Annotated in this window: 46 protein-coding genes (2 of these 46 cut by a window edge); 28 read left to right on the top strand and 18 right to left on the bottom strand. The window is 64.7% G+C overall.

What is annotated here, in order from left to right; genetic code table 11:
- A protein-coding gene (locus tag GEV02_RS10340) for a porin (protein WP_152837901.1) crosses the window boundary here: on the top strand, window positions 1–334 show its end. 776 nt of this gene lie to the left of the window's left edge; 334 of the gene's 1,110 nt are visible here — the last part of the coding sequence; the start codon falls outside the window, past its left edge; the stop codon is at window positions 332–334.
- A gap of 14 nt (window positions 335–348) precedes the next feature.
- A complete protein-coding gene (locus GEV02_RS10345; RefSeq protein WP_152837902.1) occupies window positions 349–774 on the top strand; it encodes a type 2 periplasmic-binding domain-containing protein in 426 nt (141 codons plus the stop codon).
- Between the two features lie 117 nt (window positions 775–891).
- Here the strand turns inward: GEV02_RS10345 and GEV02_RS10350 are convergent, their stop codons facing one another.
- A complete protein-coding gene (locus tag GEV02_RS10350) occupies window positions 892–5,265 on the bottom strand; it encodes a molybdopterin cofactor-binding domain-containing protein (protein ID WP_152837903.1) in 4,374 nt (1,457 codons plus the stop codon).
- A 281-nt stretch (window positions 5,266–5,546) separates the two neighbouring features.
- On the opposite strand from GEV02_RS10350, the gene GEV02_RS10355 reads away from it, so the two are divergent.
- From GEV02_RS10355 to GEV02_RS10385, 7 genes are all read left to right on the top strand, one after another.
- Window positions 5,547–7,046, top strand: coding sequence for a glycoside hydrolase family 30 protein (locus tag GEV02_RS10355; RefSeq protein ID WP_152837904.1), 1,500 nt, complete (start codon window positions 5,547–5,549; stop codon window positions 7,044–7,046).
- Between the two features lie 74 nt (window positions 7,047–7,120).
- Window positions 7,121–8,485 (top strand): glycoside hydrolase family 5 protein, encoded by a 1,365-nt coding sequence (locus GEV02_RS10360; protein ID WP_152837905.1) that lies wholly within the window; start codon window positions 7,121–7,123, stop codon window positions 8,483–8,485.
- Window positions 8,486–8,531: 46 nt separating this feature from the next.
- A complete protein-coding gene (locus GEV02_RS10365) occupies window positions 8,532–11,246 on the top strand; it encodes a TonB-dependent receptor (RefSeq protein WP_235922729.1) in 2,715 nt (904 codons plus the stop codon).
- Window positions 11,247–11,382: 136 nt separating this feature from the next.
- Complete coding sequence (locus GEV02_RS10370) at window positions 11,383–14,886, top strand: response regulator (protein ID WP_152837906.1); 3,504 nt, start codon at window positions 11,383–11,385, stop codon at window positions 14,884–14,886.
- Between the two features lie 19 nt (window positions 14,887–14,905).
- Window positions 14,906–15,724: a CheR family methyltransferase gene (locus tag GEV02_RS10375; protein WP_152837907.1), complete on the top strand. Its 819-nt coding sequence runs from the start codon at window positions 14,906–14,908 to the stop codon at window positions 15,722–15,724.
- The gene (locus tag GEV02_RS10380; protein WP_152837908.1) at window positions 15,721–16,329 is read left to right on the top strand and encodes a chemotaxis protein CheB; all 609 of its coding nucleotides are present in this window, start codon (window positions 15,721–15,723) and stop codon (window positions 16,327–16,329) included. Before GEV02_RS10375 ends, GEV02_RS10380 begins: the two co-directional genes overlap by 4 nt.
- Window positions 16,329–17,528, top strand: coding sequence for a hybrid sensor histidine kinase/response regulator (locus GEV02_RS10385; protein WP_152837909.1), 1,200 nt, complete (start codon window positions 16,329–16,331; stop codon window positions 17,526–17,528). Before GEV02_RS10380 ends, GEV02_RS10385 begins: the two co-directional genes overlap by 1 nt.
- A 90-nt stretch (window positions 17,529–17,618) precedes the next feature.
- Here GEV02_RS10385 and GEV02_RS10390 read toward each other — a convergent pair whose 3' ends face one another.
- From GEV02_RS10390 to GEV02_RS10410, 5 genes are all read right to left on the bottom strand, one after another.
- The gene (locus GEV02_RS10390) at window positions 17,619–18,020 is read right to left on the bottom strand and encodes an EF-hand domain-containing protein (RefSeq protein ID WP_235922730.1); all 402 of its coding nucleotides are present in this window, start codon (window positions 18,018–18,020) and stop codon (window positions 17,619–17,621) included.
- Window positions 18,021–18,061: 41 nt separating this feature from the next.
- The gene (locus GEV02_RS10395; protein ID WP_328595777.1) at window positions 18,062–19,651 is read right to left on the bottom strand and encodes a S10 family peptidase; all 1,590 of its coding nucleotides are present in this window, start codon (window positions 19,649–19,651) and stop codon (window positions 18,062–18,064) included.
- 161 nt (window positions 19,652–19,812) lie between these two features.
- Window positions 19,813–20,883 carry a BMP family ABC transporter substrate-binding protein gene (locus GEV02_RS10400; protein WP_152837910.1) on the bottom strand — a complete coding sequence of 357 codons (1,071 nt, stop codon included), beginning with the start codon at window positions 20,881–20,883 and terminating at the stop codon, window positions 19,813–19,815.
- A gap of 24 nt (window positions 20,884–20,907) precedes the next feature.
- Window positions 20,908–21,759, bottom strand: a complete 852-nt coding sequence (locus tag GEV02_RS10405) for an outer envelope protein (RefSeq protein ID WP_152837911.1) — start codon at window positions 21,757–21,759, stop codon at window positions 20,908–20,910.
- Between the two features lie 84 nt (window positions 21,760–21,843).
- Window positions 21,844–22,599 (bottom strand): GntR family transcriptional regulator, encoded by a 756-nt coding sequence (locus GEV02_RS10410; RefSeq protein WP_152837912.1) that lies wholly within the window; start codon window positions 22,597–22,599, stop codon window positions 21,844–21,846.
- Between the two features lie 276 nt (window positions 22,600–22,875).
- Between GEV02_RS10410 and GEV02_RS10415 the strand changes: the two genes are divergently transcribed.
- The 6 genes from GEV02_RS10415 (at window position 22,876) to GEV02_RS10440 (ending at window position 29,458) form a co-directional block, all read left to right on the top strand.
- Window positions 22,876–24,417, top strand: a complete 1,542-nt coding sequence (locus tag GEV02_RS10415; protein WP_152837913.1) for an ABC transporter ATP-binding protein — start codon at window positions 22,876–22,878, stop codon at window positions 24,415–24,417.
- Complete coding sequence (locus GEV02_RS10420) at window positions 24,404–25,492, top strand: ABC transporter permease (RefSeq protein ID WP_174999039.1); 1,089 nt, start codon at window positions 24,404–24,406, stop codon at window positions 25,490–25,492. Before GEV02_RS10415 ends, GEV02_RS10420 begins: the two co-directional genes overlap by 14 nt.
- A complete protein-coding gene (locus GEV02_RS10425; protein ID WP_152837914.1) occupies window positions 25,489–26,415 on the top strand; it encodes an ABC transporter permease in 927 nt (308 codons plus the stop codon). The genes GEV02_RS10420 and GEV02_RS10425 overlap by 4 nt, the downstream gene beginning before the upstream one ends.
- Before the next feature lie 161 nt (window positions 26,416–26,576).
- Window positions 26,577–28,199: a methyl-accepting chemotaxis protein gene (locus tag GEV02_RS10430; RefSeq protein WP_152837915.1), complete on the top strand. Its 1,623-nt coding sequence runs from the start codon at window positions 26,577–26,579 to the stop codon at window positions 28,197–28,199.
- A 96-nt stretch (window positions 28,200–28,295) separates the two neighbouring features.
- Window positions 28,296–29,138, top strand: coding sequence for a hypothetical protein (locus GEV02_RS10435; protein ID WP_152837916.1), 843 nt, complete (start codon window positions 28,296–28,298; stop codon window positions 29,136–29,138).
- A 5-nt stretch (window positions 29,139–29,143) separates the two neighbouring features.
- A complete protein-coding gene (locus GEV02_RS10440) occupies window positions 29,144–29,458 on the top strand; it encodes a 2Fe-2S iron-sulfur cluster-binding protein (RefSeq protein ID WP_152837917.1) in 315 nt (104 codons plus the stop codon).
- Here the strand turns inward: GEV02_RS10440 and GEV02_RS10445 are convergent.
- Window positions 29,403–30,305 carry an AraC family transcriptional regulator gene (locus GEV02_RS10445; RefSeq protein WP_152837918.1) on the bottom strand — a complete coding sequence of 301 codons (903 nt, stop codon included), beginning with the start codon at window positions 30,303–30,305 and terminating at the stop codon, window positions 29,403–29,405. The genes GEV02_RS10440 and GEV02_RS10445 overlap by 56 nt on opposite strands.
- Before the next feature lie 110 nt (window positions 30,306–30,415).
- Between GEV02_RS10445 and GEV02_RS10450 the strand changes: the two genes are divergently transcribed.
- The gene (locus GEV02_RS10450) at window positions 30,416–30,952 is read left to right on the top strand and encodes a carboxymuconolactone decarboxylase family protein (protein ID WP_152837919.1); all 537 of its coding nucleotides are present in this window, start codon (window positions 30,416–30,418) and stop codon (window positions 30,950–30,952) included.
- Between the two features lie 5 nt (window positions 30,953–30,957).
- Here GEV02_RS10450 and GEV02_RS10455 read toward each other — a convergent pair whose 3' ends face one another.
- Complete coding sequence (locus GEV02_RS10455) at window positions 30,958–31,278, bottom strand: hypothetical protein (protein WP_152837920.1); 321 nt, start codon at window positions 31,276–31,278, stop codon at window positions 30,958–30,960.
- Between the two features lie 88 nt (window positions 31,279–31,366).
- On the opposite strand from GEV02_RS10455, the gene GEV02_RS10460 reads away from it, so the two are divergent.
- Together GEV02_RS10460 and GEV02_RS10465 are read left to right on the top strand one after the other, a co-directional pair.
- Entirely contained in the window at window positions 31,367–31,636 is a 270-nt protein-coding gene (locus GEV02_RS10460; protein WP_152807728.1) for a ubiquitin family protein, read from the top strand.
- Between the two features lies 1 nt (window position 31,637).
- Window positions 31,638–32,726: a WD40/YVTN/BNR-like repeat-containing protein gene (locus tag GEV02_RS10465; protein WP_152837921.1), complete on the top strand. Its 1,089-nt coding sequence runs from the start codon at window positions 31,638–31,640 to the stop codon at window positions 32,724–32,726.
- A 6-nt stretch (window positions 32,727–32,732) separates the two neighbouring features.
- On the opposite strand, the gene GEV02_RS10470 is transcribed toward GEV02_RS10465, so the two are convergent.
- Window positions 32,733–33,338 (bottom strand): TetR/AcrR family transcriptional regulator, encoded by a 606-nt coding sequence (locus GEV02_RS10470; protein ID WP_152837922.1) that lies wholly within the window; start codon window positions 33,336–33,338, stop codon window positions 32,733–32,735.
- A gap of 87 nt (window positions 33,339–33,425) precedes the next feature.
- Between GEV02_RS10470 and GEV02_RS10475 the strand changes: the two genes are divergently transcribed.
- Window positions 33,426–34,490: an MBL fold metallo-hydrolase gene (locus GEV02_RS10475; RefSeq protein WP_152837923.1), complete on the top strand. Its 1,065-nt coding sequence runs from the start codon at window positions 33,426–33,428 to the stop codon at window positions 34,488–34,490.
- A gap of 1 nt (window position 34,491) precedes the next feature.
- Here GEV02_RS10475 and GEV02_RS10480 read toward each other — a convergent pair whose 3' ends face one another.
- Together GEV02_RS10480 and GEV02_RS10485 are read right to left on the bottom strand one after the other, a co-directional pair.
- On the bottom strand, window positions 34,492–34,833 hold the full coding sequence (locus GEV02_RS10480) for a hypothetical protein (protein WP_328595778.1): 342 nt from the start codon (window positions 34,831–34,833) through the stop codon (window positions 34,492–34,494).
- Between the two features lie 135 nt (window positions 34,834–34,968).
- A complete protein-coding gene (locus GEV02_RS10485; RefSeq protein WP_152837924.1) occupies window positions 34,969–37,443 on the bottom strand; it encodes a TonB-dependent receptor in 2,475 nt (824 codons plus the stop codon).
- A gap of 229 nt (window positions 37,444–37,672) precedes the next feature.
- Here GEV02_RS10485 and GEV02_RS10490 point away from each other — a divergent pair, with 229 nt between their 5' ends.
- From GEV02_RS10490 to GEV02_RS10510, 5 genes are all read left to right on the top strand, one after another.
- Window positions 37,673–38,680, top strand: coding sequence for a LacI family DNA-binding transcriptional regulator (locus GEV02_RS10490; protein WP_008443810.1), 1,008 nt, complete (start codon window positions 37,673–37,675; stop codon window positions 38,678–38,680).
- Between the two features lie 97 nt (window positions 38,681–38,777).
- Window positions 38,778–41,102, top strand: a complete 2,325-nt coding sequence (locus tag GEV02_RS10495; protein WP_328595779.1) for a glycoside hydrolase family 65 protein — start codon at window positions 38,778–38,780, stop codon at window positions 41,100–41,102.
- Window positions 41,099–41,740, top strand: coding sequence for a beta-phosphoglucomutase (pgmB, locus tag GEV02_RS10500; protein WP_152837926.1), 642 nt, complete (start codon window positions 41,099–41,101; stop codon window positions 41,738–41,740). Before GEV02_RS10495 ends, pgmB begins: the two co-directional genes overlap by 4 nt.
- Before the next feature lie 99 nt (window positions 41,741–41,839).
- A complete protein-coding gene (locus GEV02_RS10505) occupies window positions 41,840–43,108 on the top strand; it encodes an MFS transporter (protein ID WP_152837927.1) in 1,269 nt (422 codons plus the stop codon).
- A 10-nt stretch (window positions 43,109–43,118) separates the two neighbouring features.
- Window positions 43,119–44,132 (top strand): substrate-binding domain-containing protein, encoded by a 1,014-nt coding sequence (locus GEV02_RS10510; RefSeq protein WP_152837928.1) that lies wholly within the window; start codon window positions 43,119–43,121, stop codon window positions 44,130–44,132.
- On the opposite strand, the gene GEV02_RS10515 is transcribed toward GEV02_RS10510, so the two are convergent.
- Window positions 44,129–44,521 carry a RidA family protein gene (locus GEV02_RS10515; RefSeq protein ID WP_152837929.1) on the bottom strand — a complete coding sequence of 131 codons (393 nt, stop codon included), beginning with the start codon at window positions 44,519–44,521 and terminating at the stop codon, window positions 44,129–44,131. The two genes, GEV02_RS10510 and GEV02_RS10515, sit on opposite strands and share 4 nt — an antisense overlap.
- A 69-nt stretch (window positions 44,522–44,590) precedes the next feature.
- Between GEV02_RS10515 and soxR the strand changes: the two genes are divergently transcribed.
- On the top strand, window positions 44,591–45,034 hold the full coding sequence (soxR, locus tag GEV02_RS10520) for a redox-sensitive transcriptional activator SoxR (RefSeq protein WP_152837930.1): 444 nt from the start codon (window positions 44,591–44,593) through the stop codon (window positions 45,032–45,034).
- A gap of 79 nt (window positions 45,035–45,113) precedes the next feature.
- The gene (locus tag GEV02_RS10525) at window positions 45,114–45,344 is read left to right on the top strand and encodes a hypothetical protein (RefSeq protein WP_152837931.1); all 231 of its coding nucleotides are present in this window, start codon (window positions 45,114–45,116) and stop codon (window positions 45,342–45,344) included.
- A 21-nt stretch (window positions 45,345–45,365) separates the two neighbouring features.
- Here GEV02_RS10525 and icmF read toward each other — a convergent pair whose 3' ends face one another.
- The 4 genes from icmF to GEV02_RS10545 form a co-directional block, all read right to left on the bottom strand.
- Window positions 45,366–48,656, bottom strand: a complete 3,291-nt coding sequence (icmF, locus tag GEV02_RS10530; protein ID WP_152837932.1) for a fused isobutyryl-CoA mutase/GTPase IcmF — start codon at window positions 48,654–48,656, stop codon at window positions 45,366–45,368.
- A gap of 52 nt (window positions 48,657–48,708) precedes the next feature.
- Window positions 48,709–52,278: an indolepyruvate ferredoxin oxidoreductase family protein gene (locus tag GEV02_RS10535; protein ID WP_152837933.1), complete on the bottom strand. Its 3,570-nt coding sequence runs from the start codon at window positions 52,276–52,278 to the stop codon at window positions 48,709–48,711.
- 202 nt (window positions 52,279–52,480) lie between these two features.
- Window positions 52,481–53,377, bottom strand: a complete 897-nt coding sequence (locus GEV02_RS10540) for an alpha/beta fold hydrolase (protein WP_152837934.1) — start codon at window positions 53,375–53,377, stop codon at window positions 52,481–52,483.
- A 29-nt stretch (window positions 53,378–53,406) separates the two neighbouring features.
- Window positions 53,407–54,462, bottom strand: coding sequence for a sugar phosphate isomerase/epimerase family protein (locus GEV02_RS10545; protein ID WP_152837935.1), 1,056 nt, complete (start codon window positions 54,460–54,462; stop codon window positions 53,407–53,409).
- A gap of 136 nt (window positions 54,463–54,598) precedes the next feature.
- On the opposite strand from GEV02_RS10545, the gene GEV02_RS10550 reads away from it, so the two are divergent.
- Window positions 54,599–55,195, top strand: coding sequence for a TetR/AcrR family transcriptional regulator (locus tag GEV02_RS10550; protein WP_152838081.1), 597 nt, complete (start codon window positions 54,599–54,601; stop codon window positions 55,193–55,195).
- Between the two features lie 3 nt (window positions 55,196–55,198).
- Here the strand turns inward: GEV02_RS10550 and GEV02_RS10555 are convergent, their stop codons facing one another.
- Entirely contained in the window at window positions 55,199–56,146 is a 948-nt protein-coding gene (locus GEV02_RS10555) for a LysR substrate-binding domain-containing protein (protein WP_152837936.1), read from the bottom strand.
- A gap of 133 nt (window positions 56,147–56,279) precedes the next feature.
- On the opposite strand from GEV02_RS10555, the gene GEV02_RS10560 reads away from it, so the two are divergent.
- Complete coding sequence (locus GEV02_RS10560) at window positions 56,280–57,500, top strand: HD-GYP domain-containing protein (protein ID WP_008443832.1); 1,221 nt, start codon at window positions 56,280–56,282, stop codon at window positions 57,498–57,500.
- Here GEV02_RS10560 and GEV02_RS10565 read toward each other — a convergent pair.
- A protein-coding gene (locus GEV02_RS10565) for a GGDEF domain-containing protein (RefSeq protein ID WP_008443834.1) crosses the window boundary here: on the bottom strand, window positions 57,497–57,671 show its 3' end. It continues 869 nt past the right edge of the window; 175 of the gene's 1,044 nt are visible here — the last part of the coding sequence; the start codon falls outside the window, past its right edge — the gene reads right to left on this strand; the stop codon is at window positions 57,497–57,499. The two genes, GEV02_RS10560 and GEV02_RS10565, sit on opposite strands and share 4 nt — an antisense overlap.

A 57,671-nucleotide genomic window follows, 5' to 3' on the forward strand; every position in this document is an offset into this window, starting at 1 on the left:
ATGGGTCAGGGTCGGCAATTACGACGGCAAGGGCGTCAAGGCGATACGCGAAGCCTGGTATGTGAACGGCGGCATGCGCTTCGGCACGCTGGCGCCGTATGTGACGCTGTCCGAGCTGCGGCCGCTGACCGATACCGGCAACATACCCGTTGCGCAGCGCACCTATGCGGCCGGCCTGCGCTGGGATGCGGCGCGCAATGTCGATTTCAAATTGCAGTGGGACCAGCTGCACCTGGGCAGCGCGTCGTACGGCACCTTGCAGAACGTGGTGGCGGGCGCGCCGCGTGGCGGCCATGTGAACGTGGTCAGCGTGCTGGCCGATTTCCTCTACTGATGGGCCACCCGACCATGCGACAGCCCATCATCATCGCTGTGTTGGCCGCCGCACTGCTGGCCGGCGGCGTCTGCCGCGCCGAGGTGGTGGTGATCGTCTCGGCGCGCAATCCCGTCAAGGCCCTCAGCAGCGAGCAGGCGGCCGACTTGTTCCTTGGCGTGTCGGCGGACTTTCCCAACGGCCTGCACGCGGTGCCGATCGACCAGAGCGAAGGCTCGCCGGTGCGCGACACCTTCTACCTGCGCAGCAGCGGCAAGGCGCCGGCGCAGATGAAGGCTTACTGGGCGCGCATGCTGTTCACCGGGCGCGGACAGCCGCCGGTGGAATCGGGCGACAGCGCCACCGTCAAGCGCCTGGTGGCCGACAATCCCAACCTGGTCGGCTATATCGACCGCAGCGCGCTGGACCCCAGCGTGCGTGCGGTGCTGACGATCCACTAAGCCCCCGTCATGCACGCCACTGGCGGGCATGACTTCCCGCGCAGGCGGGAACCCATGCTAAGCCTCCCGGCATGCGGCGTATGGATTCCCGCCTGCGCGGGAATGACGCATTCGAGGTCAATGCGCGCTGAGGTCGGCCGTATCGACCAGGCAGGCTTCGCGCACGCGCTGCACCGTCGCCGGCGACTCCATCTGGAACCACTCGTGATGGCCGCGGTCCTTGCGCGCCGCCAGCACGGCGCGCTTGATCGCGAAGAAGGCCGCCACCGCCAGCGTCATCGGCGGCTCGCCGATTTCCTTGGCCGACAAAATGTCACCCTCGTCCTGCGGCGCGTTCTTCGCCAGCTCCCTCGGGAACATCATGATGTTCATCTCCAGCGGGATCGATTGCGCTGCCGGCGGTTTGTACTCCCAGGTGTTGGTGGTGTACAGCGCGCCCGGCGCCGGCCGCGTGGCGCTGGCCTCGGTGCTGGACGTGGCCGGCTGGTAGCTCAGGTCTTCGCTGGTCACATAACCCAGGCCCTGGACGAAGCCGCCTTCGACCTGGCCCACGTCCACCGCCGGATTCAGGCACTTGCCGCCGTCGTACACCACGTCGGCGCGCAGGATGGTGGTCTCGCCGGTCAGCACGTCGAGTTCGATCTCGACGCAGGCCGCGCTGTAGGTGTAGCCGGTGAAGTAGTCGACTTCCTCGCTGGCGGGCTTGCCGTCCACCAGTTTGAATTCCAGGTTGCCGTCCGGATGCTCGCCGCCCTCGATCGCCACCCGCGCCTGCGCCGACAGGTTGAGCCGCTCGTTGAAAGCCATGCTGACGATGTTCTTCCAGATCATCGTTTGCGGATTGCCCGGCGTGGTCTCGGCGCGCCAGCCGTCCTTGTAGTCCCAGAAGTTGATACGGTTGGCGACGCACCAGTCGTTGCCGTTGGCGGTCAGCAGGCCGAGGCAGTAGGCTTCCAGCCGCTGGCGCAGTTCGCCGCAAGCCTGCTGCGCGGCCAGGCCGTTGAACGAGGTGCCGGTGGAGGCGCCGGTGCTCTCCGGGTTCGGCACCACGGCGGTGTCGTTTTCCGCCACCCGTATCATGCCGATCGGTACGTTCAGCGCATAGGCCACCACTTGCGCCATCTTGGTGTTCAGGCCCTGGCCCATCTCGATGCCGCCGTGGCGCACCAGCACCGTGCCGTCCTGCGAGTACACCTCGATCAGCGCGCCGCCCTGTTCCAGCAGCGCCAGGTTGAAGCCCGAGCCGTACTTCACCGGCAGCACCGAGATGCCGCGCTTGCGCCAGCGGTTGGCGGCGTTGAACTGCTCGACCGCCACCGCGCGTTCGGTGAAGCCGGCCTTGTCCAGCGTGTACTCCCACACCTCGCGCATGTAGCACGATTCCAGCGGTTCGGCATACGGCGTCACCTGGCCTTGCACGTACAGATTGCGCGAGCGCACCTGCTCCGGCGTCAGGCCGACGCTGTGGGCGGCCGCTTCGATGGCGTCCTCGACGATGATGGCGCCCTGGATCATGCCGACCGTCCGCATCGAGGTGTTGGAGGTCTTGTCGGTGCGGCAGACGTCGGTGGTGCACGACCAGTTGGGGATGAAGTAGGCCGAGTCGCTGCGCAGCGCCATGCAGTCGCTGATGATGAAGCTGCAATCGTAGGTGCGGCCGCCGTCCAGCCAGTAGTCGGCCTGGAAGCCGAACAGCTTGCCGTGCGTGAGCGGGTTGCTGGCGTCGCCGATGGCGATGTTGTAGTTGCCCAGCGCAGGATGGCGGTGGCCGAACATGGCGGTGTCGACCTGGCGCAGCGCGGCCATGCGCAGCGGCCGGTTCAGCTTCCACGCGCCGACGGCGGCGATGGTGCTGGCGAAGGCTGATTGTCCGCACTTGCCGCCGTAGCCGCCGCCGATGCGGCGCACGCGCACGTCGACCTTGTTGGCCGGCAGTTGCAGCACGCGGCCGACCGCGCTCTGCACCACGTTGGCGTCCTGGGTGGAGGCGTAGACGCGCATCTGGCGGTCTTCCACCGGCTCGACGTAGCTGGACTGCGTCTCCATGTAGAAGTGGATCTGGCTGCCGACCTTCTGGCTGCTGGAGGTGCGCGTGCAGCTGACGCTGCCGTAGAGGTCGCTGGCAATCGGCACGTTGTGGGCCACCACCGGCTGCTTCAAGTCGGGCTGTTCGGGCGGACGCGGCGGCATCCAGTCGAGGGTGGTGCCGCTGCGTGTGATCTTCCAGATGTGCGAGTACCACGGGGCGCCTGCCGGTTTGTCGAGGAAGACCAGCTTGTTGCGCTCGGCGTCGGTGTCGGGCAGTTCGATCAGCGGGGTCTCGGCCTGGAACTTGCAGTAGTGCTGTTGCAGATAGGCGGCCGCTTCCTGCGCCAGCTGTTCGTTGCGAGCCACCACCATGCCGATGCACTGGCCGTAGCCGGTCAGCAGCATCGGCGCGCGCGGGTCGTAGCCGGTCGGCAGTACGCCGTCCGGGCAATCGGCCACCTCGACGCTGATGGCGAAGATGGGATCGTCCAGCGCCATGCCATCGATCACGGGGCCGGGCACGTCGATGGCGGTGATGTAATCCTTCACGGCCGGGTACAAGGTCTTCAGCGCGGCCAGCACCTCAGCCGGCGAGGCCGGGCCGATGACGCCGGGCACGGCGTAGGTGCACGTGCCCTTGGCCACCATGCTTTGCACCGGCGCGCCGTTCATGCCGGTGGGCGGCATCGGTATGTCGTGGATGTACTGCGCCTCGCCGGTGGCTTGCAGCATGGCTTCGATTTTGACGTAGGGTACGTGCACCGGGAATTGGTCGGCATAGGCTTTGTAGGCCTGGGTGCCGGTCGACACCGGCCGTTCGCCGCGTTCGCCGGCCGAGCGCACGGCCGGCGGCACCGGCAGGCCGCGCCATTCGCACACGGCGATAAAGAATTTATACAAATACGATTCGGCCAGCTGGCGTTTGTAGGCAGTGCTGTAGCCTTCGTCGGGCAACTGGGCGTAATGGCTGGCGTAGCGGTCGATCAGCGCTTCCAGTTCCTGGCGCAGCACCGGCATCGCCAGCGCCAGCGCGGCGTCGTCCCAGCGCTTGCCGCGCAGTGCCTGCTCGGTGTGCGGCATGCGTGTGGCCACCGGCGACATGCCGCCGAACACCAGCGCGATATCGGCGACGTGCTGGTGCGCGTCGAGCTTGACGCGCATGCCGCTGTTGACGATGGAGTGGGCGTTGACCTCGCGCTGCGCGGTCTTGTAGGTTTGCGCGTACTCGTCGGCGCCGGTCAGGCGCACGTGGTAGGACAGCAGCACGCAGCCGTCGGCATGGTGGCGCCAGTAGGCGGGCAGGTCCAGCAGCGGCAGGGTTTTCGGCTCGGCCTGTTCGGGCGCGGCCACCGTCACCGTGGCGTCCAGTGCGGCCAGCGCGGTGAACAGGTCGGAAGGGAAGGGCACGCCCTGCTCGGCGTGGGTGACCACCAGCATGGTGTTGCCGGCCAGCGTGGCGGCGTTGCGGACGATGCCGCCGGCGGTGCGGCCGGCCATGTAGGCCAGCGCCTGCAAGCCGGCGTTGGGCATGGCGGTGTTTTCGGCGTCGAGGAAGTCCAGCAGCCTGGCGTACAGCAGGCCGCCGCCCAGGCGCAGATGGTCGCCCGCGCGGCACAGCACGTGCAGTTCCGGTACGTGCGAGATGTCGATGAATACATGCGGATTTTCCACCGTGCGCGGGTAGATGCCGATCGAGGTGTTGCCGCCGACCAGGCGCAGCTCGGCGCGGTCGGGGAAGTCGCGCATCAGGCCGATGGTGCTGGACACCGTCAGCGGCCGGAACCAGTGATAGCCGTTGGCCGAATAGTGCACGGGGCGCGGCGGTTTGCGCAGCTCGTCGGGGAAGGCCACCTCCACCGGCGCGGTGCGCGCCACTTCCTCGGCCGGATCGACTTCACAGCGCATGCAGCCGGCCTCGTCGACTTTCGGATCCCAGTCGGAGGCGAAGGTTTTCTTGAAGCCGTACAGGATGGGGCGGTAGCCGGTGCAGCGGCAGATATTACCGTCGAACATGGCCTCGATCTCTTGCTTGGTACCGGGCTTTTCGCCGCGCTGGGCCACGGCGGCCGTCATGTTCATGATCCAGCCGGGGGTGCAGTAACCGCATTGGGTGCCGTTGTTGCGCGCCAGCCCGTTCTGCACGGTGCTGATGCAGCCGGACTTGACGCTGCCCGTGCCTTCCACCGTCGTCACCAGCATGCCGTCCAGCGACGCCACCGGGCGCAGGCAGGAGTTGACCGAGCGATGCTCGACTTGTCCCGTGTCCTCGTTCCAGCTCGACAGCATGACGGTGCAGGCGCCGCAGCCGCCCTGTTTGCAGCCTATCTTGGTGCCGGTCAGGCCGACTTCCGGCGAGCGCAGGTAGTCGGCCAGCAGCACGGTCGGATCGACGGTCGGCAACTGCACCCGTTCGCCGTTGAGATAGAAGACCAGGTCGGCTGTTTGGGCGGAGGAAGTGGGCATGGAAAGCTCCTGTGGAGTAAGTGGTATGGTCCAACGTGGCGAATTCGAGACAGCCCAAAACAACAGGCTGCCCGCGCAGAATACTGGCTGGCCTGCGGGGCGGACAACATAATTCTGAGCATTTTTGCCGACATAAAAACTCACCAATTACCACGCGTTGTATTTTTCCCTGATTGACACTGAAGAATTCACGGTGCTATAGTTAATTTAACAAGTGGAAGCGTTTCCACTCACAATAAAACCAGGACGGACGGGCAACGACCCGGCCGCACGGAGACAGAATGACCACACCCAGCCCCGCCATGCCGGGCGATGAGCGCTTGCGCGCCTCGCCTACCCGCCACCCGCTGCGACAGCTGGCCCGGTTGCTGGCCGTGCCGGCGCTGTTGCTGTGCGTGCAGGGCGGCGCGCAAGCCGAAAAGCAAACCAAGGACACGGTCCAAGCCTGGATCACCACCGGCGACCAGACCCAGCTGATGGCGCGCGGCGCCGACGCCAGCTTCCAGTCCGGCACGCGGGCCGCCACCATCATCGAAGTCGATCCGGCCCAGCGCTTCCAGGAAATGGTGGGCTTCGGCGCCGCCATCACCGACGCCTCGGCCTGGCTGATCCAGAACCGCCTGAACCCGCAGCAGCGCGGCGCGCTGATGAACGAGCTGTTCGGCAAAGAACCCGGCGTCAACTTCAGCTTCACGCGGCTGACCATCGGCGCGTCCGACTTCTCGCGCCACCACTACAGCTTCGACGACATGCCGCCCGGCCAGACCGACCCGGCGCTGGCGCATTTCTCCATCGAACCCAACCGTGCCGACGTGCTGCCGGTGGTCAAGGCCGCGCTGGCGATCAACCCCGATCTGCGCGTGATGGCCTCGCCGTGGAGCGCGCCGGGCTGGATGAAGAGTACGGACAGCCTGATCCAGGGGACGCTGAAGCCGGAAGCCTACGCGCCGTTCGCCGCCTATCTGTCGCGCTACATCGGCGCGTATGAAAAGGAGGGCGTGCCGATCTACGCGCTGACCCTGCAGAACGAACCGCACTTCGAGCCCAAGGATTATCCCGGCATGCGCGTCGAACCGGCCAAGCGCGCCGCCTTCATCGGCGGCCACCTCGGCCCCGTGCTGGCCAAGGAACATCCGCAAACCCGCATCCTGGACTGGGACCACAACTGGGATGAGCCGGGCTCTCCGGCCGCCGTGCTGCAAGACCCGGCCGCCAGCAAATACATCAACGGCGTGGCCTGGCACTGCTACGGCGGCGACGTCCGCGTGCAGGCCGCGCTGCACGACCGCTGGCCCGACAAGGACACCTATTTCACCGAATGCTCGGGCGGCAAGTGGGCGCCGGTGTGGTCGGACAATCTGCAGCACTTTGCCCGCACGCTGGTGATCGGCACCACGCGCGGCTGGGCCAAGGGCGTGCTGCTGTGGAACCTGGCGCTGGACGAGAACGACGGCCCGCACCTGGGCGGCTGCAAGGATTGCCGCGGCGTCGTCACCATCGACAGCCGCGACGGCAAGGTCACGCGCAACGAGGAGTACTACGCGCTGGCCCACGCCAGCCGCTTCGTGCGCAAGGGCGCGCGCCGCATCGCCTCGACCAGCGGCTACGACCAGCTCGACACCGTGGCTTTCCGCAACGCCGACGATGGTTCGGTGGCGCTGCTGGTGGTGAACTCGGCCAAGGCGCCGCGCAGTTTCGCCGTGCGCCTGGCGCCGGGCCAGCGCAGCTTCAACTACACCTTGCCGGCCGCCAGCGTCGCGACGTTTACCTGGAAGCCTTAACCAGAACTGCTGTGCAGACGCACGGCAGTTTTTTCAGAACAAAAGTGGAAGCGCTTCCACAAAAGGGGAAACAGATGTTCAGACTGCCCGTCCTGTTACTTGCTCTGCTCCTGGCCGCTTGCGGCAGCGGCGGCGGCGCCGCCAACACCCCGCCGCCGGTAACGCCGCCCGCGCCGCCGCCGGTGGCCGAGATCAAGCCGACCCCGGTGACGCCGGTGCCGGTGCTGCCGCTGTCCATGCTGCACACCCAGGGCACGAAATGGCTGAAGGCCGACGGCAGCCAGGTCGCGCTCAAGGGCACCAATCTCGGCAACTGGCTGATCAATGAATTCTGGATGATGGGGCAGGGCAGCGCCGGCATCGACGACGAATGCAAGCTCGAAGCCAACTTCGACACCCGCTTCGGCTACGCCGAGCGCCAGCGCCTGATGCAGCTGTTCCGCGACAACTGGATCACCACCCGCGACTGGGACCAGATGCAGAAATTCGGCCTGAACGTGGTGCGCCTGCCCTTCATCTACAGCGTGGTCGAGGACGAGAAGAATCCGCGCCACCTGCGCGCCGACGCCTGGCGCTACCTGGACGACGCCATCGCCCAGGCCGAGAAGCGCGGCATGTACGTGATCCTCGACCTGCACGGCGCGGTCGGCTCGCAGGGCTGGGAACAGCACAGCGGCTGCGCCAACAAGAACCTGTACTGGTCCACGCCGGAATTCCAGGACCGCACCGTCTGGCTGTGGCAGCAGATCGCCGGCCGCTACAAGGACCGCGCGGCGGTGGCCGGCTACAGCGTGCTCAACGAACCATGGGGCACGACCGCCGCCAACCTGGCCGCCGTCGTCAAGACCCTGTACACGGCGATCCGCGCCGTCGATGCCAACCACGTCGTGATACTGCCCGGCCACAACAGCGGCAACATCACGGCCTACGGCAAGCCGGCCGACCAGGGCATGAGCAACGTCGCCTTCGAGATGCACTTCTATCCCGGCCTGTTCGGCTGGGGCCAGCCCGGCATGCAGGTGCACAAGGACTGGCTCACCTGCAGCGGCGGCAGCAACAGCGGCGTGTGCGAGTGGGACAACAAGATCAAGGCCGTCGACACCGCCTTCTTTATCGGCGAAACCCAGCCGTGGATGGGTCTCGGCCTGGACTTGGGCGGCCAGATCGCCCGCGCCTCCTTCGATACCTACGCCAAGTATGGCTGGGCGACGACGGCGTGGAGCTGGAAGGTGGTCAGCAATGGCGGCGGCCAGGGCAAGGGCACCTGGGGCTTCGTCACCAACGCCGCCGGCGCCGCCGTGCCGGACGTGGACTTCACCAAGGCGCCCGTCGCCGATATCGAAAATCTTTTCAAGTTGTTTGGCACCCAGGCTTACGAGGTGCACCAGCCCATGCAGGACTGGATGACCAGCAGCACCGTACCGCAGCCCTTCCGTTAGCAGCAGTTTGTAGTACCCACCCGTCTAAAACTATAAGAGAGACCAGATGATGAATAAGCAGACACAAGCCTTAACACTGACACCGATCGCCGCCGCCTGCGCCGCGCTGGCGTTCGCCGCCGCCCCGGCCTGGGCGCAGCAGGGACCCGCCGCCGCCGGCGACAAGGAAGTGCAGTCGGTGGTCGTCACCGGCATCCGCCGCAGCATTGAGACTTCGATGGCGGTCAAGCGCGACGCCGATTCCATTGTCGAGGCCATCACCGCCGAGGACATCGGCAAGCTGCCCGACGTCAGCATCGCCGAATCCATCGCCCGCCTGGCCGGCCTGACGGCGCAGCGCGTCGAAGGCCGGGCGCAGTCGATCTCGATCCGCGGCCTGGCGCCGGATTTCTCCGGCACCTTGATGAATGGCCGCGAACTGGTCTCCACCAGCAACAACCGCGGCGCCGAGTACGACCAGTATCCGTCCGAGCTGATTAACGGCGTCACCGTCTACAAGACGCCGGATGCGGCGCTGGCCGGCGGCGGCCTGTCTGGCACGGTGGACTTGCACACCGTGCGCCCGCTCGACATCCGCGAGCGCACCATCGTGTTCAACGCGCGCGGCGAGCACAATTCCAACGGCAAGCTGAACTCCAACACCTCGGCCAACGGTTCGCGCGTCAGCGCTTCCTATGTCGACCAGTTCATGAACAACACGCTGGGTGTGGCGATCGGCTATGCGCATCTGGATTCGCCGGGCCAGCAGCAGGAATACAAATCGTGGTGGTGGGGCACGGACAACAAGCTGCCGCCGGGTAATGCCGACGTGGTGGCCCTGAAGGGCGCCGAAGTGACGGCCTCGTCGCGCCAGCAAAAGCGCGACGGCCTGATGGGCGTGCTGGAATACCGTCCGACCAAGGAATTCCGCACCACGCTGGACCTGTACTACTCCGAGTTCACCCAGGACACCACCATGCGCGGCATGATGTGGAACTCGCACCAGTGGAGCGACGTCACCTACAACAACCCGAACATCCAGACCATAGGCGGCACGCGCCTGCTGGTGGGCGGTTCGCTGGTCAACCTGGAACCCATCGTCCGCAACGACTTCAACACCCGCAAGGATCAGCTGGGCGCGGTGGGCTGGAACAACACCTACAAGAAAGATGGCTGGACCCTGGTCGGCGACGCTTCCTATTCGACCGCCAAGCGCCGCGAGCAGGTGCTGGAAACCTATGCCGGCCTGGGCCCTGCCGGCTCCCACATCACCGACAACAATTTCCAGTTCAAGATTCCGACCGCCAGCGGCCTGCCGACCTTCACGCCCAGCCTGAACTTCGCCGATCCGCAGATCATCAAGCTGACCGACGTCGGCGGCTGGGGCAAGGATGCGGACATGCACCACCCGGTGGTCGAGGACAAGCTGGGTTCGATCAAGCTGTCGGCCAAGCGCGACCTGGAAGGCATGTTCCGCAGCCTGGAAGGCGGCGTCAACTACAGCAAGCGCGAGAAGACCCACGCCGACACCAACAACTACTGGTTCCTCAAGGATGGCCGCAAGCCGGCCACGGTGTCGCCGGACCTGATCCAGCCATCGACCTCGCTGGCCTTCGCCGGCATCCCGAGCGTGCTGACCTATGACGTGCTGGGCGTGCTCAACAAGTACTACGACAAGCAGCCCGCCCGTCCCGACGACCAGGCCTTGCAGGACTGGGGCGTGACCGAGAAAGTCACGACCACCTACGCCCGCCTGGGCATAGACACCGATGTCGGCCCCTTCCCGCTGCGCGGCAATCTCGGCCTGCAAGCCGTCAGCGTCGACCAGAAATCGCGCGGCGCCACCGTCAACGCCGGCAAGCTGGGCTCGATCACCGGCGGCGCCAACTACACCGACATCCTGCCCAGCCTGAACCTGAACTTCGACCTCGGCAAATACCTGGAGACCACCAACCTGCGCTTCGGCGCGGCCAAGACCGTCGCCCGTCCGCAGATGTCGGACATGCGCGCCGGCATCTCGGGCGGCGTCGACGCCACCAGCCGCATGTGGAACGGCAGCGGCGGCAACCCGCAGCTGGAACCGTGGCGCGCCAATTCCTACGACCTGTCGATGGAAAAATACATGGGCAAGCGCAGCTACATCGCCGGCGCGCTCTGGTATAAAAAGCTGCAGAGCTACATCTACAACCAGCAGACCGCGTTCAGCTTTGCCGGCTTCCCGAATCCGTCGGCGGTGGTGCCGCTGCAGGATATCGGCACGCTGAACCGTCCCGCCAACGGCGCCGGCGGCATGGTCAAGGGCGTGGAACTGTCGGGCGCGCTGGACGGCGGCCTGCTGTACGCGCCGCTGGAAGGCTTCGGCGTCACCGGCAGCATGTCCGGCACCGAGAGTTCCATCCATCCTAACGGTCCCGGCACCAAGGAAAAACTGCCGGGCCTGTCGGGGGTGGTGTCCAACGTCACGGTCTACTACGAGAAGAACGGCTACCAGGCGCGCGCCAGCCGCCGCTACCGTTCGGCTTACCGCGGCGAGGTGACGGGGCTGTTCGCCCAGCGCGCCTTCAGCGAGATCCTGGCCGAGCGCCAGATCGACCTGCAACTGGGTTACGCGATCGAGGAAGGCCGCTACAAGGGCCTGTCCTTCCTGTTCCAGGTGAACAACCTGAACAACTCGCCTTACCAGACCCGCCAGGGCGATCCATTCTCGGGCGGCTCCTATGCGCCCGAGCGCTACACCACCTACGGCCGCCAGTTCCTGCTGGGTCTGAACTACAAGCTGTAAGCGGCAAGCAGCCCGCGCCGCCGCCCGGCGGCCGGGCCGTGTTCTGTTATTTCGCTAACGCACGATTGAGATGTCTGATTGCAAGGTTTGTATTTGAGCTAAACTCATTGCTTTCCTTGCTACTGTGGCCCAGACCATGCCCACTCAATCGTCGTTGGACGAACGCGGTTTCCGCCGCATTCTGGTGCGTAACGTCACCCTTCCGTTGGCCGCCGGCGTGGTCAGCGCCGGGGTGTTCGCCGTATTGCTGGCGTATTTGCTCAACACCATGAACTGGGTCGAGCACAGCGAACGCGTGATCGGCAGCGCCAATGAAATCACCAAGCAGATGGTGGACATGGAAACCGGCATGCGCGGCTACCTGCTGGCCGGCGAAAACGCCTTCCTGGAACCCTATGTGCTCAGCAAGCCCAAGGTCAGCGTCGGCATCGCCGCGCTGACCGCGCTGGTGGCGGACAATCCGCTGCAGGCGGGCCGCCTGCGCATCATCAAGGCCCAGCAGGAGCAGTGGGACTTGTATGCCCAGGAAATGATACGGCTGCGCGCCGGCGGCGGCGACGTGACTGGCGCGATCAAGGCCGGACGCGGCAAGCTCCAGTTCGACGAGATCCGCAGCCAGGTGGACGCCTTCGTCACCTATGAAATGCGGATGCGCCAGGAGCGCAAGGACGACGCCAGGTCCGTCACCACCTGGGTGGCGACGATCTACCTGCTGCTGACGCTGGGCGTGGGCGGCATCCTGGCCTGGTTCGGCCGGCGCGAGCTGATGGGCTTGTCAAAGGTCTACAACAGCGCCTTGCAACAGCACAGCGAGCATGCCGAACTGCTGGCGCAGCAAGCCTGGCTGCGCACCGGCCAGAGCGAACTGGCGCAGCAGGGCATCGGCCAGATGGGCTTGCCGCAACTGTCGTCGGCGCTGCTGCAATTCATGGCGCGCTACCTGGATGTGGCGGTCGGCGCGCTGTACCTGCGCGCCGACGACGGCAGCTTCCGCCGCGTGGCGTCGTACGGCACCAGCACCGCATGGGAGGAACGCGAGCAGCGCCTCAGGCCGGCCGAGAGCCTGGTGGCCCAGGCCGCGCTGCAGCGCCGCCTGATCCGCCTGGACCAGGTGCCGTCCGGCTACCTGGAGCTGGCGTCCGGCCTGGGCGCGGGCGCGCCGGCCAGCGTGCTGCTGGCGCCGCTGGACAACGACGGCGAGATCAACGGCGTGGTCGAGCTGGGCCTGCTGCGGCCGATCTGCGCGCGCGATGTCGAGTTCCTCGACCTGGTCAAGGGCAACGTCGGCAACGCCATCGACGCCAGCCTGTCGCGCCAGCGCCTGCACGAAGTGCTGGCCGAGACCCAGCAGCTGAACGAGGAATTGCAGGTGCAGCAGGAAGAGCTGCGCACCGCCAACGAGGAACTGGAAGAACAGTCGCGCGTGCTGGAGGAATCGCAGGCCAGCCTGGAAAACCAGAAGGCCGAGCTGGAACAGACCAACGAACAGCTGGCCGAACAGGGCGTGGCGCTGGACCAGAAGAACGCCGCGCTGGGCAAGGCGCAGCTGGACCTGGAGCAGCGCGCCGCCGAACTGGAGCGCGCCAGCCAGTACAAATCGCAATTCCTGGCGAATATGTCGCACGAGCTGCGCACGCCGCTCAACAGCTCGCTGATCCTGGCCAAGCTGCTGGCGGAAAACGCCGCCGGCAATCTGCACGAAGAGCAGGTGCGCTTCGCCAACACCATCTACTCGGCCGGCAACGATTTGCTCAACCTGATCAACGACATCCTCGACATTTCCAAGGTCGAGGCGGGCAAGCTGGAGCTGGTGCCGGAACAACTGTCGCCGCGCCACGTGGTCGAGGGCATGGCGATGCTGTTCGAGCCGCTGGCGCAGCAGAAGAAGCTGGCCTTCCAGGTGCAGATCGCCGACGGCCTGGCCGCCCACATGACTTCCGACCGCCAGCGCCTGGAGCAGATCCTCAAGAACCTGCTGTCGAACGCGCTCAAGTTCACCAGCGGCGGCCAGATCACGCTGGCGGCCCGCGCCGACGGCGACGGCCACATCGCCTTCGCCGTGCAGGACACCGGCATCGGCATCCGCACCGAAGACCAGCAAGCCATCTTCAACGCCTTCCAGCAGGCCGACGGCACCACCAGCCGCAAGTACGGCGGCACCGGCCTGGGCCTGTCGATCTCGCGCGACCTGGCGCAGCTGCTGGGCGGCGCCATCGGCCTGGTCAGCGAACCGGGCAAGGGCAGCTGCTTCACGCTGACGCTGCCGCTGGCCTGGAGCGCGCCGGACCTGGCCGGCAGCACCGGCGCCGTGACCAGCAGCATGGCCGCGCCGTCCGGCTGGGCGGTGGAGCAGGTGGATGGCGGCGCGGCCCTGCCGTCGCCGGTGCCGTCGCCCGCCGCGCCGCGCGTGCGCGCCTTCGCCGACGACCGCGACCTGATGGCCGGCGAGGCCGGCAGCCGCAAGGTGCTGGTGATCGAGGACGACGCCGCGTTCGCCCGCATCCTGTACGAGCTGGCGCATGAGAAAAACTACCGCTGCCTGGTGGCGTTCGACGCCGACGAGGGCCTGGCGCTGGCGCGCGAATACCGGCCGGACGCGGTGTTGCTCGACATCCGCCTGCCGGACCGCTCCGGCCTGTCGGTGCTGCAACTGCTGAAGGACGACGCCCAGACCCGCCACATCCCGGTGCACGTGGTGTCCGGCTCCGACAATGGCGAGGCCGCGCTGCACCTGGGCGCGATCGGCTATGCGCTCAAGCCGGCCACGCGCGAGCAGCTGATGGAAGTGTTCCGCCGCATCGAAGGCAAGCTGACGCAGAAGATCAAGCGCGTGCTGCTGGTCGAGGATGACGACCGCCAGCGCGACAGCGTGGTGGCGCTGATCGCCGACGACGATGTCGACATCGTCGCCGTCGGCAGCGGCGAGGAAGCGCTGGCGCTGCTGCGCACCACCATCTACGACTGCATGATTATCGACCTCAAGCTGCCCGACATGCAGGGCAACGAGCTGTTGCAGCGCATGGCGGGCGCGTCGCTGGCGGCCTTCCCGCCGGTGATCGTCTACACCGGCCGCAACCTGTCGCGCGCCGAGGAGGCCGATCTGCACAAGTATTCGCGCTCCATCATCATCAAGGGCGCGCGCTCGCCGGAACGCCTGCTCGACGAGGTGACGCTGTTCCTGCACAAGGTGGAGGCCGATTTGTCCAGCGAACGGCAAGACATGCTGCGCACGGTGCGCTCGCGCGACCGCGTGTTCGAAGGCCGCCGCATCCTGCTGGTGGACGACGACGTGCGCAACATCTTCGCGCTGACCAGCGCGCTGGAGCACAAGGGCGTGCTGGTGGAAGTGGGCCGCAACGGCTTCGAGGCGATCGCCAAGCTGAACGAGGTGAGCGACATCGACCTGGTGCTGATGGACGTGATGATGCCGGGCATGGACGGCCTGGAAGCGACGCGCCGCATCCGCCAGGACGCGCGCTTTGCCCGCCTGCCCATCATCGCCATCACCGCCAAGGCGATGAAGGACGACCAGGAGCAATGCCTGGCGGCCGGCGCCAGCGATTACCTGGCCAAGCCTATCGACCTGTCGCGCCTGTACTCGCTGCTGCGGGTGTGGATGCCGAACGGCGAACGGAGCTAGACCATGCAAGGGTTTGACTATGCACCATAGCGACACCGACATCGAGCTGAAAGTGTTGATGGAAGCCATCTACATGAAGTACAGCTACGATTTCCGCGACTACACCGGCGCCTCGCAGAAGCGCCGCGTGCTGCACGCGCTGCGCGAGATGGAGTGCGACAGCATCTCGGCGCTGCAGGCGCGCATCATGCACGAGCCGGCCGCGTTCAGCACGCTGCTGCAATACCTGACGATACCGGTGACGTCGATGTTCCGCGACCCGACTTATTACGCCGCGCTGCGCGAACACGTGATGCCGGTGCTGCGCACCTACCCGTCGCTGAAGATCTGGATCGCCGGTTGCAGCACCGGCGAGGAAGTGTATTCGATGGCCATTCTGCTCAAGGAGGAGGGCTTGCTGGAGCGCAGCATGATCTACGCCACCGACATCAATCCGCAGTCGCTGGAGCAGGCGCGCAAGGGCGTGTTCCCGCTGGACGCGATGCGCGAGTACACGGAAAACTACCAGGCCGCCGGCGGCACGCGCAGTTTTTCCGAGTACTACACGGCGGCCTACAACGCCGCGCTGTTCGACAGCGCGCTGCGCGACAACGTCACCTTCGCCGACCACAGCCTGGCGACCGACGCGGTGTTCGCCGAGACGCACCTGATCAGCTGCCGCAACGTGATGATCTACTTCAAGAAGAAATTGCAGGAGCGCGCCTTCGGCCTGTTCCACGAGTCGCTGTGCCACCGCGGCTTCCTGGGATTGGGCAGCAAGGAAAGCATCGATTTCTCCGCCTACGCGCCGGCCTTCGAACCGGTGAACAAGCGCGAGCGGGTGTTCCGCAAGCGATGAGCGCCCATCTGCACGCGATCCGCGCCGCGCTGGCCGGGCGCACCGTGGAAGCGGTGGTGATCGGCGCGTCGGCCGGCGGCGTCGGCGCCCTGCTGCAACTGCTGCCCGGGCTGCCGGCGGACTATGGCCGCGCGGTGGTGGCGCTGCTGCATCTGCCGGAGTACCGCCAGAGCCACCTGGCCGAGGTGTTCCAGCAGCGCATGGCGATGCCGGTGCGCGAGGCGGCCGACAAGGAAGCGGTGTCGTCCGGGACGCTGTATTTTGCCGGTTCGGGCTACCATTTGTCGGTGGAGACGGACCGCAGTTTTTCCCTCAGTTGCGAGGCGCCGCTGCACTTTGCCCGCCCGGCCATCGATTACCTGATGGAATCGGCGGCCGACGCCTACGGCCCGGCGCTGCTGGGCATCCTGCTGACCGGCGCCAACCACGACGGCGCCGCCGGCATGGCCGCCATCGCCCGCGCCGGCGGCCTGACCGTGGTGCAAGATCCGGAGCAGGCCGAAGTGGCATCCATGCCGAGGGAAGCCATCCGTTTGCACCGGCCGGACCTGGTCCTGCCGCTGGACGCCATACAAACATTGCTGTTGATGCTGGAGAAGAACTGATGCAAGCCGAGCACCCGACCAAATTGCTGATCGTCGACGATCTGCCGGAAAACCTGCAAGCCTTGAACGCCATCGTGCGCGGCGAGGGGCGGGAGATCTTCCAGGCCGGATCGGGCGAGGAAGCGCTGGCGCTGCTGTTGCAGCACGATTTCGCCATGGCCATCCTCGATGTGCAGATGCCGGGCATGGACGGCTTCGAGCTGGCCGAGCTGATGCGCGGCACCGACCGCACGCGGCAGATTCCCATCGTGTTCGTGACGGCGGCCGGCAAGGAGCTCAATTACTCGTTCAAGGGTTACGAGGCGGGCGCGGTGGACGTGCTGTACAAGCCGCTGGACGCGCGCGCGGTCAAGGGCAAGGTGCAGGTGTTCGTGGCGCTGTACGAGCAGCGCGAGGCGGTGCGGCGCCAGGTCGAGGCGCTGGAAGAGGCCCGCCGCGAGCAGGAGCGCACGCTGGCTCAGCTGAACGCGGCGCAGACCGGCTTGCAGCGCGCGCTGGTGATGCGCGACGAGTTCATGTCCATGGTGTCGCACGAGATGCGTACGCCGCTCAACACGCTGTACCTGGAAACCCAGTTGCGCAAGATGCAGCTGGAGCGCGGCAATATGGCGGCCTTCGGCGCCGAGCAATTGCAGCGCATGGTGGCGCGCGACGACCGCCAGATCCAGAGCATCATCCGCCTGATCGACGACATGCTGGACGTGTCGCGCATCCGCAGCGGCAAGCTGTCGCTGCGGCCGGGCTGGGTGGAGCTGTCGGGCTTGCTGCGCAGGCTGGTGCAGGATCTGACGCCGCAGGCCGCCACCGCCGGCAGCAGCATCAGCCTGGACGCCGGCACGCCGGTCAGCGGCTGGTGGGACGAGTTCCGCATCGAGCAGATCGTCGTCAACCTGCTGACCAACGCGTTGCGCTACGGCGCGCAGAAGCCGGTGCATGTGACGCTGCGGGTGGAGCCGGAGCAGGTGCGGGTGGAGGTGCGCGACGAGGGCGCCGGCATCGCGCCCGAGCTGCAGGATAAAATCTTCGAGGCGTACGAGCGCGGCGCCGGCAACGAGGCGCCGTCCGGGCTGGGGCTGGGCTTGTATATTTCGCGCGAGCTGGCCGAGGTGCACGAGGGCAGCCTGTCCGTGCGCAGCGTGGCGGGCGAGGGCGCGGTGTTCACGCTGACGCTGCCGCGCCGCGACGCGCCGCCGGCCTGAACGCCGTCGTTCCCGCGTACGCGGGAACCCATAGAACGCTTGTTCAGCATGCCGTGCATGGATTCCCGCCTGCGCGGGAATGACAGGCGGTTAGCGCGAGCGCGCTTCCTCGCGGCGCTGGATGATGAAGGCTTTCAAGTCTTCGAAGTTGACCACGCCGCGCTGGGCGGTATCGATGTGGTCGAAGTTCTTTTCAATGAAGCCGAGCCCGGCCTTGTGCGCCTCTTCACGGCTCAGGCTGCCGCTACCGTCGAGGTCGGCTTCTTCAAAGCGTTTCTTCAGTTTTTGCATGGCCTGGTATTGCAGCACCGGGCCGGACGCGCCGTCGCGCGGCGGCTTGCGCATGGCCGGCGGGATGTAGGGATCGGGATGCAGCGGCGCCGACATCATGGCCGGCGCGGCCATATCCGGTTGCGTCTGCGGCGCCTGGGCGCGCGCGCAGCTGCAGGCCACGGCGGCGGCCAGCATGGCAAATTGGAAAAGTTGCTTCATGATCGACTCCCCCGCGCCGTATGGTCAGCCTGGCGCATGGCTTATTGTGCCACTGTGACGCTATTGAAGAAATTAATCAAATCCGTTTGCTGGGCGCGGCGCGCAGTGTCGTCTAGATACGTCATATGGCCGCTTGCGTAATATTTGAGCACAATTTGCGGATTGACACCGAGCCGCGCCAGGTCCAGCTCCGTCTGGTGGAAGGGCGTGGCCAGGTCGTGGTAGCCGTTCACCGCCAGGATTTTCATTTTCGGATTGAGCGTCATCGCGGCGGCCAGGTCCGGGATGGTGTCCGGCAGCTGGCGGCCGTCGTGGCTGAAGTTCCAGCGGTCGACGATGTCGTTGTTGCTGACGTAGCTGGAGCGGGCGCTGTAGTGCAGCTCGCCCGCCAGGTAGCTGGCGATGCTGCTGACGAAGGCGGAATTGATGACGGTTAGCGAAGGATCGCCGTCGGCCGTCAGCGCGCTGCCGTTGGCCGCCGACACGCGGGCGTCGTAACGCCCCACCAGCTTGCCCGGCACGGCGTTGCGCTGGTAGTAGTTCGGCCCCATGTCGAAGTTCTGCTGCCAGGTCAGCGCCGGCATGCCGGTGTAGTTGACCAGCTGGGCTATCACGCCGGCCGGTGGCGCCACCCTGGTCGCCAGGTAGGCCGAGATGGCGTTGCGGTAGTCGCCGGCGGCAAAGCTGCGCGTCTGCTGCACGTAGGCGCTGAAGTCGCTTGGCAGCGGCGTGCTGAGCTGGTAGTAGGCGCTGGTGGCGGCGTAGGTCGGGATATAGCCCTCGCAGCTGATGGCGCCCGGATCGAGTACGCCGCAGTTGCTGTTGTAGTCCATGATCGACGATTGCAGCACCAGCGCGGCGACCGGCACGCCGGCCGTTTCCAGCAGGTTGGCCAGCACCGCCGTGCGCGGCGTGCCGTAGGATTCGCCGAACAGGATCTTGGGCGAGGCTTCGCGCTTGTTGACGGCGATGTAGCGCTGCACGAAATCGCGGAAGGCGGCGGCGTCCGCGTCTACGCCCCAGAAGGTCTGGTTGGTGTTGGGTGCGATGGCTTGCGAGTAGCCGGTGCCGATGGCGTCGACGAACACCAGGTCCGATTGCGCCAGCAGGGTTTCCTGGTTGTCGACCAGTTGCGGCGTGACGATGACGGCGTTGGGGATGGTGCTGACCAGCCGGCGCGGCCCGAAGGAACCCAGGTGCAGATAGGTGGAGGCCGAACCGGGGCCGCCGTTGTAGAAGAAGGTGACGGGCCGCTTGGCCGCGTCGGCGCTAGGCACGGTGTAGGCGACATAGAAGAACGAGGCGGAAGCCTTGCCGGTGCGGACGTCGGTGGCGGTCAGGTGGCCGGTGGTGGCGGTGTAGTTGAACTGCTGGCCGCCCAGCTGGATATGGCTGGCGATGACGGCGGCGTTTTCATTGGGTGCGGACAGCGAGGCGTTGGCGAGGCTGGAATAGGCCAGCGTATCGTCGTAGGAGCCGGGCACGGCCGGCGGCGCGGGCGTGAGCGGCGCGCTGGGTCCGCTGGGCGTTTCCGCCACGCTGGAGCCGCCGCCGCCACCGCAGGCGGCCAAGAGCGCGGCGCAGGCGATGATCGCTGGCCGCCATCCATGCAATTTTGTCGGATATGCCACTGTGCTCTCCACCAGGCCGGGATCACAATTATGATCCCGGCTTGCGTGAAATGCATCAGAAAAAAATGGGGTCAAGTCTGACATTTGGACACGGACTCAACCTTGGCGGTTTGCCACAGTCGAGTTCGTGTCCAAATGTCAGACTTGACCCCCGGTGGGGGTTACTTGGGAATCGCGCCGTCCACGCCCTGCACGTAGAAGTTCATCGACAGCAGGTCTTTCAGCGGCACCACCACGCCGGCGGCGTATTTGATCGCGCCGGACTGGTCCTTGATCGGGCCGGTGAACGGCGCGAAGGTGCCGGCCGCCAGCGCGGCCTTCTTCTCCTCAAACGCCTTGGCCGCTTCCGCCGGCACCGCGGCGTTCAGCACCGACATCTTGACCATGCCTTCCTTCATGCCGCCGTGGTAGTCGCCGGATTTCCAGGTGCCCGCCAGCACCGCCTTGGCCGTCTCGGTGTAGTAGGGCGCCCAGTTGTTGGTGGCCGCCGTCAGGTGCGCCTTCGGCGCGAACTTGGACATGTCCGAATCCCAGCCGAACGCGTACACGCCTTTTTCCTGCGCCACTTGCAGCGTGGCCGGCGAGTCGGTGTTCTGCGCCATCACATCCGCGCCTTGCGCCACCAGGGTTTCCGCCGCCTGGCGTTCCTTGGCCGGGTCGTACCACGAGTTCACCCAGATCACCTTGGTCTTGATGCCGGGATTGACGCTCTGCGCGCCCAGCGTGTAGGCGTTGATGTTGCGGATTACCTCGGGCACGGGGAAGGAGGCGATGAAGCCCAGCGTCTTCGACTTGGTCATCTTGCCGGCGATGACGCCGTTCAGGTAGGCGCCCTCGTACAGCCGCGATTCGTAGGTGCCCAGGTTCTTGCCGGTCTTGAAGCCGGTGGCGTGCATGAACACCACGCCCGGCGTGGCCTTGGCGACTTTCTCGGTCGGGTTCATGTAGCCGAAGGAGGTGGTGAATATCAGCTTGTTACCCTCGGCGACCAGCTTGCGGATCACGCGTTCGGCGTCCGCGCCTTCCGGCACGTTTTCAACGTAGGTGGTCTTGACCTGCGCGCCCAGCTCCTTCTCCATCGCCAGGCGGCCCTGGTCGTGGGCGTAGGTCCAGCCGGCGTCGCCGACCGGGCCGACGTAGACGAAGCCTATCTTCAGCGGTTCCGCTGCAAACGCGGAGGCGGACAGGCAGATGGCGGCGGCCATGGCCAGCATTGTGCGACGATTCATCATACGGTTTCCTTTGGGTGGCGGGGTTTAGAAGTGGTACTCGGCGCGGACCATCGGCGTTTTCGCCGTGGCGCCAGGGTTGTTGGTATCGGAGTTGCCGAACTTGTTTTTCCAGAACTGGTACTCGATGCCGACCTTGAAGGTGTTCTTGCCCGCGCCGACGGCGGCGCTCAAGTCGTACATGATCTGCATGTCGATATTGGTCTCGCGCGCGGTGTCGCCGCCGAATTCGTTCTTGCCCTTGGTGCCGATGAAGTTGGCGAAGCCTTCGAACGACAGCGGGATGCCGATGTTGAACGGGATGCCCCATGCGGCCGTCAGCATCGGGTGGGTCTTGTAGGCGTAGCGCGGCGTGGCGGCGCCGGTGAAGGTGTTGAACGGCGCGTTGCTCTCCCACAGCGCGAACAGGCTGACGTCGAGGAAGCCCGGCACGTCCAGCATCAGCGTCGGGCCGGCGACGATCATGCGCTTCTTGGAGTTGTAGCCGGCGTCGGTCTTGCTGTTGAAATCGAAGCCCGCCGTGGCGCCGACGCCGCGCACCGGACCGAAGGCCCAGTTGCCGCCGGTGACCTTGCCCAGGTCCAGCGTGTGGCGGTACAGCGCGTACGCTTCATGCGCGCCGCTCTTGGCGCCGGCCGACGACGGATCGACTTCCGACGACATCAGGAAGTCGACGCTGAAGAAGTTCTTGCCGTACTTGTAGCCCGAGACGCTGGACAGGTTGACGATGTTCTTGGTGATGTCCTTGTCGTTGAACGGCTCGGCGAACTTGGTGCCGTAACGATAGCTCAGCGAGGTGTCGCTCCAGTCGGCGGCGTGGGCTGCGCAGGCGCAGCTGGCAAGAAGGGCGAGGGCGGTGCGGGTGACAAGTGGCGACATTTTTTTTGAACTCCATTCAGAGGACAGCACGGTTTATAAAAACTTCTTTTGTATCCAATCTCTAGCAATTCCCGGGCCACGGCGCTAGAAGCCGGACAGCGCCTCGGCCAGGTTCACTTTCCTGTCCTGCTCATTCAGGTGCAGGCGCGCTTCGATTTCCAGCAGGTGGTGCTCGATCAAATGGGTGGCTTCCTTGACCTTGCCCTGCTCGATCAGCGTGGCCAGGTCCTGGTGTTCGTCGTTCTCGCACATCGGCGCGCCCGGGGTTTCGTACAGCGCAATAATCAGCGAGCAGCGCGACACCAACTCCGCCATGAAGCGCTGCAGCACCTGGTTGCCGGCCAGTTCCGCCAGCAGCAGATGGAACTCGCCGCCCAGTCGTATCCAGCCGGCGCGGTCGCCGGTGCGGCGGGCCTGGTCCTCCGCATGCAGCGCGGCGCGGATCTGCTTGAGCGAGGCCGGCGTGGCGTGGCGTATCACCAGCGGCACGATCTCCCTTTCGATGGCGCGGCGGGCGGCGAAGATGTCGCGCGCCTGCTCCGGCGTGGGCGAGGCGATCACCGCGCCGCGATTGGGCCGCAGCTCGATGATGTGGTCGTGCGCCAGCCGTTGCAGCGCCTTGCGCACGGTGGTGCGGCTCACTTGATACAGCTCGCAGAAATCGGCTTCACCCAAATGGGTGCCGGGCGGCAGGCGGTGGCTCATGACAGCGTTGACGACGGCACGGTAGATGCGCAGGTCGACGGCGGTGGTGCCGCGCTTGATGGCGGCGGCAGGCGCGCCCGCAACGGCGGCTGCGGGAGCGGCCTTGCGGGGTTGGCGTTTGCCTGGTGATGGCATTGTTCGATTCTCCGTGAGGGTGGTGCTCACACTGCATAAAGCAGGAACCATGCTAACTACATCGTGTACAACAATCCGCTGGAAGCTGTCTTGTATTGTGTACGAAACGACTTTGTTTTGTCCTCATTTTCGAGCGCTGTGCACGTTTTTGGTGAGGAAGTGTGTCATATTTAGTGCACTCTTCTGCCCAAAACGGCGCGTTTCCGGCGCACCGTGCGTGGCATGTTAATTGCGTCTGATGTTGTATTCAATTTGTATACGATGAGGGAAGCGCCGATGACAGAGCCGCGCCTGAAGATGCTGGGCATCTCCAAGATCTACCCTTCCGTGGTGGCCAACGCCGCCGTCGACCTGACCGTCATGCCCGGTGAAATCCATGCGGTGCTGGGCGAGAACGGCGCCGGCAAGAGCACGCTGATGAAGATCATCTACGGCGTGACCAGGCCCGATGAAGGCCAGATCATGTGGGAGGGGAAGCAGGTCCACATTCACTCGCCGCACGATGCGCGCAAGCTGGGCATCGGCATGGTGTTCCAGCACTTCGCGCTGTTCGAAACGCTGACCGTGGCCGAGAACATCGCGCTGGCGTTGGACGACCACGTGACGCCGGCCGCGCTGGCGCCGCGCATCCGCGCCGTGTCCGAGCAATATGGCTTGCCGCTGGATCCGCAACGGCTGGTGCACAGCATGTCGGTGGGCGAGCGGCAGCGGGTGGAGATCGTGCGCTGCCTGTTGCAGTCGCCGCGTCTGCTCATCATGGACGAGCCGACGTCGGTGCTGACGCCGGACGCGGTGCTCAAGCTGTTCGAATCGCTGCGACGCCTGGCCTCCGAAGGCGTGAGCATCCTGTACATCAGCCACAAGCTCGATGAAATCCAGTCGCTGTGCGACAAGGCCACCGTGCTGCGAGCGGGGCGCGTGTCCGGCACCGCCAATCCGAAAGAGGAAAGCGCCAGGTCGCTGGCGGAGCTGATGATAGGCCGCGAACTTCCCGTCTGCGTGCACCAGCCGCGTGAGCCGGGCGAGGTGCTGCTGTCGCTCGACCGGCTCAATGTGCGCAGCGACGATCCGTTCGGCACGCGCCTGAAGGACATCAGCCTGGCGCTGCGCAGCGGCGAGATCGTCGGCATCGCCGGCATCTCCGGCAACGGCCAGCAGGAACTGTTGAAGGCCATCTCCGGCGAACGCCCGCTGGCTGCGGGCAGCGGCGCGATCAGCCTGTGCGGGCGGGACGTGGGCAAGCTCGATGCGGCGCAACGCCGCCAGCTGGGCCTTGGCTTCGTGCCGGAAGAGCGGCTGGGACGCGGCGCCGCGCCCGAGCTGTCGCTGGCCGATAACGCGCTGCTGACCGGCTATCTGCCGGCCGCCAACACCGGCATGGTCCGGCGCGGATTGATACAGCGCGGCGCGGTGCGCGAGTTCGCGCGCAAGGTGATCGCGCGCTTCAACGTCAAGTGCGGCGGCGAGCAGTCGGCGGCGGCCAGTCTGTCCGGCGGCAATCTGCAGAAGTTCATCGTCGGCCGCGAGATCGCGCTGGCGCCGAAGGTGATGGTGTTCGCGCAGCCGACATGGGGCGTGGACATCGGCGCCGCCATGCTGATACGCCAGGCCATCATCGACATGCGCGACCAGGGCGTGGCGGTGCTGGTGCTGTCGGAGGAGCTGGACGAATTGTTCATGATGAGCGACCGCATCGCCGTGCTGGCGGATGGCCGTTTATCACAGGTGGTGACAGCATCTGCCACCAGCATCAACCAGATCGGCGTGTGGATGAGCGGCGATTTCGACCACCAGGGAGCAGACCATGTCGCGGCTTGAACGACGTCCCGAACCTTCGCGCCGCATGATGCTGGCGTCGCCGCTGATCGCGGCGGCGGCCATGCTGCTGACCGGCTCCGCGCTGTTCTTCTTCATGGGGCAGGAGCCGCTGCATGCCTTCTACGTTTACTTCATCAAGCCTTGGACCACGCTGTACGGCGTGGGCGAACTGCTGCTGAAGGCGACGCCGCTGATCCTGTGCGGCGTGGGCCTGGCGATCGGCTTCCGCGCCAACGTCGCCAACATCGGCGCCGACGGCCAGCTGACGGTGGGGGCGATCGCGGCCGGCGCCGTCGCGCTGTATTTCGACGAGGTGCAGGCGTGGTGGGTGCTGCCGCTGATGCTGGCGGCGGGCGCGCTGGGCGGCATGCTGTGGGCGGCGATACCCGCGCTGCTGCGCACGCGCTTCAACACCAGCGAAATTCTCGTGAGCCTGATGCTGGTGTACGTGTCGTATCACTTGCTGAGCTATCTGGTGCACGGGCCGATGCGCGATCCGGCCGGCTTCAACTTCCCGCAGTCGAAGATGTTCAGCGACTCGGCCACCTTGCCGCTGCTGGTGGAGGGCTTGCGCCTGAACGCGGCCTTCATCCTGTCGCTGGTCGCGGCCGGCGCGGCCTGGTTCTTCTGCAAGCACACGTTTGCTGGCTACCGCATGCAGGTCAGCGGTATGGCGCCGGCCGCCGCGCTGTACGCGGGCTTCAGCGAGCCGCGCAATGTGTGGCTGGCCTTCATGGTCAGCGGCGCGCTGTCGGGCATCGCCGGCGTCGGCGAGGTGGCGGGGCCGCTGGGACAGATGCAGCCGTCGGTGTCGGCCGGCTACGGTTTTGCGGCCATCATCGTCGCCTACGTCGGCCGCCTGCATCCGCTGGGCGTGGTGCTGTCGGCGGTGCTGATGTCGCTGCTGTACATCGGCGGCGAGACGGCGCAGATCGAACTGCAGGTGCCGTCGGCGATCACCGGCATGTTCCAGGGGCTGCTGCTGTTCTACCTGCTGGCCGCCGACCTGTTCATCCACTACCGCTTCAAGCCGCACCATCGCCGCTTGCCCGTCACCGCCGGAGAAACCGCATGATCAGCACCGAACTGTTAATCGCCTTCCTCGCCAGCACGGCGGGCGCCGCCACGCCGCTGGTGGTGGCCTCGATGGGCGAGCTGGTGACGGAGCGCTCCGGCGTGCTCAATCTAGGCATGGAGGGCATGATGCTGGTGGGCGCGGTGGTGGGCTTCGGCGTCACGCTGGGCACGGGGCAGATGTGGCTTGGATTGCTGGCGGCGATTGCGGCCGGCATGCTGATGTCGCTGATCTTCGGCTTCCTGGTGCTGACGCTGCAAACCAACCAGGTGGCCACCGGGCTGGCGCTGACCTTGTTCGGCATCGGGCTGTCGGCCTTCATGGGGCGCGGGCTGGTGGGGCAGACGGTGGAGCCTATGCCGCATCTGCACTTCCCGCTGCTGTCGGATGTGCCGTTCGTCGGTCCGCTGCTGTTCCGTTTTGACGCAATGGTGTACGGTTCTGTCGCACTGGTGCTGGTGATCGGCTGGATGCTGGCGCGCACCCGCATCGGACTGGTGATACGCGCGGTGGGCGAGTCGCCGCACAGCGCGCATGCGATCGGCTATCCGGTGATCGGCCTGCGCTACGGCACTGTGCTGTTCGGCGGCGCGATGGCCGGTTTGGGCGGCGCTTATCTGTCGCTGGCGCTGACGCCGATGTGGGTCGAAGGCATGACGGCGGGACGCGGCTGGATCGCGCTGGCGCAGGTGGTGTTCGCGACGTGGAAGCCGCGTGGCGTGATGGTGGGCGCTTATCTGTTCGGCGGCGTAACGGTGTTGCAGTTCCACGGGCAGGGCATGGGGCTGGATATTCCATCGGAGTTTCTGGCGATGCTGCCCTACCTCGCCACTATCGTCGTACTAGTCATCATTTGCCGGAATCCGCAAGCAATCTTGTTGAATAAACCCATGTCCTTGGGCCAAAACTTCAAGCCGGATTGAGAGATGTTGCGTTCGCACACAGGAAAATTGATCTAGATCAAAAATCCCCGTCAAAAATCTGCGGTAGACATTCCAGGCGACAATTGGTGACTTTGTCGCCTGGATAGCGCCACTATTCTGGACTCGTTGGCCACTGGCCAAATAACGATAAAGGAACGGCCATGCGCATCAACAGTCCTATCACTCAAAACGAGTACCTGATGGAGGATGGCAAGACCATTGTCTCCAGCACCGATTTGCAGGGCAACATCAACTACGCGAATCCGTATTTCATCGAGGTCAGCGGGTACACCGAGCAGGAGTTGCTGGGCGCACCGCAGAATATCGTGCGCCATCCTGACATGCCGGTCGAAGCCTTTGCCGATCTGTGGCAGACCATCAGGAACGGCATGCCGTGGACCGGGCTGGTGAAGAACCGCTGCAAGAACGGCGACTACTACTGGGTGCTGGCGAATGTGACGCCGGTGATCGAGCAGGGCAAGCCGGTCGGCTATCTGTCGGTGCGGACCAAGCCCAGTCGCGAGCAGGTGCGCGAGGCCGATGCGCTGTACCGCCAGTTCAAGGCCGGCAATCCGCAGCGGCTGCGCATCGTCAACGGGCGCGCGGTGGCGACCGGCATCGCGGCGCGGGCGGCGGGCTTGATGCGGATGTCGCTGGCGCGCCAGATCGGCGTGGCGACGCTGCTGACCGGCGGCGTGCTGGCCTTGTTGGCCTTTGCCTTGCTGGGCCTTGGCGACGCGGGCATCGCTGCGGCGCGCAGCGGCTTGGGGGCGCTGGCCTTGTGCGCCATGCTGGGCATGGCGTGGTTCGGCCGCAGCCTGTATCTGAACGTGGCGCTGCCCTTGCGGCAGGCGACGCGTGCGGCGCGCATGATGGCGGGCGGCGATCTGACGGCGGCCTTTGACATCCAGCGCGACGATGAAGTGGGCCAGCTGCTGGCGGCGCTGCGGCAGACCAATATCAACCTGCACAGCATCATCGGCGACGTGCGCGCCAACTTCGACGAGATCTCGGTGGCGACTGGCGAAATCGCCGACGGCAATCTGGATCTGTCGGGCCGCACGGAGTCGCAGGCCTCCAGCTTGCAGCAGACCGCGGCCAGCATGGAGCAGCTGACATCGACCGTCCAGCAGAGCGCCAGCAACGTCGCCAGCGCCAACCAATTGGCCGGGCAGGCGTCGGCGGTGGCGGCGCAGGGCGGCAGCATCGTGTCGCAGGTGGTGTCGACGATGGACGATATCAGCGCCTCGTCGAACAAGGTGCTGGACATCATCGGCCTGATCGACGGTATCGCCTTCCAGACCAATATCCTGGCGCTGAATGCGGCGGTGGAGGCGGCGCGCGCCGGCGAGGAGGGACGCGGCTTTGCCGTGGTGGCCAGCGAGGTGCGCAGCCTGGCGCAGCGCTCGGCCACGGCGGCCAAGGAAATCAAGGTGCTGATCGACCAGTCGATCCAGAAGGTGCAGGCCGGCACGGCGCTGACCAACAGCGCCGGCGTGACGATGAACCAGGTGATCGAATCGGTGGACCGGGTGTCGCGCGTGATGGAAGAGATTTCGAATTCCACGCGTGAGCAGAGCGATGGCATCAACCAGGTCAACCAGGCGGTGATACAGATCGACGACATCACGCAGCAGAACGCGGCGCTGGTGGAGCAGGCCGCTGCCGCCGCAGGCAATCTGGCGCAGCAGACGCGTTGCGTGTCGCAAGCGATGGCGGTGTTCAAGCTGCAGGGCGGCCTGGTGGTGCCGCAGACCACGGCGGTGGCGTTAAGGGTTGCATGATATATAATTTCGGCGCGAATCCGCGCACAGCCCTTCTTCTTTCGAGCCATGCTACTTGCCCGTCACTGTCGCTTTCTTTTTCTCTTAACTTCGGCGGTGGCATCGGCAAGCGCCTGCGCATCGGGCACGGCGCGTATCGAATGGATACGCGCTGAAATCGTCCCGGGCGAAGGCAAGGTCAACGCGGCGCTGTTCATGCCGGTCAAGCTCAACGGCGCGGACTGCCGCGCACAGCTGGACACGGGCGCGCCGGGCATCGTGCACTTCCACCAATCGTTCGATCGCAGCGCCGCGCGGCCGCTCGTGGTCGAGGCGCTGGGGATACGGCACGAAGTCGACGGGCCGCCTAACCTTGAGGCCGGCGAGGGCGGCTGCCCGAAAGGCTTGCGCATCTCGCTGGGCAATCAGTTTTTCGAACAAGGCACGCTCACCATCGACCTGAAGCGGGAGCAATTGAGTTTCGCACCAGGCTCCACGCTGGCGGCCGACGCCAAGGCCGTGCCGTTCTTCTACCCGCAGTGGGATGTGAATTCCTCCGGCGGCGGGCATGTTGTGATTGAGCTGGGCGACGGCCAGGGCCGCAAGCGTTACGCGATGCTCGATACCGGCGCGGCCAGCTTCGGCATTTCGGCGCTGACTGCCGAATCGTGGCGCCAGCTCACCGGCAAGGAGCTGGCAGCCGGCCCCGGCGTCACCAGCTACAGCGTGAGCAGCTGGGGCAAGGCGCTGCCGTGTTATCGCGCGCGCTCCGCCACCCGCTTCGAGCTGGGGCAGGGCCAGGCGCTGGAAAACGCCGACGTGTCGTATTGCGAAGCCCCGGCCTTCAAGCCCGGCCAGAAGCTGGCGGCACTGATTGGCTTGCGTAATTTTTCCAACCACACCATCACCATCGACTATCCCGCGCGCCGCTTGCGCTTTGCCGCGGTGACGGCGGAGTAAGCAGCATGACGGGCGCGGTCAGGGTCACGCTGGCACGGCAAGGCTGGGCTTTCGATGCGCCGGCGCCGGCGACCGTGCTGCAAAGCGCCGAGCGCGCCGGCGTGCGCCTGCCCAGCTCCTGCCGCAACGGCACCTGCCGCACCTGCATCTGCCTGAGCACCAGCGGCACGGTGCGCTACCTGATCGAGTGGCCGGGCCTGAGCCTGGACGAAAAGCGCGAAGGCTATATCCTGCCCTGCGTGGCCATCGCCGAAACTGACCTGGTCATCGAGGCGCCCGCCGCCTCCAGGCTCCCGGCCCCATCCGATACTGGCGCTTGAAGGCGCGGTGGAAGGCCGCTTCGGACTGGTAGCCCACCGCTTCGGCCACGTCGCCCGCCTGGCGGCCGGCATCCAGCAGGCGCGCAGCCTGCGCCATGCGCAGCCGCGTTAGCACGGCGGCCGGTGCGGCGCCCGCCGCCTGCCTGAACAGGCGCGCGAAGGTGGCGCGCGACATGTGGCAGGCCGCCGCCAGTTTCTCCAGCGTCCAATCCTGCTGCGGCGCGGCCAGCATGCCGTTCAGCGCCGCCTGTAGACGGCGCTCCGCCAGCACGGCGAACAGTCCCGGCGCCGCCATCGATTGCTCCAGCCACCCGCGTATCAGCAGCGCGAACAGGGCGGACGCCAGTTGCCGCACGATGGCTTCCGAGCCGGCGCGCGGCGCCTCGGCCTCCGCTTGCAGCATGGCGATCAGGTGGCTCAGGCCCTGGGTGTCGGCGCGGCCGGCGGTGCGCACCACCAGCATGGGCGGCAGCGCGGCCAGCAAGCCTTCGGCGCCGTCTTCATCGAAACGGAATTCGCCGCACAGGATGTCGGTGGCGGGGCCGTCGCCGTCGTTGCCTTCGTAGCGCAGCAGGCCTGGCGCTGTGTGCAGGGCGGAGGCTTGAGCGGGATCGCCGATGTAGAGCCGGTGCGCGCTGCCGTGCGGGAAGACGATCAGATCGCCCGCCTGCAGCGCCGGGCCGTCGGCGCCGTCCACCAGCGCCGTGCCGCGCACGATCAGGTGATAGGGGGCGACGCCGCCGGCGGTGGCGCCATGGTCCAGCACCCAGGGGGCGCCGAAGTGGCAACGCGTGTCCAGCGCGGTGCGCATCGGGTACAGCGAGAGCAGGTGGCTGAGCGTGTCCATGGCAGTCTGGTTTGAGACGAATGAGCAAATTATAGATTGATTTGAGCATTCATCATCTCATGCCGCAGGCCTACACTGTTTCCATACCAACTCACCTGAAAGGAAACATCATGTCCCGCCTGCATACCCCCGTCGTTTCGGAAGCCACCGGCCACGCCGCGCAGTTATTCACCGCCATCAAGGGCGCGATCGGCAAGGTGCCGAACGCCTATGTCACGCTGGGCGGCAACAGCCCGATCGCGCTGGAAACCGCGTTGAACATGGATGCCGCGCTGCGGCTAAGCAGCCTGTCGGCGCAAGAAGTGGAAGTGGTCAAGCTGGCCGTGAGCCAGGATGCGCAGTGCGATTACTGCCTGGCCGCGCATACGCTGGCCGGCCGCAAGTCCGGCCTGAGCGGCGAGGCCATGCTGGCCGTGCGCCATGGCAGCTCCAGCGGCGATGCGCGGCTCGATGCGCTGGCGGGTTTTGTGCATACGGTGGCGACCACCCGTGGCGAGGTGCCGGCGGAAGTGGTGGCCGCGGTCCGGCAGGCCGGCTACAGCGATGCGCAGATCGTCGACGCGCTGCTGGCGGTTGCCGCCATCACCTTCACCAACCTGTTCAATCGCGTCAACGCGACGCCGCTGGACTTCCCCGCCGCGCCTTGAGCGCCTCAGGCTGCCGGGCCGTCGTCGCGCTTGCGCAGGCGGCTCAGCAACGCGTCGGTCGATTCGCTGAGCGGCACGCCGTGGCGCCGCATCAGCTGGATATTCAGCACCATGTTTTCCAGCACCAGCTTGGCCGCCACGGCCAGTAGGGTCAGGTGCTTGTCTTCTTCGCTGAAGCTCTCCATCGCCTCGGCCATCTCGCACAGGTGGTTGGAGATCAGGCCGCGCAGATCGTGTTCGTCGAACGGCAGGTCGGCGAAATCGATCGGGTCTTCCTTCTCCACTTCCTCCATCAACAGTTCCAGCTCTTGCGGTGTGATCGTCATGCAGTGCTCCGTTAGTTGAGGCGTTTTCATTTTATGCGAAACGGGCATAGAATCTGAATTCCCGTCGATCAAACCAATAAGCACAACGATGGCGCAACTCATTTTTACCCAGCAACTGGGCCGCTTCATGGATGTGCCGCAGGTGGAGACCGAGGCGGCCGATCTGCGCAGCGCCCTCGACGCCGCCTTTGCCGACCACCCGCGGCTGCGCGGCTACGTGCTCGACGAGCAGGGCCAGTTGCGCGAAAACGTCGTCATCTTCATCGACGGCCAGCGCACCCGCGAGCGCAAAATATTGAACGACGCGCTGGCTCCCCTATCCAAAGTCTATATCCTGCAAGCTCTCTCTGGAGGTTGACATGTCCGACCGCGCCTACATCGGCACCCGCAAAGGTCTGTTTGAAATCTACCGCACCCATGAGGCGTGGCATATCGATCAGCAGCACTTCCTGGGCGACCCGGTGTCGATGGTGCTGCCGGACCGGCGCGACGGCACGCTGTACGCGGCGCTGAACCTGGGCCATTTCGGCGCCAAGCTGCACCGGCGCGATGCGGGCAGCGACAACTGGGTGGAGGTGGCCGCGCCGGCCTTTCCTACTAAACCAAGCGACTCCGCCGATCCGGTCGAGTGGACGGTCAAGCAGATCTGGTCGCTGGCGGCGGGCGGGCCGGACCAGCCTGGCGTGCTGTGGGCCGGCACCTTGCCGGGCGGCCTGTTCCGCTCGAACGACCGGGGCGAGAGCTGGAAGCTGGTGGACGGGCTGTGGAATGTGCCGGAGCGCGCGCAGTGGATGGGCGGCGGCTACGACGTGCCGGGCATCCACAGCATCTGCGTCGATCCGCGCGACAGCCGGTCGGTGCTGGTCGGCGTGTCCTGCGGCGGCGCCTGGCTGACCACCGATGGCGGCGAGAGCTGGTCGTTGCGCGCGCAAGGCATGAAGGCCAACTATATGCCGCCTGAAATGGCGGACGTGCAGCAGATACAAGACCCGCACCGCATCGTGCGCTGCCCCGGCGAGCCGGACAAGCTGTGGTGCCAGCATCACAATGGCATCTGGCGCTCGGTGGACAATGGCGCAAACTGGACGGAGGTGCACAGCGCGCCGCTGTCGAATTTCGGTTTCGTGACGGCCGTGCATCCGCGAGACGGCGAGACGGCGTGGTTCGTGCCGGCCGAGGCGGACAGCAAGCGCATCGCGGCGCACGCGGCATTGGCCGTCACCCGCACCACCGATGGCGGCAAGCACTTCACCGCCTGGCGCGGCGGCTTGCCGCAGCAGCATTGCTACGATCTGGTGTATCGCCACGGCCTGGCGGTCAGCGATTGCGGGCAGATCCTGTTGATGGGATCGACCACCGGCGGCGCCTGGCTGTCGGAAGATGGCGGCGGCCAGTGGCAGACCATCTCCACCACCTTGCCGCCGATTTACTCGGTCAGTTTCGCTTAGCCGAACTTACCCGGCGTAGGCCAGGAACATATCGACGGTCGCTTCGACCACTTTCTTTTGCATGGCCGCGTCCAGCGGCGGCTGGTTCAGCGTCACTTGCGGCCAGAAGGCGAAGGTTTTCAGCTGGCCCGTCAGCATCTGCGGCGTCAGCATGGGATCGGCCTTGAGCAGCTTGCCGTCGGCCTGGGCCGCGCGCAGCCAGACCACGGCTTCTTCTTCCTTGCGGGTCAGCCGCGTCACCATTTCCTGCGCCCGCTCGGGCGAATGGATGGATTCGGCGATCGCCACCCGCGCCAGGTCGAGGAAGTAGCCGTCCTGCAGCATGGCCATCTTTTTCCACAGCAGATCGAGCAACTGGTCGCGCAGCGGCACGGCCGGATCGTAGGGGCGGGCTTCCTGCTCCGCAAAACTATTCCACAACTCATGCAATATTTGCGCGAACAGTTCGTCTTTACTGGGGAAGTGGTTGTACACCGTGCGCTTGGAAACACCGGCGGTGGCGGCGATCTTGTCCATGCTGGTCGATTCGAATCCGCTGACGCGGAACTCGGCGATGGCGGCTTCGACGATGGCCTGGCGTTTGCGGTCGGTCAGTTTGAGGGGCGTGTTCATGGCTTTATTTTACACCGACTAGTTTACTTTTCAAAAAATAAGAACTACACTGTGTAGTGTACATTATCAATCCAGGAGTCGCCCATCATGACTTATCAATCCGTTACCGCTGAATCCGCCCTCGACGGCCTGTCCGTGCCCAGCGCGCCGCGTACCCGCGACGGCAAGTTCCGCAATCCGGTGAAGATGCACCAGATGGGCTTCTTCAAGTCGCTGGGCGTCATGCTGCGCTTCGCCTTCGACAAGCCGAAGGACACCGTGCCGCGCCAGGCCATCCCCGTTCATGCGATCACGCAGCAGCAGTTATTGGATGCTCCGGATCGCAGCCTGTTCCGCCTCGGGCATTCGACGGTGCTGCTCAAGCTCAACGGCCATTTCTGGCTGACCGATCCGGTGTTTTCAGAGCGCGCGTCGCCGGTGCAGTGGGCCGGGCCGCAGCGTTTCCATCAGACGCCGATCAGCATCGAGGAGCTGCCGCCGATCAAGGGCATCATCCTGTCGCACGACCACTACGATCACCTGGACTACGCCGCCGTGATGAAGCTGGCCGCCAAGACCGAGCATTTCATCACGCCGCTGGGCGTGGGCGACCGTCTGATCGCCTGGGGCATCCCGGCCGCCAAGGTGCAGCAGCTGAGCTGGTGGCAATCGACCCACGTGGCGGGCCTGAAGCTGGTGGCGACGCCGGCCCAGCACTTCTCCGGCCGTGGCCTGAGCGACCGCAACAAGACGCTGTGGGCGTCGTTCGTCATCGAGGATCGCGACGTGAAGGTGTTTTTCAGCGGCGATAGCGGCTATTTCGACGGTTTCAAGGAAATCGGCCGCAAGTTCGGTCCCTTCGACCTGACCATGGTGGAGACCGGCGCCTACGATCCCCAGTGGCCGGATGTGCACATGCAGCCGGAGGAATCCTTGCAGGCCCACATCGATTTGCGCGGCAAGGTGATGCTGCCGATTCATAACGGCACCTTTGATTTGTCGCTGCACGCGTGGCACGACCCCTTCGACCGCATTGCCGAGTTGGCGGCGGAACGCCGTCTGCCATTGGCCACGCCGGAAATCGGCCAGGCGCTCGATATCCGCCTGCCGCTGGCCGACGGAAAATGGTGGGAACGGGTGAAGGAACAGGAAGCGGCGATGGCCGCCGCCTGAGTCAGGCAACGACGTTAATCAGCTTGCCGATGGTCTCGCCCTGCGCGTTGATCTGCGGCTTGGGCGGCGCGGCCAGGTCGGCCGGCAGCACTTGCTGCGCGCGTGACGGTTTCTCTATCGCATTATTCAAATTTGGGGCTGGCGCCGCTTTCAACGGCGGCGCGGACGCCTGATCGCTCTCGCGCTGGCTATCGCTCAGCGTCTGCTTGTCCTTGGTCAGCTGCTGGCGGCTTTGCTCCAGCCGGTTGGCATCCTGGCTTACGCGTGTCTGGTCCGTTTGCACCTGCCTTTCGGCCTGTGCTATCGATGCCTGCAGCGCACTGACGGACGTTACGGAAGCCACAATCTAACCTCTAGGCAAAAATTCTGGGCATGGTAAGGCAGAATCGTGATGAACACGATCCATTGCAGATTAGGCCAGAAAAACAAAAAAGGCAAGGCGAACTACGCCTTGCCTGTGAGGGAGGGATGGAACAGTTTAGAAGCGGTACAAGACCGAAGCTTCCCAGGTACGGCCAAACAGCGGACGTGCGTTGATCGGACCGGTGCCGCCGGCGGTCAGGCGCGAATTGCCCTCGGTCAGCCCCAGTTCGTTGTTGAGATTGGTGCCGCTGAGGCGCACTTCGATCTTGTCACCCAGCGAGAACAGCACGCCGGCATCGATGGTGCGGTAGGACGGTAGGTATTGCTGGTTAGCCTGGTCGGCCCAACGCTCGCCGATCGAGGTGTAGGTCGCGTAGAGCTTGGCCGAATTGCCGTCGCCGAAAGGAATCTTGTAGGTTGGCGTGAAGCGGAATTGCAGCTTCGGCTGGCGCTGGACGGTTTTGCCGGCGGTGTCAGGATTGTCGCGGTATTCCGATTTCTGGTAGTCGCCGGTCAAAGCCAGTTGCAGGTTTTCGATAGGGCGCACGGCCAGTTCGAATTCCACGCCGTTGCCCTTGGAGCCGCTGATCGAATGCAGCTCGCGGCCGTCGGCCAGCACTTGCGAGAAGGCGATGCCGTCGAATTCCGTGTGGAAGGCGTTGATGTAGGCGCTGTACATCTGGGTCGCGGTCTTGAAGCCGATTTCGTACTGGCTCACTTTCGGCGTCGGCAGGATGCCGCGGTCGTCGACCGCTTTCTGGTTGCCGGCGCCGCGCAGATCATCGAAGGAGATGAAGGTGTGGCCACGGTTGGCGCGTACGAACACGGCCGTATCCTTGGCCAGCTTGTAGTTGCCGCCGATGGTGAAGGAGTTGGCGCTGTCGGTGCGGCTCAGGTAGGTGTTCGAACCGTCCGGCATCGAGGTGCCGTTGTTGTACACGGTCAGCGGATTGTTGTCGGTGTCGGCCGAGGTCAGGTTGGAGATCGTGCCGCTGATCTTCTGCTGTTCATGGCGCATGCCGAAGTCGATCTTGATGCGGTCGTTGACCTTCCACTCGTCGGAAACGAAGGCGGCGGTATTACGGCCGTCATACGAGGCGACCGGCGCGTAGAACACATTGCCGTCGGTGCCGTTCTTCGACACGACCACGCCGTTGTTCAGGGTGACGTTAATCAGGCTGGCCTGCGGCACGGCCGTCATCAGGTGGCTATTGCCCAGGTACCAGACATCATGCGACGAGTAGTCGGCGAAGTAGCCGCCGACGGTGACGGTGTTGCCGTGGCCGATGTCCTTGCTGACGCGCAGCTCATCGGTAAACGATTTTAATTGTTTTTCCACCGACCACAGGCCGGCCTGCACCACCTGCTGGCTGCCGTCGACCGCGCCGCCGTGCACATAGGTCGCCGTGCCTGCCGTGGCCAGCTTGCCGCCGGCCGCCGCGACGGTTGCCGCGCTGCCGTTGGCCGAGGCGATGGCCGCCTTCAGGTAATCGTTCATCGACAGCGGGTTGTTACCTGTGAACATGGCGTTGGTGTTGAGGTCGCCGTCGAAGCGGTTGAACTTGTTCGATACGCTCCACTCGCCGATCTTCTGGTCGAAGTCGGCGCCGAACACGGTGGCTTTCAGGCCACGGCCATCGGCCAGGTCGCGGTTGAGCGTCTTGCCCGGTGCGGCTTCGATGGTGAAGTTGCGCATTTCGCCGCTCATCAAGGTGCCGGTCAGCGCATTGAAGCCGGGGAATTGCGAGATCGTGTGGCCGCCGTTGCTGGAGATCAGCGGCACGCCGGTGTAGAAGGCGTTCTTGTCGTCGGTGTTGCGGACGTACATGGTCAGCTTGCCGTCGTCGAGCTTGCGGGTCAGCGTGGCGGTCAGCTGGTGGCCGTCGTCGGCCGGGAAGCCGGCGTCGCGCACGCCATCGGTCTTGCGGTAGAAGCCGCCGACCGAGCCGTACCAGCCGTCGCTGATTTTGCCGCCGTAGTACATGTCGACGCGGCGCAGGCTGCCGGTGCCGGTGGTGAAACGCACCGAGCCGTCCGGCGTGTCCGTGCCTTCTTTGAGGATGAAGTTCATCGTCGCGCCTGGCTGGGCGTTGGACCAGATGGTGGACGGGCCGCCGCGCAGCACTTCAACGCGCTCGACCGTGTCGTCCAGGCGGAAGGCCGACGAGCCTTCGAAGAACGACAGCGTCGGCGGCGGGAAGATCGGGTTGCCCATCAGCTGCACCGAGACGAAAGGCGAATCGCTGCCGGACGGGAAGCCGCGCACTTCGATGTTGGCGCCGGACTGGCCGCCGGTCGATTCCGCATACACGCCCGGCACCAGTTTCATGACGTCGGCGGTGCTGCTGGGCGAGGCTTGTTTCAGTTGTTCTTCGGTGGCGGTGGTGATGGAGAAGGCCGAGTCGACCTTGCGCACGCCGCGTGCCGAGGCCACGCCGGTGACGACGACTTGCTGGACTTCGGCGGCGACTTCCTTGGACGGTACGGGTTCAGTTGGGGCGGCGCTTTGAGCCTGCGCGGCGGTCTGGTTGACGAGCGTGAGGACGGCAGCCGTGACTGCGGATAACAAGAACGGATTCTGGCTTTTCATGTGGTCTGTGCTTTCTTATGGTGTAAATCGTCTCCTGGACGGCGCGCCACCAGCAAAAACAGCCTGCGGTAGTTCCATCCCCATCTTCCGCTTTTCGTGAAGATGGGCCATTGAAACAAGAAATGATATCGATGTCAATCAAAATGTTATCGATGTCATTTTCCGCGACAAACGAAAAATTTCTGTCATAATGCGTGCGCCTACCCTGTTTTCAACCTATGAGCGATCAATGCCTTCGAACAAGTCTGTAGCCCGCAAAGCCGAAACAGCATTGACGATGGAAGACCTGGCCAAGCTGGCCGGCGTCTCCAAGATCACCGTTTCCCGCGCGCTGCGCGACAGTCCGCTGGTGACGGTGGAAACCCGCGAGAAAATCCGCGCGCTGGCCAATGAGCAGGGCTACCGTTTCAACGTCAGTGCGCGCAATCTGCGCATGGGCCGCAGTTATTCGGTGGCGGTTGTGGTGGAAATGACACCCGTGCGCGGCCGGCCGATGTCCGACCCGTATCCGCTGGAGCTGTTGGGCGGCATCACGCAGGAACTGACGACCGCAGGTTACAGCGTGGTGCTGACGTCCAAGCAGTTGATGAACACGGCGCCGGTGCAGGGCGCCGACGGGTTGATCCTGCTGGGCCAGGGCTCGCACGGCGAGGCGGTGCGTACCCTGCAGCAGACCGGCATGCCGCTGGTGGTGTGGGGCGCGCCGGAGCCGGACACCGACTACATCGTGGTCGGTTCGGACAACAGAAAGGGCGGCATCAGCGCCGCCGAGCGCTTCATCGCGCAGGGCCGGCAGAAGCTGGTGTTCCTGGGCGACGTCGACCACGCCGAGGTGCAGGAACGCTGCGCCGGCTTCATCGACGCGATGGGCGGGCGGGCGACGGTGCACATCATCCGTCCCAAGGCCTTCACCTTCGAGGCGGGCTTCGACAGCATCTCTGCGCTGTTGAAAAAGAAGGGCGCCAATTTCGACGGCGTGTTTGCCGCCAGTGATTTGCTGGCCATGGGCGCGATCCGCGCGCTGGCCGAGAAGAATTTGCGGGTGCCGGAGAATGTCTCCGTCATCGGCTACGACGATACGCCCGGCGCGGCCAGTTTCGTGCCGCCGCTGACCAGCGTGCACCAGTATCTGCGCGACGGCGGCGTGTTGTTGGCCAAGAAGATGTTGGGCCTGATCGAAGGCCACCCGGTCGCATCCGAAATGCTGCCGACCACCTTGATGGTACGCCAGACCTAGTTTTCCCGTTTTCCCCCTGAAAAAAGCCAAAAACGTCCAAAAACCGGATTTTTTCAAAATTCAAACCGCTTTGAATCGCATTTTTAAGGAATACGCTGTGCAACAACACACCTATCCCCTCGAAGCCTGGTGCATCCGCGAGACCAGTTTCGACACCGACTCCCACTTTCTCGACGAGACCCTGTTCGCTTTGGGGAACGGCTACATCGGCCTGCGCGGCACCGGCGAGGAGGGCTACAGCGGCCCGGCCGGCACCTCGCTCGATGGCACCTACCTGAATGGCTTCTACGAATCGGAGCCCATCCAGTATCCGGAGGCGGCCTACGGCCTGGCCAAGGTGAACCAGTTCATGCTGAACGTGCCGAACGCGAAGGGCATCGAGCTGTGGCTGGAGGACGAGCGTTTCGATCTGCTGTCCGGCTTCGTGCAGGCGTATGAGCGGGTGCTGGACTTCCGCACCGGCGTGCTGACGCGCACCGTGGAATGGACCTCGCCGCAGGGCCGCAGCGTGAAGCTGCATAGCCGCCGCCTGGTGTGCTTCGAGAACAAGCATCTGTTCGCGATTGAGTTGTCGGTGACGCCGCTGAACTTTGCGGGCCGCGTGCGGCTGGTGTCGTCGCTCGATGGCGCGGTGAAGAACCAGGAAGCCGGCGACGATCCGCGCGTGGGTTCGGCGGTGTCGGGCCAGTCGCTGCACATGGTGGCGCACGAACAGAATGTCGGCTTCGCGGCGCTGGTGCAGCGCACGCACAACAGCGGCTTCATGCTGGTCAGCGCCACCGATACCGAACTGACTGGCGCCGATGCGACCATCGAAATCGCCCAGGTGGAGCAGCGCCTGACGCAGACTTACGAAGTGCAGGCGCAGGCCGGCCAGACCATCACGCTGAACAAATACGGCAGCTATTTCTCGTCGCGTGACTACGCGGAGGCGGAGCTGATGTGGCGCAGCAAAGACACGCTGGCCACCGCCAAGGCCGCAGGCTTCGACGATCTGCGCATGGCGCAGGAGCAGCACCTGGCCGACTTCTGGCAGCAGGCCGACGTGCAGATCGCCGGTGACGACGCGCTCCAGCAGGGCATCCACTTCAACCAGTTCCACCTGCTGCAATCGGTGGGCCGCGACGGCAAGACCAACATCTCCGCCAAGGGCGTGACGGGCGAGGGCTACGAAGGCCACTATTTCTGGGACACGGAGATCTACATCTTCCCCTTTTTCCTGTACTCGAAGCCGGAGATCGCCCGCAAGCTGCTGGAGTACCGCTACGCCGGCCTGCCGAAAGCGCGCGAGCGTGCGCGCCAGATGTCGCATGCGACCGGCGCGCTGTACCCGTGGCGCACCATCGCCGGCGACGAGTGCTCGGCCTACTTCCCGGCAGGGACGGCGCAGTATCACATCAACGCCGATATCGCCTATTCCATCAAGCTGTACATGGAAGCGACCGGCGACCAGGAATATCTGGTGAAGCACGGCGCGGAGATCGTGATGGAGACGGCGCGCATCTGGATGGGCATCGGCAGCTACGACCGCGAAGGACGCTACTGCATCAACCAGGTGACGGGACCGGACGAATACACGGCGCTGGTCAACAACAACTACTACACCAACGCGATGGCGCAGATGCACCTGAACTTTGCGGCGTCGATCGCGGAGCAGTTGCAATCGCAGGCGCCGGCGGAGTTTGCGCGCATCGCCACAGCGACCGCGCTGGCTGCGGGCGAGCCGGCCGAGTGGCGCCGCGCCGCATCGCTGATGAACCTTCCCTACGACGACGCGCTGCAAATCCACGCGCAGGACGACAGCTTCCTGTCCAAAAAAGTGTGGGATTTCGCCAACACGCCGAAAGAGAACTATCCGTTGCTGCTGAACTACCACCCGATGGTGATCTACCGCCACCAGGTGTGCAAGCAGGCCGACGTGGTGCTGGCGCTGCTGCTGCTGTCCGACCAGTTTACGCTGGAAGACAAGCGCCGCGACTTCGACTACTACGAAGCGGTGACGACGCACGATTCTTCGCTGTCCTCCTGCATCTTCAGCATCATCGCGGCGGAAGTGGGCTACGCGGACAAGGCCTACGACTACTTCATGGAGACTGCGCGCCTCGACCTGGACGACACGCACGGCAACACGCACTACGGCGTGCACACGGCCGCGATGGCCGGTACGTGGATGGGCGTGGCGTATGGCTTCGCGGGCATGCGCGTGGTGGGCGGTGAGCTGCATTTCGCGCCGTCGGTGCCTAAGCAATGGCAGCACTACACCTTCAAGATCCACTTCCGCGGCGCGCTGCTGGAGGTGCACGTTGAACCTGGCCGAGCGGACTACCGCCTGCTGCAAGGCGAGACGCTGAACTTTACCCATGGCGGCGAAGCCGTCGCACTGACGCTGTCGCAACCGACGCAATCGAGGAGCTTTGCATGAGCCGCTTTAAAGCCGTTATCTTTGACCTGGACGGCGTCATCACCGACACCGCCCACTATCACTACCTGGCGTGGAAGCGCCTGGCGGAGTCGCAGGGCGTACACTTCGACCACGCCTTCAACGAAAACCTGAAGGGCATCGACCGTATGGGATCGCTGGACCTGATCCTGGCATCCTCGAAGCGCGTGTACACGCCAGAGGAGAAGCTGGCGCTGGCCGACGAGAAGAACCGCCACTACCAGGAGCTGATCGCCACCATGTCGTCGGCCGATCTGTTGCCGGGCGCGGTGCGGGCGCTGGATGTAGTGCGGGCGGCGGGCCTGCGCATCGGCCTGGCCTCGGTCAGCAAGAACGCCTTTACGGTGCTGGGTCGCTTGGGCATCACCGATAAATTCGATTACGTGGTCGACGCGGCGACCATTGCGCGCGGCAAGCCGGATCCGGAGATCTTCCTGAAGGCGGCGCGGGAGCTGGGCGTGGCGCCGGAAGACTGCCTGGGCGTGGAGGATGCGGTGGCGGGCGTGGCGTCGATCAAATCGGCGGGGATGTTCGCACTGGGGATAGGCCATCCCTTTGTGCTCACCCAGGCCGACGTGGTCATCACGAGCCTGGGCGACTTCAATCTCGAATCATACTAGCACGTTGTCACTCCCGCGAAGGCGGGAGTCCATACGCCGCATGGATTCCCGCTTTCGCGGGAATGACGTGCAGGCCATAAAAATAATGGAGACAGCAACATGAAGCACAATCGAATTTTATTAGCGCTATTTCTGATTTACTTTGTATTCGCGATCCTGCTCAACAGCGTGGGCACGGTCATCCTTCAGATCATCAACAACTACGGCATCAGCAAATCCAGCGCCAGTGTGCTGGAAGGGTTCAAGGATCTGCCGATTGCTGCGGTGTCCTTCCTGATCGCGTCCTTCCTGCCGCGCCTGGGCTACAAGAAGGCCATGCTGGCCGGGCTGGCCATCGTCACCGCCGCGTGTGTGGCGATGCCGGTGCTGCCGTCGTTCGCCACCACCAAGCTGCTGTTCTTCTGCGTCGGCGTGTCGTTCGCGCTGGTGAAAGTGTCGGTGTATTCGACGCTGGGCCTGATCGCGGCCGACCGCAAGCAGCACGCCAGCATCATGAACCTGCTGGAAGGTTTCTTCATGGTTGGCGTGTTGAGTGCTTACTGGGTGTTCGGTTACTTCATCGATTCGTCCGATCCGCTGTCGCACAGCTGGCTACAGGTGTACTGGGTGCTGGCCGTGCTGTGCGCGCTGACCTTCGCACTGCTGCTGACCACTCCCTTCAACGAGGACATGGCGGCGCTGCCGGAAGGCCGCAGCATCGCCCAGGATTTCGCCGCGATGCTCAAGCTGTTCTTCAAGCCGCTGGTGTGCGTGTTCGTCATCACGGCGTTTTTGTATGTGCTGATCGAGCAGAGCGTGGGTACCTGGCTGCCGACCTTCAACAACGAGATCCTCAAACTGCCGGCGGCGATGAGCGTGCAGGTGACCAGCATCTTCGCCGCCTGCCTGGCGATAGGCCGGCTGTCGGCCGGGGTCTTGATGCGCAAGTTGAACTGGTATCCGGTGATGAACGCCTGCGTGATCGGGATGGCGGCCATGGTGCTGCTGGCGCTGCCGTTGACGCATGACGTGGTGGCCGATCCCAACATCAGCTGGTCCAGTGCGCCGCTGGCGACCTTCCTGTTTCCGCTGATTGGGCTCTTTATGGCGCCTATCTACCCGGGCATCAATTCGGTGATGCTCAGCTCTCTGCCGAAGAACCAGCACTCGGCCATGACCGGGCTGCTGGTGATCTTTTCGGCGCTGGGTGGCACCACCGGCTCGCTGATCACCGGCTACGTGTTCGGCAACTTCAGCGGCCACTTCGCCTTCTACCTGACTTTGGTGCCCATCTCTATCGTCTTGATTATGTTGTATTTTTTCAAAAAAGCAGTAGATGACGGTGGTGGTGGTTTCGACCCGTCCGCTATAATCAGCGGTCAACATTGAGCAATTGTCTATGAACCTGGAGCGCCTCGCGAATTTACTCGGTATGTCGAAGACCACGGTGAGCCGGGCGTTAAACGGTTATCCCGAGGTGAATGGACGGACCCGTGAGCGCGTGCTGAAGGCGGCCAAGGAGAATGGCTATCAGGCCAATCCGATGGCGCGTTCGCTGGCGCTGGGGCGCACCAATGTGTTCGGGATCATCTATCCGCTGCTGCCGGCGGACTTGGGCGATCCGATGTTCCTTGATGTGGTGGCCGGCATGTCGGCCGCGCTGGAGCAGGTCAGCAAGAACCTCATCATCGCGCCGGTGTCGCCGGCGGCGGAGCAGCCGTCGTATCAGCAGATCGTGCGCGGACGGCGGGTCGACGGGCTGGTGGTCAGCCGCACGCTGGTGCGTGACGAGCGTATCGCGTTTCTGAGCAAATCAAAATTCCCCTTTGTCGCGCATGGCCGCACCGAGCTTGATGCGCCGTATGCGTGGTTCGACTACGATAATGCGGCTGGCATCCGCATGGCGATGGAGCGCTTGCTGGGATTGGGGCATCAGCGCGTGGGCCTGGTGAGCGCGCCGCTGGAATTGAACTTCGCCCGCCAGCGCAAGGATGCGTTTGTGGCGGCGATGGCGGCGGCAGGGTTGAAAGTCGATACGCGCTACCTGATCGACAATACGCTGGACCGGCGCAGCGGCTACCAGGCGATGCAGCAGTTGCTGGCGTGTTCACCGCGTCCGACGGCGGTCATCGTCGACAATCATTTGTCGGGTGTCGGCGCGGTGCGCGCGTTGCTTGATGCGGGTATCGACATCGGCAAGGAGATCTCGGTGATCGTCTGGGGCAGCATGGCGGACACACTGGCCGGCATCGACGTCACCACGATAGACCAACCCGACGCCCACAAAGCCGGCGCCCGCATGGTCGAGATGCTGCTCGCGCTGGTGGACGGCAAACCGGCCGGTGAGCTGCAGGAGCTATGGCAACCGGTGCTACTGGCGGGATCGACTATTGGACCTGCTCAACTGGCTTAGATAACGACGGTGGCTTCGATTTCGAACAGCATGCCGTCCAACGCCAGGCGAGGTACGGGGATCAGCGTGCAGGCTGGCGCGGGCAGGTCGCCCCATGCGGCGCGCAGTGCGCTGCTGAAGATGCCCAGCCTTTCTTCGCTGTGATCGACGATCAGTGCCGTGACCTTGGCGACGTCGCTCAAGCGCGCATTGGTGGCGGCTAGGGCGGTTTGCAGATTGCTCAGCGCCTGCCGCACTTGCTCCTCAAAACTTTCCGACAGCACGCCGCTGGCATCCTCGCCGCCCTGGCCGGCAATGTAGATGATGCGCGCGGGTGCCTCGGCGACGACGACGTGGCTGTAGCCATTGGGGCGTGGGTCGTATAGACCGGGTGGGTTGATGAATTTCATGGTGTCCTTCAGGCAGTGAATGTGCGGACACTATAAAATCTCAACTTAACTTGAGGTCAAGGATTTTATATGGCATCCCCTCCGAAAGAACTCGGTGTCGGCGAATTGGCCGAGCGCGCAGGCGTGGCGGTATCGGCGCTGCATTTTTACGAAGCCAAGGGATTGATACATTCGGTGCGCTCCAGCGGCAACCAGCGGCGCTATGCGCGCTCGGTGCTGCGGCGGCTGGCCGTCATCAAGGTGGCGCAGCGCGTCGGCCTGCCGCTGGCGGCCATCGCGCAGGCGCTCGATGCGCTGCCGTCGGGACGCACGCCCACCGTCGCCGACTGGCGCCGTTTATCCGCCTCTTGGAAGCAGGAGCTGGAAGAACGCATCCAGACGCTGACGCAACTGCGCGATCAACTCGACGGCTGCATCGGCTGCGGATGCCTGTCGCTGAAGGCCTGCCCGCTGCGCAACGCGCAGGACACGCTGGCGCAGGAGGGCGCCGGCCCGCATTTCGAGTCCCGTTGAATGCCTGTCGCTTAATGGCTTGTTCTAGTCCGGTTCTGCGGCTATATTGAATTGGGATCAAACCGTTAGGGAGAGCACCATGGCAAACCCGCACGACAATCTGACGCTGCAGATGCTGGACTGGCTGCAGCAGCGGCCGCATTCGTATTCGGAGGTGATGGAAGTATGGCGCAGCTCCTGTCCCAGGCTGGCCATATGGGAGGACGCTTGCGCCGATGGCTTGATCGCGAGCGAAGAGGGTGCCTCCGGCCGGATCCTCGTTTCCGAAAAGGGCCGGAGGTTGTTGCAGTCAGCCGGCGGGAGGCATTGATCCGCCTCCCGCTTTGCCAGCTTACATATTGCGGCGGTACTGGCCGCCTACTTCGAACAGCGCTGTCGTGATCTGGCCCAGCGAGCAGACGCGCACCGCGTCCATCAGCTTTTCAAACACGTTGGCGTTGTCGATGGCCGCTTGCTGCAATGCCGCCAGCGCTGCCGGTGCGGCATCCGCGTTACGGGCGTGGAAGTCCTCCAGGCGCGTGAGCTGCGATTGCTTCTCGTCGTCGGTGGAACGCGCCAGCTCGATGACCTGCGGCGCTTCGGTGCCGGCCTTCGGATTGCGGAAGGTGTTGACGCCGATGATGGGCAGCGTGCCGTCGTGCTTCTGGTGCTCGTACAGCATCGACTCTTCCTGGATCTTGCCGCGCTGGTAGCCGGTTTCCATCGCGCCCAGCACGCCGCCGCGTTCGGCGATGCGTTCGAACTCCTGCAGCACCGCTTCTTCCACCAGGTCGGTCAGCTCTTCCATGATGAACGAGCCCTGGTTCGGATTCTCGTTCTTGGCCAGGCCCCATTCGCGATTGATGATCAGCTGGATCGCCAGCGCGCGGCGTACCGATTCGTCGGTCGGCGTGGTGATCGCTTCGTCGTAGGCGTTGGTGTGCAGCGAGTTGCAGTTGTCGTAGATCGCGATCAGCGCCTGCAGCGTGGTGCGGATGTCGTTGAAGTCGATCTCCTGCGCGTGCAGCGAACGGCCCGAGGTCTGCACGTGGTACTTCAACTTCTGCGAACGGTCGTTGGCGCCGTACTTGTCGCGCATCGCCACCGCCCACAGGCGGCGCGCCACGCGGCCCAGCACCGTGTATTCCGGGTCCATGCCGTTGGAGAAGAAGAACGACAGATTCGGCGCGAAGTCGTCGATGTGCATGCCGCGCGCCAGGTAGGCTTCCACAAACGTGAAGCCGTTCGACAGCGTGAACGCCAGCTGCGAGATCGGGTTCGCGCCAGCTTCGGCGATGTGGTAGCCGGAGATCGACACCGAGTAGAAGTTGCGCACCTGGTGGTGGACGAAGTACTCCTGGATGTCGCCCATCACCTTCAGCGAGAACTCGGTCGAGAAGATGCAGGTGTTCTGGCCCTGGTCTTCCTTCAGGATGTCTGCCTGCACGGTGCCGCGCACGTTTTGCAGTACCCAGTCCTTGATCTTGGCCGCTTCGTCGGCGCTAGGCTGACGCTTGTTCTCTTCAACGAATTTCGCAACCTGCTGGTCGATGGCAGTGTTCATGAACATCGCCAGGATGGTCGGCGCCGGGCCGTTGATGGTCATCGATACCGAGGTGCTTGGGCTGCACAGGTTGAAGCCGTCGTACAGCACCTTCATGTCGTCCAGCGTGGCGATCGATACGCCGGAGTTGCCGACCTTGCCGTAGATGTCCGGACGCAGCGCCGGATCGGCGCCGTACAGGGTGACGGAATCGAACGCGGTCGACAAACGCTTGGCGTCCATGCCGGTGGAGACCAGCTTGAAGCGGCGGTTGGTGCGGAAGGCGTCGCCTTCGCCGGCGAACATGCGGGTCGGGTCTTCGCCTTCGCGCTTGAAGGCGAACACGCCGGCCGTGAACGGGAAGGAGCCCGGAACGTTTTCCAGCATCAGGAAGCGCAGCACTTCGCCGTGGTCTTCATAACGCGGCAGCGCCACCTTGCGGATCTTGGTGCCGGACAGCGTGTGCTGGATCAGGCGGGTGCGGATTTCCTTGTCGCGGATCTTGACGACGTAATCGTCGCCGGCATACGCGGCCTGCATGTCCGGCCACTGGGCCAGCAGCTTCTTGGCGCCGCCGTCCATTTCCGCATCGCGTTCGGCGATCAAATCGTCGAAGTCGGCGGTCTTGTGGGCGATGGCCAGCATGCGCTTCGATTCGGTCAGCTGCTGGCGTTCGCGCGCCAGCGTGACCTGCTTGCGCGTGAAGCGGTGGTAGCCGCGCACGGTGTCGGCGATCTCCGCCAAGTAGCGCGCGCGCGCCGGCGGCACGATCACGTTCTTACCGCTGGAGAAGCGCACATCCACCGGCGCCAGCTTGCCCGGCTTGGCCTTCAGGCCGAACTGCACCAGCTTCGGCACCAGGCCCTGGTACAGCGAGGTGACGCCGTCGTCGTTGAAGCGCGATGCCTGGGTGCCGTAGACCGGCATTTCTTCCGGGCGCTTGCTCCACAGCTCGCGGTTGCGCTGGTACTGCTTGGCGACGTCGCGCAGCGCGTCCTGCGAACCCTTGCGGTCGAATTTGTTGATGGCGATGAAGTCGGCGAAATCGAGCATGTCGATTTTTTCCAGCTGCGAGGCGGCGCCGAATTCCGGCGTCATCACGTACATCGAAACGTCGACGTGCGGCACGATGGCGGCGTCGCCCTGGCCGATGCCGGAGGTTTCGACGATCACCAGGTCGAAGCCCGCCACCTTGCAGGCGGCGATAACGTCCGGCAGCGCCTGCGAGATTTCGGAGCCTGCTTCACGCGTGGCCAGCGAGCGCATGAAGACGCGCGCCTGGCCGTTCCACGGATTGATCGCGTTCATGCGGATACGGTCGCCCAGCAGCGCGCCACCGGATTTGCGGCGCGACGGGTCGATCGAGATGATGGCGATGTTGACGGCGTCGCCCTGGTCGAGTCGGATGCGGCGTATCAGTTCATCGGTCAGCGAGGATTTGCCCGCGCCGCCGGTGCCGGTGATGCCCAGCGTCGGCACGGCCAGGCCTTCGGCGGCGGCCAGCAGTTCGGTGCGCAGGGCAGGGGAGGCCTTGTCGTTTTCCAGCGCGGTGATCAGCTGGGCCAGCGGGCGGTGGCGCGCGGCGATGTCGCCGTCCTTCAACGGCGCCAGCGTGGTCGGCGAGTAGTTGGACAGGTCGATGTCGCACTGCTGCACCATCCACTGGATCATGCCGACGAGGCCCATGCGCTGGCCGTCTTCCGGGCTGAAGATCTTGGTGACGCCGTAGGCATGCAGGTCGGCGATTTCGTCGGGGACGATGACGCCGCCGCCGCCGCCGAATACCTTGATGTGCGAACCGCCGCGCTGGCGCAGCAGGTCGATCATGTACTTGAAGTATTCGACGTGGCCGCCCTGGTAGCTGGAGATGGCGATGCCTTGCACGTCCTCGGCCAGCGCCGCAGTGACGACTTCGTCGACCGAACGGTTGTGGCCCAGGTGGACCACTTCCACGCCGTTCGATTGCAGAATGCGGCGCATGATGTTGATCGAGGCGTCATGGCCGTCGAACAGCGAGGCGGCCGTGACGAAACGGACTTTGTTGTTCAGGCGCGGCTGCTCGGGTACGGCGGCGATTTTTGGTGCGGATAGGTCGTTCATTTGTGTCCCTTGTATTCTTGTGTCGATCTGCGTCGTGGTTCCATTATAGGACTCAAGCCGCGCGCTGCTGGGCGAATTGCGCCAGCAGGCGTGCCTTCTCGGTGCGGAAGGTGGCGACAGCCTTTTCCTTCACGTGGCCGAAACCGCGCACTTTCTCCGGCAGGCCGGCCAGTTCCACGGCGGTGGCGTGGTTTTCCGGCGTCAGCTTGTCCATCAGCGCAGTCACCAGCTCGCGGTACTCGACGATCAGGGCGCGTTCCATCTTGCGCTCTTCGGTGTAGCCGAAGATGTCGAAGGCGCCGCCGCGCAGGCCTTTGAACTTCGCCAGCAGCTTGAAGGCGCTCCACATCCACGAACCGAATTCCGCCTTGACCAGATGGCCCTTGGCGTCCTTCTTGGCGAACATCGGCGGGGCCAGGTTGAACTTGACCGAGAAGTCGCCTTCGAACTGCTGCTTGAGCTGTTCGACGAAACGGCCGTCGGTGTACAGGCGCGCCACTTCGTATTCGTCCTTGTAGGCCATCAGCTTGAAGGCGTACTTGGCGACGGCGGTGGACAGCTTGTTGCCCAGGCCCAGAGCGGTTTCTTTGGCGCGCACCTGTGACACCAGCTGCTCGTAGCTCGCAGCGTAGGCGGCGTTCTGGTAGGCGGTCAGGAACTCGACGCGCTTGCCGATGACGTTCTCCAGGCTTTGCGGCATCTGCATGACGATGGCTTGCGTAGGCGTAGCCACGCGCTCGACGCGCTTCAGGTCCACGGCGGCGCGGCGGCCCCACAGGAAGCTTTTCTTGTTGGAGGCGATGCCGACGCCGTTCAGTTCAATTGCGCGCAGCAGCGATTCTTCCTTCAGCGGGATGCGGCCCTTCTGCCATGCGTAACCGAGCATGAACAGGTTGGCGGCGATGGAGTCCCCCATCAGCGCGGTGGCGAGCTTGGTGGCGTCGATGAAATCGGCCGCGCCGGCGCCGACCGATTCTTCGATCAGCGCGCGCACTTCTGCCACCGGATACTGCCAGTCGGCGTTCTGCGCGAAGGTGCCTGGCGGCTGCTCGTGCAGGTTGACGATGGCCAGCGTGCGGCCCGGGCGCATCTTCGACACCGCGTCGGCGGCGCCGGCGGTCAGCATGTCGCAGCCCAGGATCACGTCCGCTTCGCCGGTGGCGATGCGTTGCGCGCGCAGGTGGGCCGGGGTCTTCGCGACTTTGACGTGCGAAGTCACCGAACCGTTTTTCTGCGACATGCCGGTCATGTCCAGCACCGACGCGCCTTTGCCTTCCAGGTGCGCGGCCATGCCCATCAGCGCGCCGACGGTAATCACGCCGGTGCCGCCGATGCCGTTGATCAGGATGTTGTACGGTTGCTCGCACGATGGCAGCGCCGGTTCAGGCAGGGCGCCGAAACCGTCGTCGGCGTTGTCCTTGGTGACGCCGGTCTTGGTCTTCTTCAGCGATCCGCCTTCGACGGTGACGAAGCTCGGGCAGAAGCCCTTCACGCACGAGTAGTCCTTGTTGCAGGACGACTGGTCGATGGTGCGCTTGCGGCCGAACTCCGTTTCCTTCGGCAGGATGGAGGTGCAGTTCGATTGGATACCGCAGTCGCCGCAGCCTTCGCAGACGGCTTCGTTGATGACCATGCGCTTGGCCGGGTCGGGGAACTCGCCTTTTTTCCGGCGGCGGCGCTTCTCGGCCGCGCAGGTCTGGTCGTAGATGATGACCGATACGCCTTCGAGCTCGCGCAGTTCGCGCTGCACCGCGTCCATGTCCTTGCGGTCGTGCAGGCTGACGATGGATGGCAGGGCGCTGCGGTCGGTGTAGCGGTTCAGGTCTTCAGTCACCAGCGCGATGCGTTTGACGCCTTCGGCCGCCATCTGTTGCGCGATCATCGGCACCGAGGTGATGCCGTCGACCGGCTGGCCGCCCGTCATCGCAACGGCGTCGTTGTAGAGGATCTTGTAGGTCATGTTGACCTTGGCCGCCACCGCTGCGCGGATCGCCAGGTAGCCGGAGTGGAAGTAGGTGCCGTCGCCCAGGTTCTGGAACACGTGCGGGATCTTGGAGAACGCGGCCTGGCCTATCCACGGCGCGCCTTCGCCGCCCATGTGCGTGGTCAGCTTGTTGAACTCCGGGTAGATCGACGTCGCCATCACGTGGCAGCCGATGCCGGCCAGCGCCAGGCTGCCTTCAGGGACTTTGGTCGAGGTGTTGTGCGGGCATCCGGAGCAGTAGAACGCTGGACGGAACGGGGTGTTGATGGCTTTCTTCAGCACCGCGTCTTTGGCGTCGAGGAAGGTCAGGCGGGCCTTGATATGGTCGCAGGTGACAGGGTCCGAGATCAGGCGCTTGACGCGCGAGGCGATCACGCGCGCCACTTGCGAGACCGAGAAGTCGGCCTTGGAAGTCAGTAGCCATTCGCCGCGTGGGGCGACCCATTCGCCTTTTTCATCGAACTTGCCGATCACGCGAGGGCGCACGTCGTCGCGCCAGTTGTATAGCTGTTCCTTCAGCTGGTACTCGACGATCTGGCGTTTTTCTTCGACCACCAGGATCTCGTCCAGGCCTTGCGCGAATTCGCGCACGCTGTCCGGTTCCAGCGGCCATGGCATTGCGACCTTGAACAGGCGCAGGCCGACGTCGGCCGCCATCTTCTCGTCGATGCCCAGTTCTTCCAGCGCTTCCAGCACGTCCAGGTAGGACTTGCCGGAGGCGATGATGCCCAGCTTGGCGTTCGGGCTGGTGATGGTGGTGTGATTGAGTTTGTTCTCGCGCGCGTAGGCCAGCGCGGCGTAGATTTTGTAGTCCTGCATCAGCGCTTCCTGATTGCGCGCCTGCTGGCCCAGCGGGATGCTGGACAGGCGTGCATTCAGGCCGCCTTCCGGCATGACGAAGTCCTGTGGGATCTTGACTTCGACGCGGAACGGATCGGCGTCGATGGAGGCCGACGATTCGACCGTGTCGGCCAGCGCCTTGAAGGCCACCGTGCAGCCGGAGAAGCGCGACATGGCCCAGCCGTGGATGCCCAGGTCCAGGTATTCCTGCACATTGCATGGATACAGGACGGGGATCATCGAGGCCGAGAACAGGTGGTCCGACTGGTGCGGCAGCGTCGACGAGTAGGCGCCGTGGTCGTCACCGGCCACCAGCAGCACGCCGCCGTGCTTCGAAGTGCCGGCGTGGTTCATGTGTTTGAAGACGTCGCCGCAGCGGTCCACGCCCGGGCCCTTGCCGTACCACATGGCGAACACGCCGTCGTACTTGGCTTCGCCGATCAGGTCCACCTGCTGCGAACCCCAGACAGCGGTCGCGGCCAGATCCTCGTTCACGCCCGGCACGAACTGCACGTGATGCGCTTCCAGGTGCGGCTTGGCTTTCCACAGGTTCTCGTCGAGGCCACCCAGCGGCGAGCCGCGGTAGCCGGAGATGAAGCCGGCGGTGTTCAGGCCGGCGGCCTGGTCGCGCACGCGCTGCATCATCGGCAGGCGCACCAACGCCTGGATGCCGGACAGGAAAATGTCGCCCTTGGTCGCGGTGTATTTGTCGTCGAGGCTCACGGTGGTGAGGCGGGATGTGGCGGCGGCTGCATCTCTTGCGGATGCTGCTGCGCCGTTTGCCGTGGTATCGGGCATGGCGGTGTCTCCGGTGTTGTGTCGGTTCGCGCCCAAGCTTGGAGGCGCCGGGTAGGCGCGCCAGGATCAGGCCATGGGCCGCATGGTTAGCGGCGTTGCAGGTATTTTAGGCTTAAAAAACCCGCTTTGTAGCAGAGTATGGGCGCGAGTTGACGTATACGGAAATACCGAATGCCGATGGGGGTATAAGAAAAAGTGATGGCTACACTGGGCTGCCCTCCAGGAAGGGCAGCAGGTGCGCCAGGAAGTCGTCCGGATTCTCCTCCATCACGAAGTGGCCGGAGTCGGCGACCATCGCGCCGCGCAGATCGAGGGCGCGGCCCTGCATGGTGAGCAGCGGCGCGTCCTTGGTGGCGTGCTCGGCGCCGATGGTCAGCACCGGCATGGTCAGCGGCGATGCGGCGCGCAGCAGGTTCTGGCGGATTGTCTCGGGAATCGCGCGGTAGTAGGCGAAGCCGGCGCGCAGCGCGCCCGGTGTGGCGTAGGCCTCGGTGTAGACATCGGCGGCGACGCGGTCGCGGCGGTACGACCATTTGTCCAGCATGAAGCCGATGTACTCGCGCTCCTTGCCGGCGGTGAGCGCCTCGGGCAGGTCGTGCACCTGGTTGAACATGAAGTGCCACAGGAAGATATTGTCCTCCTGCGGAACGAAGATGGGCGGCGCCGGCGCCAGGCCGGGGATCACAGCCTCGGTCAGCGCCAGCTTGCCGATCGCGCCGGGAAAATCGCTGGCCATCGCGTAGCCTATCCACATGCCGATGTCGTGGCCGACCACGTCGTAGTGGGCGTGGCCGAGCTGCTTCATGGCCTGGTGCAGGATGCTGGCGACGGTGCCGGTGTCGTAGCCGCCGACGGGGCGGTCGGAGTGGCCGGTGCCGGGCGGATCGACGGCGATGGCCAGATAGCCTTGCGTGGCCAGCGCGCTCATGACGTGGCGCCAGGCGTACCAGGTTTGCGGCCAGCCGGGTATCAGCAGCACCGGGCGGCCGGCGCCGGCGCTGACGCAGTGGATGCGGTTGCCGTCGACGCGCACGTAGTCGTGCGAGAAGCCGGTTTCGGGATGGTCTTGTTTGTCTTGTACGGCGAGTGATGCGTGCATGGTGTTCCTTGTGTGGTCGGGTGACGGCATCAGGCGATGCCGAGCAGCTGCTTCATTTGCTGCGGGTTGACCGGCGCGCCGGCGAAGTCGTCGAAGATCTTGTCGGTGACGGGGATGATGTGGGCGTTGATGAAGTCCACGCCCTCCCTGGCGCCGACTTCCTGGTGCTTCAGGCAGCACTCCCATTCCAGCGTGGCCCAGCCGGCGTAGTCGTACTGGGTCAGCTTGGAGAAGATGGCCTTGAAGTCGACCTGGCCGTCGCCCAGCGAGCGGAAGCGCCCGGCGCGGTTTTCCCACGACTGGTAGCCGCCGTAGATGCCTTGCCGTCCGCTCGGATTGAACTCGGCGTCCTTGACGTGGAACATGCGGATGCGTTCCTTGTAGATGTCGATGAAGTCGAGGTAGTTCAGCTGTTGCAGCACGAAGTGGCTGGGGTCATACAGCATGTTGCAGCGCTGGTGCTGGCCGACGCGGTCGTAGAACATCTCGAAGCTGACGCCGTCGTGCAGATCCTCGCTGGGATGGATTTCGTAGCACAGGTTGACGCCCTGTTCGTCGCAGGCGTTCAGCACCGGCAGCCAGCGCTTGGCCAGTTCGTCGAAGGCGGTTTCGATCAGGCCGGCCGGACGCTGCGGGAAGGGGAACAGATACGGCCAGGCGAAGGAGCCTGAAAAGGTGCCCATCTCCGTCAGGCCCAGGCGGCGCGAGGCCTTGGCCGACATCAGCAGGCGTTCGATGGCCCAGGCGGTGCGCGCCTGCGGCTTGCCGTGCAGTTCGGCCGGCGCGAAGCTGTCGCACATGGCGTCGTAGGCGGGATGGACTGCCACCAGCTGGCCGAAGATGTGGGTGGTCAGTTCGCTCAGCACCAGGCCGTGGCCGGCCAGCATGCCGGTGATGTCGTCGCAGTAGGCCTGGCTTTCGGCGGCGGTGGCGACGTCGAACAGGCGCTGGTCCCAGGCGGGCAGCTGCAGGGCCTTGAAGCCGGTGTCGCTGGCCCAGGCGGCGATCGATGGCAGGTCGTTGAAGGGGGCTGCCTCGTCGCTGAATTGGGCGAGGTGCAGGCTTGGTCCTTTGATGGTTCGCATTTTTATCGGCTCCTATTGTTTGTCGATCGACAAAGAATAGGGTAAATTTGTCGGGCGGTCAAGCCGGTATTTGTTCGCCGGGTGGCTGGAGCGAGCGGCTATACTGGCCGTCCTGGTGATTTTGCTGAGGTAAATGATGGCTGGTAGGCCAAGAGAATTCGACCGCGAACTGGCGCTGCACAAGGCCCGGGACGCTTTTTGGGAGCGCGGCTACGAGGGTGTCGCCATGTCCGATCTGGTGGCTGCGCTGGGTATCGCATCGGCGCGTATTTACGCCGCCTTCGGTTCGAAGGAGGAGCTGTTCCGCGAGGCGGTGGCGCTCTACGTGGAAGGCGAGGGCGGCTTCGCCACGCGCGCGCTGGCGCAGGAGGAGACGGCCCGCGCAGCCATCGAACGCATGCTGCGCGAAGCGGTACAGCTGTACACCCGCAGCGGCCGGCCGCATGGCTGCATGGTGGTGTCGGCGGCGGCCAACGGCGGCATCCAGAGCGACGCCGTCATCGCCTGGCTGGGAGAGTTCCGCAGCGCCCGCACCAAGTCGATCGTCGACCGTCTGCGCCTGGCCCTGAAGGCCGGCGAGTTGAAGACCGGGACCGATGTGGTGGCGTTGGGCGATGTCTACGCCACGCTGCTGCATGGCCTGTCGGTGCAGGCGCGCGACGGCGTCGGCAAGGCGCGGCTGCTGGCGATGATCGCGCCGGCGATGGCGGCGCTGGAGCTGGCCAGCCGCTAGGCGTCAGGCGCTTGCACCGCCGGAAATGGCGGTGGCGCCCGGCCAGGTGTCGCCGGCGCACAGCTGCGCGCTGACCTGCTGCACCAGCCGGCTGACCGCCGCCGCCGCGTTGGTCAGCGGGATATTCTTGGACGCGCACAACACCACCGTGCGCGAAATCGACGGGCTGTGGATGCGGTGCGAGCGCATGGCGCCGCGCTCCAGCTCGTCCAGCACCGGCGCCGACGGCAGGATGGTCGCGCCCATGTCGGCCAGGATGGCGGACTTGAGGATGGCGATGGAATTGATCTCGATCACCTGGTCCAAGGTCAGGCCGGCCTGGCGCGCCACGCTTTCGATGCGCGGCCGCACGCCGTGCTGCAGGCCGGGCAGGATCAGCGTGGTTTTCAGCGTCTGCGCCAGGGTGAGGGCCTGCTCGCCTTGCGCATACGTGGCGTCGGCGCGACAGATGAAGCGCAGTTCCTCTTCCACCAGCGGCGTGGTGGCGAACTGGGCCAGTTGGCCGTCGTCGAACAGCACGGCCAGGTTGACGCGGCCGGATTTGAGCTGGTCGCTCAGGTTGCCGGTCAGCTCTTCGGTCAGTTGCAGCGTGATTTCCGGGTATTGCGCGCGCGCCGCTGTCAGCAGCGGCAGCGCCAGCGCGCCGGAGATGCTGTGCGGCAGCCCCAGCGTGACGCTACCGCTGGGGCGTTCGGCCGATTGCGCCACAGCCGAACGGGCGTCGGCCACCTGCTTGAGGATGGCTTGCGCGTGTTCATAGAAAATCTTGCCGGCGTCCGTGCTCAGCACACCCTGGGCGGAGCGATGCAATAACTGCACGCCCAGCTCCTCTTCCAGCTGGCGCAACTGTTGCGTCAGTGCCGGTTGCGCAACATGCAGCACCAGGGCAGCGCGTGACAGCGAACCGTGGTCTACTATGGCTACAAAATACCGGAGTTGGCGTAATTCCATGGATGCTGGGGCGTTGTATTAACCTGGACAAACAAATGGTAGCACTTGTAAAACTAATCCTGACAGGAAACTATTTGTTATACTGGAATCAGCCCGTTCCGCTGCTTCCAGCCTCTTTAAAGTGGGTACCAGTATGCTAAAGAAAGTCGACTCTTCACAGCTTAAAGTGGGCATGTACATCCATGACTTGAGCTGCGACTGGATGACCCATCCGTTCGTTCGCAACCGTTTCCTGCTCACCAGCGAAGATGAAATCCGCAAGATTATCAACGCCGGCATCCACGATGTTGTCATAGACAACGCCAAAGGGATGGACGTGCAGGACGCGCCGACGTTGGACGAGGCGCAGGCTGCCACCGAACGCGAAATCGTCGAAATCGTCGCCAAGGCGCCGGTCATCACCCGCGTGTCGCTGGGCGAGGAGATGCAGCGCGCGGTGCAGATCCGCCATCAGGCCTCGACGCTGGTGCGTACGGTGATGCAGGATGCGCGCCTGGGCAAGGCCATCGAACTCGACCAGGTACAGCCGGTGGTGCAGAATATCACCGAATCGATTTTGCGCAATCCTGGGGCGCTGGTTGGCCTGCTGCGCATCAAGAACAAGGACGATTACACCTTTTTGCACTCAGTTAGCGTATGTACGCTGCTGGTGGCGTTCTGCCGCTCGCGCGGCATCGACGCCGAAACGACCCACCAGGCCGGCCTCGGCGGGCTGTTGCACGACACCGGCAAGGCGCTGGTGCCGGACGCCATCCTCAACAAGCCCGGCCCGCTGACGGACGAGGAATTCGCCATCATCAAGCGCCATCCGCAGGATGGCTACAACATCCTGCTGCAATCGCCGGAAGTAGGGCCGATTCCGCTCGACATCACGCTGCACCACCACGAGCGGCGCGACGGCAGCGGCTATCCGAACAAGCAGGCCAACGATGAAATCAGCGAATTGGCGCAGATGGCGGCGATTGTCGACGTGTACGACGCCATTACGGCCGACCGCTGTTATCACAAGGGTATGCCGGCGGCGGCGGCGCTGCGCAAGATTTACGAGTGGAGCAAGTTCCACTTCAATCCGAAATTCGCCCAGGAATTCATGCGTTGCGTGGGGATCTACCCGGTCGGAACCATGGTCATGCTGGAATCGGGACGGCTGGGTGTGGTGATTGAGCCACACGAGACCAACTTGCTGGCGCCGAAAGTGAATGTCTTCTTCAACACCAAGCAAAATCTCTACATCAAGCCGGAAACCATCGATTTGTCGCGCGGACTGGGCTTTGGCGGCGGCGACAAGATCGTCGGCCACGAGTCGCCCAGCAAGTGGAATGTCGACCCGATGCGCTTCCTGACGCTGGCCTAGAAGAATTCGGCGGTATCGTTGGATTCGATGGCGTGCAGCAGGCCGCCATCGACCAGTTCGTCGTAGTGGCAGGCCAGGTTGCGGCCGTGGCTTTTCGCGTAGTACAGCGCCTGATCGGCGTGTCCCAGGATAATCACCGGCGCCTCCAGCGCGCTGATGCTGACAAAGCCC

This window comes from Rugamonas aquatica, assembly GCF_009380215.1.
Lineage (GTDB): Bacteria > Pseudomonadota > Gammaproteobacteria > Burkholderiales > Burkholderiaceae_D > Rugamonas > Rugamonas aquatica_B.

What these genes read in the sequence shown, in the direction of transcription:
- GEV02_RS10420 (WP_174999039.1), top strand. Translation starts at nt 24,404, where the DNA reads ATGTCGCGGCTTGAACGACGTCCCGAACCTTCGCGCCGCATGATGCTG.
- GEV02_RS10445 (WP_152837918.1), bottom strand. Translation starts at nt 30,305, where the DNA reads ATGGACACGCTCAGCCACCTGCTCTCGCTGTACCCGATGCGCACCGCG.
- GEV02_RS10545 (WP_152837935.1), bottom strand. Translation starts at nt 54,462, where the DNA reads ATGCGAACCATCAAAGGACCAAGCCTGCACCTCGCCCAATTCAGCGAC.
- GEV02_RS10355 (WP_152837904.1), top strand. Translation starts at nt 5,547, where the DNA reads ATGACCACACCCAGCCCCGCCATGCCGGGCGATGAGCGCTTGCGCGCC.
- GEV02_RS10365 (WP_235922729.1), top strand. Translation starts at nt 8,532, where the DNA reads ATGATGAATAAGCAGACACAAGCCTTAACACTGACACCGATCGCCGCC.
- GEV02_RS10465 (WP_152837921.1), top strand. Translation starts at nt 31,638, where the DNA reads ATGTCCGACCGCGCCTACATCGGCACCCGCAAAGGTCTGTTTGAAATC.
- GEV02_RS10400 (WP_152837910.1), bottom strand. Translation starts at nt 20,883, where the DNA reads ATGATGAATCGTCGCACAATGCTGGCCATGGCCGCCGCCATCTGCCTG.
- GEV02_RS10555 (WP_152837936.1), bottom strand. Translation starts at nt 56,146, where the DNA reads ATGGAATTACGCCAACTCCGGTATTTTGTAGCCATAGTAGACCACGGT.
- GEV02_RS10390 (WP_235922730.1), bottom strand. Translation starts at nt 18,020, where the DNA reads ATGAAGCAACTTTTCCAATTTGCCATGCTGGCCGCCGCCGTGGCCTGC.
- GEV02_RS10560 (WP_008443832.1), top strand. Translation starts at nt 56,280, where the DNA reads ATGCTAAAGAAAGTCGACTCTTCACAGCTTAAAGTGGGCATGTACATC.
- GEV02_RS10550 (WP_152838081.1), top strand. Translation starts at nt 54,599, where the DNA reads ATGGCTGGTAGGCCAAGAGAATTCGACCGCGAACTGGCGCTGCACAAG.
- GEV02_RS10475 (WP_152837923.1), top strand. Translation starts at nt 33,426, where the DNA reads ATGACTTATCAATCCGTTACCGCTGAATCCGCCCTCGACGGCCTGTCC.
- GEV02_RS10415 (WP_152837913.1), top strand. Translation starts at nt 22,876, where the DNA reads ATGACAGAGCCGCGCCTGAAGATGCTGGGCATCTCCAAGATCTACCCT.
- GEV02_RS10385 (WP_152837909.1), top strand. Translation starts at nt 16,329, where the DNA reads ATGCAAGCCGAGCACCCGACCAAATTGCTGATCGTCGACGATCTGCCG.
- GEV02_RS10485 (WP_152837924.1), bottom strand. Translation starts at nt 37,443, where the DNA reads ATGAAAAGCCAGAATCCGTTCTTGTTATCCGCAGTCACGGCTGCCGTC.
- GEV02_RS10405 (WP_152837911.1), bottom strand. Translation starts at nt 21,759, where the DNA reads ATGTCGCCACTTGTCACCCGCACCGCCCTCGCCCTTCTTGCCAGCTGC.
- GEV02_RS10430 (WP_152837915.1), top strand. Translation starts at nt 26,577, where the DNA reads ATGCGCATCAACAGTCCTATCACTCAAAACGAGTACCTGATGGAGGAT.
- GEV02_RS10345 (WP_152837902.1), top strand. Translation starts at nt 349, where the DNA reads ATGCGACAGCCCATCATCATCGCTGTGTTGGCCGCCGCACTGCTGGCC.
- GEV02_RS10425 (WP_152837914.1), top strand. Translation starts at nt 25,489, where the DNA reads ATGATCAGCACCGAACTGTTAATCGCCTTCCTCGCCAGCACGGCGGGC.
- GEV02_RS10460 (WP_152807728.1), top strand. Translation starts at nt 31,367, where the DNA reads ATGGCGCAACTCATTTTTACCCAGCAACTGGGCCGCTTCATGGATGTG.
- GEV02_RS10490 (WP_008443810.1), top strand. Translation starts at nt 37,673, where the DNA reads ATGCCTTCGAACAAGTCTGTAGCCCGCAAAGCCGAAACAGCATTGACG.
- GEV02_RS10370 (WP_152837906.1), top strand. Translation starts at nt 11,383, where the DNA reads ATGCCCACTCAATCGTCGTTGGACGAACGCGGTTTCCGCCGCATTCTG.
- GEV02_RS10470 (WP_152837922.1), bottom strand. Translation starts at nt 33,338, where the DNA reads ATGAACACGCCCCTCAAACTGACCGACCGCAAACGCCAGGCCATCGTC.
- GEV02_RS10410 (WP_152837912.1), bottom strand. Translation starts at nt 22,599, where the DNA reads ATGCCATCACCAGGCAAACGCCAACCCCGCAAGGCCGCTCCCGCAGCC.
- icmF (WP_152837932.1), bottom strand. Translation starts at nt 48,656, where the DNA reads ATGAACGACCTATCCGCACCAAAAATCGCCGCCGTACCCGAGCAGCCG.
- GEV02_RS10535 (WP_152837933.1), bottom strand. Translation starts at nt 52,278, where the DNA reads ATGCCCGATACCACGGCAAACGGCGCAGCAGCATCCGCAAGAGATGCA.
- GEV02_RS10440 (WP_152837917.1), top strand. Translation starts at nt 29,144, where the DNA reads ATGACGGGCGCGGTCAGGGTCACGCTGGCACGGCAAGGCTGGGCTTTC.
- GEV02_RS10380 (WP_152837908.1), top strand. Translation starts at nt 15,721, where the DNA reads ATGAGCGCCCATCTGCACGCGATCCGCGCCGCGCTGGCCGGGCGCACC.
- GEV02_RS10450 (WP_152837919.1), top strand. Translation starts at nt 30,416, where the DNA reads ATGTCCCGCCTGCATACCCCCGTCGTTTCGGAAGCCACCGGCCACGCC.
- GEV02_RS10505 (WP_152837927.1), top strand. Translation starts at nt 41,840, where the DNA reads ATGAAGCACAATCGAATTTTATTAGCGCTATTTCTGATTTACTTTGTA.
- GEV02_RS10375 (WP_152837907.1), top strand. Translation starts at nt 14,906, where the DNA reads ATGCACCATAGCGACACCGACATCGAGCTGAAAGTGTTGATGGAAGCC.
- GEV02_RS10455 (WP_152837920.1), bottom strand. Translation starts at nt 31,278, where the DNA reads ATGACGATCACACCGCAAGAGCTGGAACTGTTGATGGAGGAAGTGGAG.
- GEV02_RS10525 (WP_152837931.1), top strand. Translation starts at nt 45,114, where the DNA reads ATGGCAAACCCGCACGACAATCTGACGCTGCAGATGCTGGACTGGCTG.
- GEV02_RS10515 (WP_152837929.1), bottom strand. Translation starts at nt 44,521, where the DNA reads ATGAAATTCATCAACCCACCCGGTCTATACGACCCACGCCCCAATGGC.
- GEV02_RS10510 (WP_152837928.1), top strand. Translation starts at nt 43,119, where the DNA reads ATGAACCTGGAGCGCCTCGCGAATTTACTCGGTATGTCGAAGACCACG.
- GEV02_RS10350 (WP_152837903.1), bottom strand. Translation starts at nt 5,265, where the DNA reads ATGCCCACTTCCTCCGCCCAAACAGCCGACCTGGTCTTCTATCTCAAC.
- GEV02_RS10540 (WP_152837934.1), bottom strand. Translation starts at nt 53,377, where the DNA reads ATGCACGCATCACTCGCCGTACAAGACAAACAAGACCATCCCGAAACC.
- soxR (WP_152837930.1), top strand. Translation starts at nt 44,591, where the DNA reads ATGGCATCCCCTCCGAAAGAACTCGGTGTCGGCGAATTGGCCGAGCGC.
- pgmB (WP_152837926.1), top strand. Translation starts at nt 41,099, where the DNA reads ATGAGCCGCTTTAAAGCCGTTATCTTTGACCTGGACGGCGTCATCACC.
- GEV02_RS10360 (WP_152837905.1), top strand. Translation starts at nt 7,121, where the DNA reads ATGTTCAGACTGCCCGTCCTGTTACTTGCTCTGCTCCTGGCCGCTTGC.